We start from the raw sequence: 57671 nt of genomic DNA on the forward strand, positions 1-57671 counted from the left end.
GTGCAATCAAACTTAATCCTGCCTAAGACTATTGTAAGGCAAAAAGAGAAGTGAAAAAAGTAGTGGAGTCAGTATCCTATTTTCATTATAGGCTGAGATAAGCTTTCATGATTCGTTGACAACTGAATAAAGCAATTCAATACCTTTGACAGACAGCGAGCCGTTGAAACAGATACGCCATGACCTTTCTCCTGCAAAAGTGAGCGACAACCTATCTGTGTTCTTGTAAAAGACTTGTCCTCTTTTATCGCCATGACCTGTGCTGTCAGATAATGATACTCCCGTACAGCCACAGCTTGAGCGTTCAGAGCGTCGCACGCAATGGGTACGGCTACATTGATAATGCAGAGGTGGAAGTCCTGTGGGCTATGACAAAAGCCGTTGAATTGCTTAGAAAGATTTTACAGAAAGGGGGTATGTGTTATTGATAATGCTGTAAAAACAATTCAAAAGAAAAATGGCAAGTGTGGCATTGGCAACAGAGGAAAGACAAAGATTGTTGTAAAAGAGCATTTCTCCGAAAAGGGAAAGACAATGGAAGAACTTCTAACTGATGTCATGTTGGAAAAAGCAAAGCAGACAATCACATAAAATCAGTGCAGTTGTAAGAAATAGATTGAATGACAAAAAGTACCCGTGTTATACTTTACTTGCAAGCAGGTATTGTAAACACGGGTTAGTTATAAAGGAGGATAACTGACAATGAAACAACAGATTTACAATACTGCACTTTATCTTAGGTTAAGCCGAGATGATGAATTACAGGGCGAAAGTTCCAGCATTACCACACAAAGAAGTATGTTGCGTCTATATGCAAAAGAACATCATTTGAATGTGATTGATGAATATATTGATGACGGATGGTCGGGAACAAATTTTGAAAGACCGAGTTTTCAAAGAATGATTGAGGATATAGAGGCAGGAAAAATCAACTGTGTTGTAACAAAAGACTTATCACGACTTGGTAGAAACTATATTATGACAGGACAATATACAGAATTGTATTTTCCTAGCCATAATGTCCGTTACATAGCGATTGACGACGGTGTGGACAGCGAAAAAGGCGAAAGTGAGATTGCACCATTTAAGAACATCATCAATGAATGGGTAGCAAGAGATACGAGCCGTAAAGTGAAATCAGCCTTTAAGACGAAATTTGTAGAGGGTGCGTATTATGGGGCTTATGCTCCGTTAGGATATAAGAAACACCCCGACATCAAAGGGAAACTGTTGGTTGATGAGGAAACAAAATGGATTGTTGAAAAAATCTTTTCCCTAGCCTATCAAGGTTACGGAAGTGCAAAAATCACAAAAATACTGCGAGAAGAAAAAGTCCCAACAGCGTCTTGGTTGAATTTTACAAGGTACGGTACTTTTGCTCATATCTTTGAGGGAAAGCCCGAAAGCAAGCGTTATGAGTGGACGATTGCTCATGTAAAGGCGATATTGAAAAGTGAAGTCTATATCGGAAACAGCGTTCATAATCGACAATCAACCGTTTCTTTCAAAAGCAAGAAGAAAGTACGAAAGCCCGAAAGCGAATGGTTTCGAGTAGAAAATACCCACGAACCGATTATTGACAAGGAAGTGTTCTATCGTGTGCAGGAGCAGATAAAATCAAGGCGTAGACAGACAAAGGAAAAGGCAACGCCGATATTTGCAGGGCTTGTCAAGTGTGCGGATTGTGGCTGGTCTATGAGATTTGCGACAAACAAGGCGAATAAAACCCCATATAGTTATTATGCTTGCAGTTATTACGGGCAGTTTGGCAAAGGTAATTGTTCTATGCACTATATCCGCTATGACGTGCTGTATCAAGCCGTATTGGAACGCTTGCAGTATTGGGCTAAGGCAGTACAGCAGGACGAAGAAAAGGTATTGAACAAAATACAGAAAGTCGGCAATGCAGAGCGAATACGGGAAAAGAAGAAAAAGGCAAGTGCCTTGAAGAAAGCCGAGAACCGACAAAATGAGATTGACCGTTTATTTGCGAAAATGTATGAAGATAGAGCCTGTGAGAAGATAACGGAACGAAACTTCATCATGTTGTCGGGGAAATATCAAAAAGAGCAGATAGAACTGGAACAGCAGATAACCAACCTAAGAGAAGAATTAAGTAAAATGGAACAGGATATGATAGGTGCTGAAAAGTGGATTGAGTTAATCAAGGAGTATTCCGTACCAAAGGAACTGACAGCACCGTTATTAAATGCAATGATAGAAAAAATACTCATTCACGAAGCAACAACGAATGAGGATAACGAAAGAATACAGGAAATAGAGATATACTACCGATTTATTGGAAAAGTAGACTGATAAAGAGGGTTCATATCTTTAACTAAGGGAAACTGGTACTTCTTATCCTGAGATGGAAAAAATCCTGCAGCTCTGTGATCTGTTTTCCTGCAGTATGGATACCCTTATGCGGGGAGACGCACAGGCGGAGCGTGTAGAAGATTCCTCAAAATATGAAGAGCACATGAACAGCTTTGGAAAAGCAGTTACTTTATGTGTGGGATTACTGATAATAGGAGGTGCCTTCACCACTCTTTTTGAGGGGATGGAAGGTTTTATGAAAAATCTGCAGGATATTGTGATGCTGCCCTTTGTGATCGTAGCTGTACTGACGGTGGTGGTTGCAGGAATCCGGCACAGCGATTTTACAAAAAAGCATCCTTACATCCAGCCCTTCTACACGGAGGAGGAGACAGACCGGTTTAACCGCGTCTTTTCAGTGAGGATCGCAGCAGGTATCGGGATCATTCTGATGAGTATTGTGGCAGATGAACTGCAGAAGTTTCTGCCTGCGCCTTTTGGGGTGGAGGCATCCGCATTTTACAGCTTTGTGATGCTTCTCATGGTCAGTGTGGGTGTTATGCTTCTGGTCCATACAGGCCTTGCAAAAAGCAAATATAATATAGAGGAGTACAATAAAGAGCATGATCCGCTGTACCGTGAGCGTCTGACACCGGAGCAGCTGCGTATGCTGGATGAGGAAAGCCATATGCCGCTGGCTGCCAAATGGTCGGCCTGTATCATGATCGTGACAACGGCAGTTTATCTGCTCTGGAGTTTTTTACAGAATGCCTGGCAGGTGAGCTGGGTCCTATTCCCGGTAGGCGGCCTGTTCTGCGGAATCGCTTATATTGTGCTGGGACAGAAAAAATAGAGAAAATGGAGGAAGACACACATGAGTCTTGCAATTGCGACACTGAAGAAGGGGGAGGGACGTTCCCTGAAAGCGGGAGGTCCGTGGGTATATGACAATGAGATCGCCAGTATTCTGGGAAGCTTTGAGAATGGGGATATGGTGATCGTTCACGATTTTGACGGCTATCCCCTGGGCAGAGGATTTATCAATACCAACTCCAAAATCAGAATCCGTATGATGACAAGGAAGTCAGAGCAGGAAATAGATGAGGAATTTCTGAGGAAACGGGTGAGGGATGCCTGGGAATACAGGAAAAAAACAGTGGATACAAGCAGCTGCCGTGTGATCTTCGGTGAGGCGGATTTTCTGCCGGGACTTGTTGTGGATAAATTTTCTGATGTGCTGGTGGTACAGTCACTGGCGCTTGGGATTGACAGGCTGAAGGGGAAGATATTGGAACTTCTGAAGGAGGAGATGGCCCGGGACGGTGTGGTGATCCGCGGTGTTTATGAACGGAGTGACGCCAAGGTGCGAAGACAGGAAGGGATGGAGCTGGTAAAAGGATTTATCGGGGAACCCTTTGATACAAAGGTGGAGATCTGCGAGAACGGCGTGAAGTATCTGGTGGATGTGGAAGACGGACAGAAGACCGGATTTTTCCTGGACCAGAAGTACAACAGACTGGCGATCCAGAGATTATGCAGGGATGCAGAGGTGCTGGATTGTTTCACGCATACAGGGTCCTTTGCACTGAATGCAGGGATTGCAGGGGCAAAGAGCGTGCTGGGCGTGGATGCCTCAGAACTGGCTGTTGAGCAGGCAAGGGAAAATGCTGCGCTGAACGGGCTGTCAGAGACTGTAAAATTTGTGTGTGAGGATGTGTTTGAGCTGCTTCCCAGGCTGGAGGAGCAGGGGAAGAAGTTCGATGTGGTAATACTGGACCCGCCGGCGTTTACCAAATCGCGGAATTCTGTAAAGAACGCTGTGAAGGGGTATCGGGAAATCAATCTGCGGGCTATGAAGCTTGTGAAGGACGGGGGATTTTTGGCTACCTGTTCCTGTTCGCATTTTATGTCCTATGAGATGTTTACACAGACCATCGGGCAGGCGGCAAGAAATGTGCACAAAAGACTGCGGCAGGTGGAGTACCGGACACAGGCAGCGGATCATCCGATTCTTTGGGCCGCGGAGGAGTCTTATTATTTGAAATTCTATATTTTTCAGGTGTGTGAGGGATAAAAAGAAACGGACAGCAGACTATGCAGAGGGCCAGTCAGATATGGCTGGCCTGTTGGTACCGGCGCGGAGAGGCGCAGCGTGTATTAGTGGGGATTTGCTTTTGCGGTAAAGCTGTCATTTTTGATCTTTTGCTCAAAATCCGCTATGGATTCTGCTCTGGCTGCATATATAAGCCAGGTATTTAAAATGGCTGTATTTTTCTGTTCCATAATTACTTTTCGTAATTGTTCAGATACGCTGCCCAGGGAAAGCAGCAGTTCCAAAACGGCATCAGCCTTTCCTTCTGTCCTTTTTGCCTCCATCTCGTCTTTCATCAATTCTTCCAGTGCTTCACACATTGTTTTCACCTCCTTGAATTTTTCCTGATTGGCACGGACAATTAAATTCATTACCGATTTATACAGGATATTTCCTTTATGCTTTCCGTATTGCTCAAGTAAATGCTTTACGGTTTCGATTTCTTCCAGTTCATCAGTCAGGCTTTTCAGCCACAGGTTCTGGGTTTCTGACAGTTCTTTTGTCAAGATGAGCTGCATGGGTATTTTATCGCCCCTTTTCCTTTTTGATGATCAATACATCAATTTCCTTTGGCTTGGTTCCAAGCTGATGTTCATTCTCAAAAAGCAGAGTATTCGCTTCAGTCTCCAGTTCAATTTGTATCCCGGCATAAAAGGCCGGATGCCACTGCAGTACATGTGGTCTCTGTTCTTCCATGTAAAACCTCCTTTTTATTTAATTGTCACTTGCAGGAGGTTTTACACTCTTCCGAAAACCCCTGCTGATAAAGGTGATAAAAGCACGAATTTTCCGAAGGGACAGGCCGGATGGCAGTGGCCTGCTGTTATGAAATGTTCTAAGATATTCTGAATCCTGGGATGGATCCAAAATTAGATATATTTTTAGAAAATATGCTTTTTTCTATTTTAACACACCATCTGTCCTGCCGCAATAAAATTATAGTCCTATAAATCATTCTGTCCGGGGAGAGTTTATTCCCCGGGCTGATCATGGGAAGGAGCGGCTGCAGGATATGGATAACATGGGAGTGAAAGGTTTTTGATAAAAATTGTCAAAAAGCGTTGACAAGGGGAGAATTCCGTGATAATGTTTAAATTGCTTATATGACTGACGGAAGTGGAATGAACCACAGGGAGTATAAGTGTTGGAAGCCGACCGTCTGGGCAAGTATGTTCAGAGTGTGGGCTTTTTTTGTTGTTATGAAAAGTTGTCGGTTGGTCGGCAGCAGTTTATTATGGTCAAAATGAGAAGGAGAAGGAATTCATGAAAATGTTATCACTTGAAAATGAATTGAGAGAAAATGCGTACCCGGGCAGGGGAATTGTTATTGGTAAGTCTGAGGATGGAACAAAGGCAGTTACTGCATATTTTATCATGGGCAGAAGTGAGAACAGCAGAAACCGTGTGTTCGTTGAAGAGGGAGAGGGTATCCGCACCCAGGCATTTGACCCGTCTAAGCTGACTGATCCCAGCCTGATTATATATGCACCGGTACGTGTGATCGGAAATAAGACGATTGTCACCAACGGTGACCAGACAGACACTGTCTATGAAGGTATGGAAAAGGGAATCTCCTTTGAGCAGTCCCTGAGAACTCGTGAATTTGAGCCGGACGGCCCTAATTATACACCGAGAATCTCCGGTATCATGCAGGTGGAGAACGGCATATACCACTATGCCATGTCTATTTTAAAGAGCAATAACGGCAATCCTGAGAGCTGCTGCCGTTATACATTTACCTATGAAAACCCGGTTAACGGAGAGGGACATTTCATTCATACTTATATGCATGACGGCAATCCGCTGCCGAGTTTTGAGGGAGAACCGAAGCTGGTGGGAGTTCCCAATGATATCGATGCATTCACAAAAGATGTGTGGGAGAGCCTGAATGAGGACAATAAGGTATCTCTGTTTGTACGTTATATAGATATCGCAACCGGTGAGTATGAAACCAGGATCGTGAATAAAAATAAATAATAGAAAAGCATAAAGGAGAATCGGAATATGAAAGAATTAGCGTTAAAGTACGGATGTAATCCGAACCAGAAACCTTCCAGAATCTATGTGGCTGACGGCAGCGAGCTTCCGATCGAAGTTTTAAGCGGCAAGCCGGGATATATTAATTTCCTGGATGCTTTTAATGGCTGGCAGTTGGTGAAAGAGCTGAAAAAAGCCACAGGGCTTCCGGCAGCGACTTCCTTTAAACATGTGTCTCCGGCAGGCGCGGCAGTGGGACTTCCTATGACAGATGTGCTGAAAAAAATCTACTGGGTAGACGATATGGGCGAGTTATCACCGCTGGCATGTGCCTATGCGAGAGCAAGGGGCGCTGACAGAATGTCCTCCTTCGGAGATTTTATCTCCCTGTCTGATGTGTGTGATAAAGACACAGCAATGCTGATCAAGAGAGAGGTTTCCGACGGTGTTATCGCTCCCGGATATACCGATGAGGCACTGGAAATCCTGAAACAGAAAAAGAACGGCAACTACAATGTGATCAAGATCGACCCGGATTACCAGCCGGCTCCGCTGGAGCATAAAGAGGTATTCGGCATCACATTTGAACAGGGAAGACAGGAGCTTTCCATTGATGATGAGCTGCTTTCCAATATTGTGACAGAGAATAAAGAGATTCCTGCAAATGCGCTGATGGACCTGAAGATCTCTCTGATCACACTGAAATATACACAGTCAAATTCCGTCTGTTTCGTAAAAGACGGACAGGCGATCGGTATCGGCGCAGGCCAGCAGTCACGTGTACACTGTACCCGTCTGGCAGGCCAGAAGGCTGATAACTGGTGGCTGAGACAGTGCCCGAAGGTACTGGATCTGCCGTTTATCGACGGTATCCGCCGTGCTGACAGAGACAATGCCATTGATGTTTACATCGGTGAGGAATATATGGATGTTCTGGCTGACGGGGCATGGGAAAAAATCTTCAAAGAGAAACCGGAAGTGTTCACACGTGAGGAAAAACGCGCATGGCTGGACAAGCTGACAGATGTTACATTAGGTTCTGATGCTTTCTTCCCGTTCTCAGACAATATCGAGCGCGCTTACAAGAGCGGCGTAAAATACATCGCAGAGCCGGGCGGCTCCGTACGCGATGACGCAGTCATTGAGTGCTGCAATAAGTACAATATGGCGATGGCATTTACAGGCATTCGTCTGTTCCATCACTAATTGATTTCGCCTCCGCTTTGGGGCAGAGATAAGACCGGAATTTCCGGTTTTATCCCTGCCTCTTTTTTTATTATGGAAGAAATCGGAATAAAAAAATTCAAAGAAATTTGAAGGAAAAAGACATGAATTTCACTTGTGATATATACGTTTCTGACTTATAATGAAGTCACATAATGTACATTCATAAGAGGAGGAAAACAAGAGATGGAAGGCATGATGAAAGTAGCAATAATGACGGATATCCAGAAGATGGATTTTGAAGAAAGACCCATCCCCCAGCCAAAGGACGACGAGGTTTTGGTAAAGCTGGATTATGTGGGAATCTGCGGTTCTGACCTGCACTATTATGAGACAGGGGCAATCGGGGATTACGTGGTAAAACCGCCTTTCGTACTGGGCCATGAGCCGGGCGGAGTTGTAGTGGAAGTCGGTAAGGATGTTAAGCATCTGCAGGTTGGTGACCGTGTGGCACTGGAGCCGGGAAAAACCTGTGGACAGTGTGAATTCTGCAAGGAAGGCAAGTATAATCTCTGCCCGGACGTGGTATTCTTTGCAACTCCGCCGGTTGACGGTGTGTTCCAGGAATACGTTGCCCATGAGGCAAATCTCTGCTTCAAGCTGCCGGACAATGTCAGCACTCTGGAGGGCGCTCTGATCGAGCCTCTGGCAGTCGGATTCCATGCTGCGATCCAGGGAGATGCTCATCTGGGCCAGAAGGCTGTTGTCATGGGCGCAGGCTGTATCGGTCTGGTCTCCATGATGGCTTTAAAGGCCAGAGGTGTCAGCGAAGTTTATGTTGTGGACGTGATGGATAAACGTCTGGAAAAAGCCATGGAGCTGGGTGCCACAGGCGTCATCAACGGTGCAAAAGAGGATGTTGTGGCTAAGGTCAAAGAGCTGACCGGCGGCAGAGGAACCGATGTGGTGATCGAGACTGCAGGCGCGGAAGTGACCTCCAGACAGGCGATCCTTATGGCAAGAAAAGGCTCTACCATTGTGTTCGTGGGATACAGCAGGACAGGGGAAGTGACCCTGCCTATGAGCATTGCCCTTGATAAGGAGCTGACCTTTAAGACCGTATTCCGCTATCGTCATATCTATCCTATGGCAATCCAGGCAGTTGCGGACGGCAAGATCAATCTGAAAGGTATTGTGACAGATGAATTCCCGCTGGATGAAGCGGACAAGGCTATGGAGTTCTCTATGAACAACAAGGCGGATATTGTGAAAGCAGTTATTAAGATTCATGAATAAATAATTAGATAGAAGAGGAGAGCCTCACTGGCAGCGAAATGCCGGTGAGGCTTTTTCTGTGCCGGGAAATCAGGGAGGCGGGACAGAAAAAGAGGGATTTTATTAGTAAATTGAAAGAAATCATATGAAACTCATGAAACAAAAGTGAAACAAATGAAACAATATTGACATTTTACATGGCTGTTTCTATAATAAGTCTCATAAAGTTGGTTGAAAAGCACAAGGGAAGGGTAGAAAATACTGGAAAACATTGTAAAGTGCACAAAAGAGAGGTGATGTAAATGGGGCAACCATAAGAGATGTGGCGAAAAGAGCAGGAGTATCACCGGCCACTGTTTCAAGATATTTTCACGGGAAGAACATTGTGACAACAGAGGCGGCAAAGCGGATTGAGGAGGCTGTCCGGGAGCTTGCATATACACCTGTGTATAAGCAGAAAAACCCCGGTGTCATAGCTGTTCTGATTCCGAACCTGAAGCTGGCGTATTTCAGCGAGGTGCTGAGAGAGCTGCTGGAGGCCGTGCCGAGATACGGATACAGGATGGTATTTATCCCTGTTACGGAACAGGGGGAGGCATACAAACAATTTTTTAAAGAGCTGGATATTACGGGAGTTATCTATCTGGAGGAAAATGCAGACCAGGATATGCTGAATTACATAGCAGCCAAGAATATCAAGACGGTCATGTTCGGTGCGATCAGTGCTGACAAGAGATGTAAGATGATCCATATCAATGATTTGGCAGCCGCCCATGAGGGAGCCAGATATCTGCTTAACCTGCAGCACGAACAGATTTTGATCTTATCCGATTATCCGAAAAGCATCAGTTCCGGATTTCAGCGTATTACAGGATGCAAAAGAGCTTTTGAGGAATTCGGTCTGGAGTTTGATGAGAATAAGGTGAAATATGGTGAGCTGACATATGACAGCGGTTACCGGATGACTGCACAGGCCATCAGAGAAGGGATCACTTTTACGGCTGCCTTTGCTTTCAGCGATGAAGCAGCCCTGGGTGTGATCAGTGCGCTGTCTGAGGTGGGACTGAAAGTTCCGGAGGACGTATCTGTGATGGGATTTGACGGAATCAGCTTATCCAGACAGGTGACACCGAAACTGACTACCATCAGCCAGCCTATTAAAAAAATGATAGAACAGACACTGGATACGTTCCAGAATCAGAAAAAGGAAGAAAATATAGAGATCACACTGCCCTATCGGCTGGAACAGGGAGAAACCTGTGTTGTCAACCAGAAAAGTAAAGCAATATCAAAGGAAACTGTAAACAGGAAATAAAAATACGGAAAGATGAAAGGTATGGAGGTACAAAATGAAAAAAGGAATGTGTATGATGCTGACACTCTTAATGGCAGGTTCTCTGGCAGCCTGCGGAAACTCCCAGGCAGATGCAGGTAAAGACGAGGCAAAAAAGGATAACAGCTCAGAGAAGACAAAAATCTCATTTGCACTCTGGGATGAAGTGCAGAAACCGGTGTTTGATGAGATCGTAGAGAAATTCGAGACAGAAAATCCTGATATTGATGTGGAACTGCAGCTGACGCCGTGGTCACAGTATTGGACAAAGCTGGATGCAGCCATGGGCTCCGACAGTGCAGCAGATGTTTTCTGGATGAATACATATCTTCCCAAATACGCAGAGGCCGGTGTTCTGGAACCCCTGGACGAATACATTGAGAAGGATAAGGTAAATATGGATGACTATGTAAGTGTTGTAAAAGATGCTTACAATTACAATGATGTGCAATACTGTATGCCGAAGGGAATGGACACTGTACAGGTCTTCTACAACAAAGGTATTTTTGAAAAATACGGTGTGGAGGAACCACAGGCAGGGTGGACCTGGGAGGATATGAAGAATCTGGCAGGACAGTTAAAAGCTAAGATTGAAGAAGCAGGCTCCGATGAATACCCGATTTTGATGGAACTGGATCCACAGCCGTCTTTCTTTAATTTTATCAACCAGTCAGGCGGTTATGTTTTGAGTGATGATATGAAGAAAGCAGGTTTTGACCAGGAGGGAACCGTAAAAGCATATACAGATATGGTATCACTGATGGATGAAGGCCTGATGCCGGGAAGTGAAGTGCTCTCCGATACGAAGGGAACAGATCTGTTCCTGTCCCAGAAGGGGGCCATCCTTTTCATGGGCTCCTGGAAAACAGCAGTCATTGACGAAGCAAGCTTTGCAGAGCAGGTGGGAACCATTGCCATGCCCGCAAAGGAAAGCGGAAATCAGAGTGTCATCGGCGGCCTTGGATATGCAGTCAATTCCAGCAGCAAAGATAAAGATGCAGCGTGGAAACTGGTGAAATATCTGGCAGGAGAAGAGTCCAATAAGATGCAGGCAGAGGCGAAGATTGATGTCCCTGCACTGATCAGCGCACAGCAGTATTACAAAGCAGAGCATGTAGATGTAAATGTAAATGTCATATTCGATGTGGCTGAGACAGGATTCCCCTTCCCGACATCATCCAGCGTGGCAGAATGGCTTCCCACTGTAAATGAAATCTCAGCAAAGATTTTTGCAAAGGAACTGACTCCGGAAGAGGGATGTAAACAGATGCAGGAAGCAACACAGAGCGCATTGGACAGTGAATCATAAAACGGGATGGAAGTGCTGCACAGGACGAATCTGCAGCACTTCCGTTTTTAAAACGACAGGAGAGGGTGTTTGATGAAAAGACAGAAAAAGGGTTCCCTGAGGCGCCGGGAGATAATAACAGGATACCTGATGATCGCGCCGCTGATGGCAGGGGTGATCGTGTTTTTTATTGGGGCGTTTTTTCAGAACGTTTATTACAGCTTTACAAACAAGTCCAGTTTCGGAATACCTAAGTTTGTGGGCATGGAGAATTATGTGAAGCTATTCCAGGATGACGCATTTTATCAGGCGTTTATCAATACCATCCTGTATGTGGTCATCTGCGTGCCGCTGGTGGTGATACTGGCTGTGTTATTGGCTGTTCTGCTCAATTCCAAGGTAAAGGGGATCGGAGCCTTCCGGGTCTGTATCTTCCTGCCGGCCGTAACGCTGCCGGCTGCGATCGGACTCTTATGGAAGTGGCTGATGAATTATAAATTCGGTATTTTCAATGAGATACTGGGAAAATTCGGCGTGGAGCCGGTGGCCTGGCTGTCGGATTCCCGGATCGTGTTGTTTTCTATTTCCATAGTATTTATCTGGGCCAGCGTGGCATATCAGGTGATCGTGCTGCTGGCCGGACTGCAGGGGATTCCGGTATGCTACAGGGAAGCCGCTGAAATTGACGGGGCAAATGGAGTGCAGAGGTTTTTTAAGATCACACTGCCGCTGCTGTCCCCATCCATTTTCTTTGTGTGCGTCACAACAGTCATAAATGTTTTTCAGATCTTTGATTTTATCTATCTGATGATTCCCCAGGGAAGCAGCGGAACGGAGGCATCCAGGTCTCTGGTCACTTATTTCTTTGAGCAGTCCTTTGTAAAGTTCCATAAGGGCTATGGGGCGGCGATCAGCCTGATGCTGTTTCTCCTGATTCTGGCAATTACTGCGGTGCAGATGATATGCCAGAAAAAACTGGTATTCTATGATGATTGATGCGCAGCAGGACGCGGAAAGGAGAATGGAATGATGAAAAAAAGAAAATGGCCGGTGTATCTGCTGCTTATTCTGTGTGCGGTTGTGACGGTGGGTCCGTTTCTATGGATGATCTTGACTTCCTTTAAGTCATACGAGGAGAGCATTCAGATACCGCCTACGATTTTTCCGGAAGTTTTTACCGTGGGAAGTTACCGGGAAGTGGTAGATAAATTTCCGTTTTTTGATTTTTATGTGAATACGTTTTTAGTTCTTTTATTTACCATAGGGATAGAGCTGCTGATCTGCTCCATGGCCGCCTATGCGTTTGCCAGGCTGCATTTTCCGGGCAGGGATGTGATCTTTATCGTGCTTTTGGCGCTCTTAATGGTTCCGGGACAGATATTTCTGGTGCCCAATTATGACATTATGGTGAAGCTGCATCTGGCCGACACCGTGACGGCCCTGTGGCTTCCGAAGATATTCAGCGCATTCGGAACATTTATGCTGAGGGAATTCTTTAAAGGGCTTCCCAGGAGCCTGGATGAGGCGGCTATGCTGGACGGCTGCGGATTTTTCCAGATTTATTACAGAATCTTACTGCCGCTTTTAAAACCTGCGCTGTCATCTCTGGCAATACTGACTGCGATCTCCACATTCAAGGATTTGATGTGGCCGCTGATCGTGAATAACTCTATGGATAAGATGACTTTGTCAGCCGGGCTGGCTATGTTGATCGGGGAACATACAACTTATTATCCTCAGGTCATGGCAGGCGGCATTATCGCCATACTGCCCATGATCATAATTTTCTTCCTCTTCCAGAAACAGTTTGTGGAGGGGATTGCCACAACAGGCGTAAAACAGTAAAGGAGGCAATGAAATGATCGATATTTTGGCAGTCTGCGCACATCCGGATGACCTGGAGGTCTGCGCAGCGGGTATCTTTGCAAAGGCAAAGAAAGAGGGACTGAAAACAGGTCTTGTGATTTTTACAAGAGGAGAATCAGGAGGTTATGCACAGAAGTGCGTGAGAGAAGAGGAGGCGGAAAAAGCAGCCGCCATACTGCAGCTTGACTATTTTGCCATGCTGGATTTTCCGGATGCCGGCATGTATTTTTCTAAGGAAGCAGTGGACGCTCTGATACCGCATCTGCGGAAATGTTCACCGCGGTTTGTTCTCACACTTTTAGAGGAGGATTACCATCCCGACCACACAGCCGTGTCAAAAATAACAAAGGCAGCCTGCTTTACAGCGGGACTGAAAAAATATGCGGATGACGATACGGACTGGCATTATGATGCCCTTCTCTTTTTCGGGGCGGACAACAGGACCAACCGGCGCAGGCCTGATATCTATGTGGATATCACGGATGTCATAGAGATAAAGAAAAGTGCCTGTACGGCACACAGCTCCCAGGATGTGCTGCCTTATGCTATGAGCCTTGCCAGGGAATACGGGAGAGATGCAAAGACAGAGTATGCGGAGGGCCTGTTTTTAGGGCACAGTATTACAGTGGACAGTCTCTCAAATCTTATGAGAAAAAAATCTGGAGAATAGGCAGACGCTTCGGGGAGGTGTTCAGAGTGAAAATTGATTTTTACCAAAAGGTCCGGGAGGCAGAAGCAGAGATAAAAAGCTATTACATCCATCTCCACAGACATCCGGAACTCTCGGGACGGGAATATAAAACACAGGAATGGATTCTCGGACAACTGAAAAAATGGAAGGTAGAGTGCAGGCCCTGTGCAGATACAGGAGTATACGCAGTCATCAAGAGCGGGAGGCCCGGGCATACCATTGCCCTCCGCGCGGATATGGATGCTCTGCCGGTGACGGAACAGACAGGTCTTGCCTGGCAGTCTGAGAATCCTGGGGTCATGCATGCCTGCGGGCACGATGTCCATATGGCTGTACTTCTTGGGTGTATCAGGCTTCTGCAGGAGTGCAGGGAGTGTCTGCACGGCAATGTGGTCTTTTTATTCCAGCCCTCCGAGGAACAGCAGGGAGGTGCCCGGCGTATGATCGAAGAGGGAGTCATGGATGAGCCAAAGCCGGAATTTACAGCTGCGTTTCATGTCTGGCCGCAGAGAGCAGGCAGCATAACCTGTATGCCGGGACCTGTTATGGCACAGCCCGATGCGTTCGGCATTGAGATAAAAGGAAAGGGAGGCCACGGGGCATCTCCCCATCTCTGCAGAAATCCCATTCCCGCCATGGCTGCACTGGTAAATGCCATTGGTAATATTACAGCCGATACGGTATCTGCCCAGGAGGCAGCAGTGGTGAACATCTGCCGGATACAATGCGGAGAGAAATATAATGTTGTAGCAGAGACCGGATATCTGGAAGGCACCATCAGGACTTATGACCCGGATGTGAGGGAGAAAATCATACACCGCCTGGAAAGACTGACAAAATCCATAGCAGAAGCTTGGGAAATGGAAGGGACGTACCATATGAGTTCGGGTTATCCTGCAACGGTCAATGACAAAACAGCAGCACACTGGGCGGCCCGCGTGCTCAGGGAGAAGCTGCAGGAGGCGGAGATCATCACAGAGGGAGAACCGGCTATGCTGGGAGAGGATTTTTCATATTTCGGCGCCCAGTGCCCGTCCCTGTTTCTGCGGCTGGGCTGCTGGCGAAAAGAAGAGGCAAAGCAGTATCCGCTTCACAGCAGTTGTTTTGAGATTGATGAATCCATATTGGCGGAAGGCACGGCTGCATTCTGTGTTCTGGCATCCGAATTTGCAGAAAAGGGGTTTGAGACAGATGAAAACCATTGAGATGATATACAGAGTTACATGCAGATACTGCAGACAGGCTTTTGGGCTGATGGAGGAACTGCGAAGGAGCAATGAAAAATATGAAAAGATCGAGATACGCTTTCTGGATACAGAGCGGGACAGAGAACTGCCTGCAGGCAGGAAATTTACTTATGTCCCCTGTTTTTATATAGATGGCGAAATGGTTATGGAAGGGGTACCGACAAAGGAGAAAATAGAGGCGGTCTTCATACAGGCGCTTCAGGATACAGAAAGCAGAGAAAGAAGGGACAGAACCTGCAATAAACTGCTGAGAGAGGAAATCATGCTGGCTCTTGGATGTACGGAGCCGGGAACCATCGCCTATGCGGCGGCCTGTGCCAAAGAGATTCTGGGTGACATCCCGGAATATATGGAGATATGGGTCAGCGGCAATATATTAAAAAATGTAAAAAGTGTAATTATACCCAACACCGGAAACCTGAAGGGGGTAGCAGAAGCTGCCTTCTGTGGAATCGTGGGGGGAAATCCAAAACGCAAACTGGAGGTACTGAACACACTAACCGCCAATGACGCAGACACAGTGAGAAAGCTGGTGCGGGAGGAGAGTACATACAGTATCCATCTGGCAGAGGTGGAGGAACCTCTGTATGTGCGTATTGATCTGCGAAAAGGGGAACATACCGCTTTGGTGGAGATCCAGAAAAGCCATATCCATATAACAAAAGTACAGAAAGACGGCAGAGATATCACAAAGCAGTATCAGCGCCGGGAGTGCGTTGGCAGCACACAGACAAATGAGGATGATCTGAAATTAAAAGATATATATGAGTTTGCAGGTGAGACCAGTACAGCAGAATTAAAGGATATTCTGGACATGCAGATCGCCTGCAACCGGAAAATAGCGGAAGAAGGAATGAAAAACGATTATGGGGCAAAGGTGGGGAAAAATCTTCTGCGTTTATACAAAGAGGAAGACGCTGCAGTGCTGGCAGCTTATGCGGCAGCCGGAAGTGATGCCAGAATGGGCGGAAGCGTTCTGCCTGTAGTGGCAAACTGCGGAAGCGGAAACCAGGGAATCACCATTGCGGTCCCCATATCTATCTATGCGGAAAAAAAGGATAAGAGCCGGGAAGCATTGCACCGTGCAATGATCTTTGCAAATCTTATTTCTATTTATATAAAACGTGGAATCGGGAAGCTCTCTGCTTACTGCGGGGCAGTTAATGCCGGATGTGCCGCAGTCTGCGGCATCGCATATCTGGATCAGGCGCCGCTTGCTGTGATGGAGGATATTATCACAAATACACTGGCTACCATATCAGGCATGCTCTGTGATGGCGCAAAGCCCTCCTGTGCCGCAAAAATCGCCATGTCTGTGGAAACAGGCCTTCTGGCCTATGAGATGGCGAAAAACCAGTGCCGCTTTATGGAGGGAGAGGGTATTGTGGGTAAAAATGCAGACGAGACCATTGAGGCAGTGGGCAGAATCGGAAAAGACGGCATGAGAGAGACGGACAGCAAGATTTTGGAAATTATGATGGGAAACTGAAGGAGGAAGGCTTATGAAGTTAACAGTCATTGGCGGATGCGGTTCACGCAGTCTGATGCTGGCAAAATGTCTGGCACAACAGGCGGAAAGCCTTGGCATAACAGAGGTTGTTTTTATGGATACGGATCAAGAGCGGGTCAGGGTTTTCGGCTCAATGGTAAAGGAGGTCTTTGCCAGGACAGCGCCTTCCGTACATTATGTGTGCACAACAGATGAAAAGGAGGCTGTGTGGGAGGCGGATTTTATCATCACCACCATCCGCGCGGGAAAAGAGGAAAGCCGTATCATAGATGAGCGGGTAGCGCTGAAGCATGGAGTGATAGGACAGGAGACAACCGGGGTAGGCGGGTTTGCCATGGCCCTTCGCTCCATTCCCACCCTGCTGCACTATTGTGAACTGATCCGCAGATATGCTGCCCCTAATGTGATGGTATTTAACTTTACCAATCCTGCAGGGCTTGTGACACAGGCTTTAAGAGATCAGGGATATTCCTTTGTGTATGGAATCTGCGATGCTCCCTCCGGGTTTATGCGGCAGGTGGCCGGGCTTTACAAGGCCGAGGCTTCGGATTTTCAGGTGCATCTCATAGGTCTGAACCATTTATCTTATTTTACCAGTGTAAAAAAAGAGAACAGGGAGATGCTCCCGGAGATATTAAAGGATCCCAGGCTCTATGAGCAGACGGACATGCGGTATTTTGAACCGAAGCTGGCACAGCACATGGGATGCATGCTCAATGAATATCTCTATTATTTCTATTACAGGGAAAAGGCACTGCAGAATATACAGAAGACCGGCGAGACCAGGGGCGAAAGGATCAAGAGGATCAATGACTGTATGCTGCAGGAGCTGGGCCGGTATGATGCCGGAAAAGATTTTGACAAAATGCTGGAAATATACCGTGATCATACATATATGAGAGAGAGCAATTATATGCAGGGCGAGACATCTGTGGCGAGGGATGATGCCTGTATTCCGAAATTTGATCTGAATACAAAAGATGAAGGCGGATATGCAGGGGTAGCCCTGGCACTAATGCGGGCTAAAATCACAGGGAAAGAGGGAGAGATGATTCTCTGTATGCCCAACCAGGGAACTGTGGACTGGTTAAAGGATACGGATGTGATAGAAGTATCCTGTCATATTTCAAAAGCAGGGGCAGTGCCGAAACCCGGGCCGTATACTCTGCCCCAAAGCGCAAAGCAGCTCATCTGTGCAGTCAAGTATTATGAGAGAACAGCCGCCCAGGCCATAGTGGAACGCAATGCAAAGAAGGCCATAGATGCCCTTATGGTGAACCCTCTGGTGAATTCCTATTCCCTGGCAGAGGAACTGCTCAGGGAGTATCTGGAGATTTATGAGGAGTATACAGGAGGATGGAAGGTATGAACAGTGTAGGGGGATTTGGAATCGCCAATGTGGATATTATTTTCGGAAACGCCCGCAGAATGCCAAAGCTTGGTGAGGAGGTATACAGCGAGAGCTGTTCCAAACAGCTCGGAGGCGGAGCGGTGGCAACTCTTATCCAGTTGTCCAGGCTTGGCGTACCTGTAAAGCTGGCAACCTATATTGGAGAAGGGCCGCTGAGCAGATATCTGGTAAAAGAACTGGAGAAAGATAAGATCGAATACACCAATATGCTCTCCACGGATGAGGAGGACCCGGTTACCCTGAGCTGTGTGGTATCCTGTATGCAGGATCGGGGGATTGTCTCCTATAAGCCGGAGGAAGCGGCGTTTGCAGTGGAGAAAAAGAAAATATATGAGTTTTACGAAGGATGCCGGATCGCATTCCTTTCTCTTGAGCAGAAGGATCTGTGCAGGCCTCTGAAAGAGGCCGGATGTACTATTGTCCTGGATTCCGCGTGGAGTGACATGCTGAGCCTGGAGTGGTATTATGATGCTTTTCCGTATGTGGATTATTTTATACCGAACTCCATGGAAGCCATGAAAATAACCGGGGCGGATACACCGGTACAGGCATTGGAAAGGCTGTCCGAGCATTTGAAAAATCCTATTGTAAAAAACGGAAACGCGGGCTGCCTGTATAAGGAAAACAAAGAACTCCATATCATAGAGCCGCTCCCGGTGAGACATGTGGATTCCACCGGGGCAGGGGATGCTTTTGCAGCCGGCTTCATGTATGGGCTGTATTACGGATATGACCTGGGGGATTGTATCCGTTTTGGAAATATCACGGGAGGAAATGCCGTGACAGAGATGGGGTGTCTGTCCGCGGAGATGGACGAGGAGAAGCTGCTGAAATATTTTTATGAGATATACGGCAGAGAAAAGAAGATCAGCTGAGAAAACTGCGGACAGGTATTTGGCCGGTTCTGTATCATTTATGGTACAGAGCCGGCATTTTTTGCAAACAGGGCGTGGAGGGCTGGAATATGTGGACAGTACATGCGTTGTGTGCTATCCTTTGAAAGGACTTAATTTTACATAAAAGGATGGGATAAAATATGAAAAAGGATTCAGCGGGAACTGTCCAGACCAGGGATGCTTTCCGTTCAAAATTTGGTTTTATTGTGGCATGTGTAGGTTCCGCGGTGGGGATGGGAAATATATGGATGTTTCCCTACCGGACCGGGCAGTACGGCGGTGCGGCTTTCCTGATTCCCTATTTCATTTTCGTGGCGATTCTCGGTTTCTCCGGTGTGGTGGGGGAGATGGCCTTTGGGCGCGCCATGGGGACCGGGCCTTTGGGGGCTTTTGGGAAAGTGATGGAGATGCGCGGATGGAAGGGCGGGAGGCTGATCGGCATGATCCCGGTCCTTGGCTCACTGGCCATCGGCATCGGTTATTCTGTGGTGGTTGGCTGGTTTCTGCGGTTTCTGTGGGGATCACTTTCCGGGAGTATGTTCCATGCCGCGGATGTCTCCGCTTATTTTGGGGAGATAGCAGGTGACTTTGGAAGCGTGGGATGGCATATGGCCGGACTGGCTGTGACATTCCTTATTATGGCTCTTGGTGTCTCCAAGGGAATCGAGAAGATGAACAAGATCATGATGCCGCTGTTCTTTGTATTCTTTTTGTTTCTCATGGTGCGTGTGCTGACACTGGGAAATGCGGGGGAAGGGTACAGGTATCTCTTTGTGCCGAAATGGGAATACCTGGCACAGCCCAAAACATGGGTGTTTGCCCTTGGGCAGGCATTCTTTTCCTTATCTTTGGCAGGTTCCGGCACTCTGGTATACGGCAGCTACCTGTCAAAGGATGTGGATGTGGTGGGGAGCGCCAGAAATGTGGCATTTTTTGACACCTGCGCGGCAATCCTTGCAGGACTGGTGGTGATTCCCGCGGTCTTTGCCTTTGGGCTTGATGTATCCGCAGGACCGCCGCTCATGTTTATTACATTGCCGGAGGTGTTCCGGCAGATGCCGTTTGGAAAGGTATTCGCAGTGGTATTTTTTGTGGCTGTGTTGTTTGCGGCTGTGACTTCCCTGATGAATCTGTTTGAAACGCCTATAGAAGCGCTTCAGGCACAGTTTGGGCTTTCCAGGAAGATGGCGGTTGTCATTACTGCGTTTGCAGCGGCAGCCGTGGGTGTTTTTATTGAAAGCGCTGATATGGTCAGTGTCTGGATGGATGTGGTGTCCATCTATATCATTCCTTTGGGAGCGCTTTTGGCGGCGGTGATGTTTTTCTGGGTCGCACCCAGGGGATTTGCCAGGGAGCAGGTGCAGATGGGACGGGCCGGAAAGCTGGGAAAATGGTTTGAGCCTGCCACGAAATATCTCTTTGTGGGACTGACTTTTGTTGTATATATTTTAGGAATTTTTTACGGTGGCATCGGTTGATTTATGAATTTTGCAGGTTGAAGTGAAAAAGGGAATTTGTTATACTTAGTGGGACGAAAAAGGGAAACACTATAAGAAAAATTGACAGGAGAGGTAAAGGATGAGTATAAGAATCGGAATTTTAGGCTATGGTAATCTGGGACGCGGAGTGGAATGCGCAGTGAAGCAGAACCCGGATATGGAACTGGCTGCTGTTTTTACACGCCGTAATCCTGCAGATGTCCATATCATGACAGAGACTGCAAAGGTTTATCATGTGGATGAAGCTGTGAAGATGAAGGACGAGATCGACGTTCTGATCCTGTGCGGCGGAAGCGCGACGGATTTACCGAAGCAGACACCTGAGTTTGCACAGTATTTCAACGTGGTGGACAGCTTTGATACTCATGCAAAAATACCGGAGCATTTTGCGGATGTGGACGCAGCGGCAAAGAAGAGCGGGAAGATCGGCCTGATCTCTGTTGGCTGGGACCCGGGAATGTTCTCTTTGAACCGTCTGTATGCCAATGCCATTCTGCCGGAGGGAACGGATTACACGTTCTGGGGAAAAGGCGTCAGCCAGGGACATTCCGATGCAGTCAGAAGGATTGAGGGCGTTGTGGATGCAAGACAGTATACCATTCCTGTGGAAAAAGCGCTTACAGCAGTCAGAAACGGAGAGAACCCCACACTCACAACAGGTGAAAAGCATACCCGTGAGGTGTTCGTAGTTGCAGAAGAGGGCGCAGATAGAGAGAAGATCGAAAAAGAGATCAAGACCATGCCGAATTACTTTGACGAGTATGAGACAACCGTGCATTTTATCAGCGAAGAGCAGATGAAGGCAGAGCATGCAGGTCTTCCCCACGGTGGATTTGTGATCCGTACAGGAAAGACGGGATGGGAGAAGGAGCACAGTCATGTGATCGAATACAGCCTGAAGCTGGATTCCAACCCGGAGTTCACATCCTCTGTTATTGTGGCTTACGCAAGGGCGGCATATCGTCTGAACAGGGAAGGACAGAGCGGATGCAGGACCGTCTTCGATATTGCACCGGCTTATTTAACTGTAAAATCTCCGGAGGAACTTCGGAAACACATGCTGTAAGGTCAGCAGATGAGGAAAAATGAAAGCGAATATTGATATAAAAAAAGAAGCTAAACGGGTAGTGTTTGGCCTTGCTGGAGCTATCATTATGGCTGTTAATATCAAGACATTTGTCAGAGCGGGAGGATTGTATCCGGGTGGTTTCAACGGGGTGACTTTGTTGATCCAGACTGTTTTTCAACGGTTTCTGGGAATTGCACTGCCGTTTACTCTGGTCAATCTGTTATTGAACGCTGTACCGACAATTGTATGTTTCAAAGCCATCGGTAAGAAATTCACTGTAAGTTCTGCGATGATCATAGTATTGACCAGTATTCTTACCGATATCATCCCCTCCCAGCCGATCACACAGGACATTCTTTTGATCGCTGTATTCGGCGGGCTTATAAATGGTTTTGCTGTGAGCCTTTGTTTAATGGGCGGAACCAGCGGCGGTGGTACTGATTTTATTGCTATTTATTTTGCGGAAAAGAAAAATAAGGATGTCTGGAATTTCATTTTACTCGGTAATGGATGTGTGCTGGTGATCGCGGGTATTCTGTTTGGATGGGATAAGGCACTTTATTCTATTATTTTCCAGTTTACATCCACACAGATCATTCATATGCTGCATACGGCGTATAAGAAGGAGACGCTGTTTATTGTTACGGATTGTCCGGATGCAGTGTACCAGGAGATTTATGAGGTGACAAATCACAGCGCGACGGAGTTTGCGGCTACCGGGTGTTATTCTAATGAAGGCCGGAAGATGCTGTATTCCGTGGTTTCCAGCGCGGAGGCGAAGGTGCTGGTGACCAGGGTGCGGAAGGCGGATCCGAAGGCGTTTATTAATGTGATCAAGACAGATTTTCTGGAAGGGCATTTTTATCAGAAGACGGATTATTGATAGGAAAAGGACTGCTTAGGCGGTCCTTTTTTTGTGAGATTTTTTGAAAAATCAGTGTAGGACTGTAGTCTATAAGGCTTATTCCGGACGCCGGACCTGACCACAGGCTTCCCTGTACGGGCGAGAGCAGAGAACTTCCAAGCTACAGCGGATGGCGTTTGAGGGTAAAGGAACGGTTTTGGGAGGAAAGTCTGGAAAAGAAAGCCCGGAAAGAATAGGGAGGATAAGGTGGGAAAAATGTTTGGAAAGGGGAGATTTATGGTGGGATTTGTGGTATTATGAAGGATAGATTGTGAAAAATGGATTATGAAACTGGGTGGGTGAAATATGATTTATGTGAGTCATTTGCTGGACGATGTGGATATGAGAGATGTGATAGAGAGGACAGGGGCCGGAGTTGAGAGTATTGAGTTTTCAATCTCCGAGAATCTGGACCGTCTGGAGGAGAAGATTGACAATTATGAAAAGAGGCTGGAGGAAATGGGGTGTGGGAAGCTGGTGCTTCATGGGCCTTTTCTGGATCTGAATCCCATGGCGTTTGATTCGCTGGTCCTGGATGCTACCAGGAAACGGTATGATCAGGCGTATCAGGCGGCAGAAAGGCTGGGGGCTGAGAAGCTGGTGTTCCATACCTGTTATGTGCCGGATGTGTATCTGCTCATAGGATGGGCTGACAGGGTGGCTGAGTTTTATAAACGGTTTCTGGATGGCCGGGATGGGATTCAGATCGTGATGGAAAATGTGTTTGACAGGGAGGCAGAACCGATTCTGGAAGTGGCCCGTAAGGTGGATCATCCTGATTTTGGGATTTGTCTGGATATAGGGCATGCTCATTGTTATTCGGAGATGCCGGCCGCTGCGTGGGCGGAATTGTTTGGCAGTTATATCAGGCATATGCATGTGCATGATAATCTGGGAGACAGGGATACACACATGGGACTGGGAAGAGGAAATCTGGATTATAGAGAGGTTATCGGAATCGTGAAGAGGAATAATCCGGAGGTGTCTTTTACAGTGGAATGCAGCGGGAAAAAAGATGTGCTGCAGTCTGTTTCGGCGCTTCAGGTTTTGTGAAATTTATGATAAAAAGGGCAGCTCGGTTTGAATGGCCCAAAAAAAGTCTGACTTTTTTGGGGGCGCTTCAAACCTGGCTGCCTTTTATTTTCTTGTGTAATTATTTGCCGTCAAAGCAGTGGGTACACATTTTGCACGGGCTCAGTCCGATGGAAGTTGTCAGATCATCCAGACGGTGATAGTGGAGTGTTGTGAAGTTAAGCTGTCTGCCGATCTCCTCCAGCATTTCTTTATAGTTGGCGGAATCGGGGTTGGCGTAATCAGCAAGCACTTCCTCGGAGACATTGTCCCCTTCCCGGTCTGCAATAATGCGGCGGGTGATCAGATCCATTTCGGATTTGGAACGTGAGAAGTTCAGGTACGGGCAGCCGAACAGAAGCGGTGGGCAGGCCGGACGGATGTGAACTTCTTTGGCTCCGCTGCTGTATAAAAATTCAGTTGTCTCGCGAAGCTGTGTTCCGCGGACGATGGAGTCGTCGATCAGCAGCAGGCTCTTGTTTTTTATCAGCGCTTCCACCGGAATCAGCTTCATGCGCGCGATGAGGTTTCTCTGGCTCTGCTGAGTCGGCATGAAGGAGCGGGGCCAGGTCGGTGTATATTTGATAAACGGGCGGGAGAAAGGAATGCCGGATTCATTGGCATAGCCGATCGCATGGGCGATACCGGAGTCAGGAACGCCGGCAACCAGGTCTGGCTTCACATTTTCTCTCTGGGCATCGCGCTGTGCCAGCTTTTTGCCGCACTCATAGCGCATTTCCTCTACATTTATGCCTTCATAGGTAGAGGTAGGGTAGCCGTAGTATACCCACAGGAAGGAACAGATTTTCATTTCTTCCCGGGGTTTTACTAAAGTTTCAGCGCTTTCCGGGGTGAGGAATACGACCTCGCCAGGTCCGAGTTCACGATAGGTTTCGTATCCCAGGTTGAAGAAAGCAAAGCTTTCAAAAGATGCGCAGAACGCATCCTCTTTTTTGCCCAGGATGACAGGGGTACGGCCTACACGGTCACGCGCGGCATAGATTCCTTTCGGGGTGAGCAGAAGCAGAGTCATGGAACCGTCCACAAGCTCCTGCACATACTGTATACCTTCCACAATGGTGGATTTCTGGTTGATCAGGGACGCCACCATCTCGGTTGGATTGATGCTTCCGCCGCTCATTTCCAGGAAATGTGTGCATCCGTTTTTATAGGAAATATCCACAAGTTCATCCATATTGTTGATTTTTCCCACGGTAGTGATAGCGAAGCTGCCCAGATGTGACTGTACTAAAAGCGGCTGCGGCTCATTGTCAGAGATACAGCCAATACCCAGGTTTCCCTCCAGTTCGTTTAAGTCTCCGTCGAATTTAGTACGGAAAGGGGTATTTTCGATATTGTGAATCGAACGGTTGAATCCATTTGGTCCATAGACTGCCAAACCGCCTCTTCTTGTGCCTAGATGAGAATGATAGTCTGTTCCGAAAAACAAATCCAGAGTGCAGCTGGATTTAGAAGCTACTCCAAATATTCCACCCATTGATTTTTCTCCTTTTTCATAAGAATTCTGTTAATGTGACTACAGAAAGCATGCTGTGTGGTAACTTTCTGCGGTTTTTCCGATGCAGTCTTTATTATATACTCATAGGACAGCGTTCGTAAAGTCGTTTTGCCAACTTTTTTTACTTCGCAGGAGAGAAAAAATAGTGTATAATGGGGACGAAAGAAGTAAAATTCTACAATTTGAGGAGTGGGTCCATGAAAAATCAGACAGAATATGTGAAGCATACATTTGCGCCGGTTTATGACAGCAGTTCCAGGGTTTTGCTGCTGGGGACCATGCCTTCTCCGAAATCCAGAGAGGAAGGATTTTACTACGGGCATCCCAGAAACCGGTTCTGGAAAGTGATGGGAGAGGTGCTGGGTGAGGAGACTCCCGTGACGACAGAGGAGAAGAAGAATATGCTTCTGGCTCATAAGGTTGCCGTGTGGGACGTGCTGGAAAGCTGTGAAATACGCGGGGCGGATGACGGGAGTATTAAAAATCCCAGGGCCAATGATATGTCTCTTGTGCTGGATGCGGCACCTGTACAGGCTGTCTTTGCCACCGGCCAGAAGGCGGCGGCACTTTACCGGAAGTATTGTGAGCCGCATACAGGGGTGCCGGTGATACAGCTTCCGTCTACCAGCCCGGCAAACTGCGGTATGAAATATGAAACGATCCTGGAAGCTTACCGGGAGATTTTAAAATATCTGTAAGGGACAGAGAGGAGAAATATATGAAATTTATATCATGGAATGTGAATGGCCTGCGGGCTTGTGTTCAGAAGGGATTTATAGAGTATTTTGAGGCTGCGGACGCGGACTTTTTCTGTCTGCAGGAGACGAAGCTTCAGGAGGGGCAGATTGATTTTGCGCCGGAGGGGTATTATGCATATTGGAATTATGCGGTGAAGAAAGGGTATTCCGGGACGGCGATTTTTGCCAGGAAGAAGCCGGTTTCCGTGGCTTACGGAATCGGGATCTTGGAGCATGACCAGGAGGGCAGGGTGATCACTCTGGAGTATGAGGATTTTTATCTTGTGACCTGTTATACGCCGAATTCACAGAATGAACTGGCAAGGCTTTCTTATAGAATGGAGTGGGAGGATGCGTTTAGGGAGTATCTCTTGAAGCTGGATGAGAAGAAGCCGGTTGTTATGTGCGGGGATCTGAATGTGGCGCATAAGGAGATCGATCTGAAGAATCCTAAGACGAACAGGCATAATGCCGGGTTTACGGATGAGGAGAGGGGTAAGTTTACGGAGCTTCTGGAGGCTGGGTTTACGGATAGTTTTCGGTATTTTTATCCGGAGGAGACGGGGATTTATTCCTGGTGGTCTTATCGGTTTAAGGCCAGGGAGAAAAATGCGGGGTGGAGGATTGATTATTTCTGCGTTTCGCGGAGGTTGGAGGAGAAGTTGGTTTCTGGGGGGATTCATACGGAGGTGTTGGGGTCGGATCATTGTCCGGTTGAGGTGGTTATAGATTTGTAAAATAAAAGAGGGGGGGGTATAGGGCGGACGGGAAACAGGCGGTGAGCGGAGGGCAGCCGGGGCAGAGGGTATCAGGCAGGCGGAGCACTCCGCTGGGTGGAAGCTAACCTGCTCCCAGTCACTAAGCTCATCGCCTTAGGGCTCTTCGCTAAGTGTCTGGGGCAGGTGGATCTTCCGCCCGCTCCGCGAAACACCGCCTGCCTGATACCCTCTGCCCCGGCTGCCCTCCGCTCACCGCCTGCTTCCCTGGTGGCTGGTATCCCACGGTTTTTTGGCAAAGTAAATGGGAGCCTTTGTTTTGGATATTTTGAAATTGGTAGTATCTATATTTTTTAACAGGTGTACACGAGTTAAAATCTGGTTTTGGGCATTGGGATGGCCACTGTTTTGGGTACATTATAGGGTGATTTAGGGTGGATGACAGGAGAAGATTTGTTTAGAGTTAGAAAGAGATAGGGTAGGTAGAGAGAGATGTGTTTGGATAGGAGATTAGTATGAGTGTTGGGGTGAAGTTGACGGAGTTTTCTAAGAGTGCGGGGTGTGCGGCTAAGATTGGGCCGGGGATTTTGGCGGAGGTGGTGGGGAGGCTGCCTGCGGCCAAGGATGATAGATTGATGGTTGGGGTTGAGACGGCGGATGATGCGGCGGTGTATCGGGTGTCGGATGAGGTGGCTTTGATACAGACCGTGGATTTTTTTCCGCCTATGGTGGATGATCCGTTTACGTTTGGGCAGATTGCGGCGGCAAATGCGCTCAGTGATGTGTATGCAATGGGCGGGGAGCCGCGGCTTGCTTTAAATGTGGTTGCGTTTCCTAATTGTCTGGGAGCTGAGGTGCTGGGGGAGATTCTGGCAGGCGGGGCTTCTAAGGTGAAGGAGGCAGGGGCTGTGCTGGCAGGCGGGCACTCGATCAATGATGAGGAGCCGAAATATGGGCTTTGTGTCTCCGGGTTTGTGAAGCCGGACAGGATTTGGAAGAACGGGGGAGCAAGGACGGGGGATGTGCTGCTTTTGACAAAACCTCTGGGTGTGGGACTGATCAATACGGCTGTGAAGGCGGGAATGGCTTCTGAGGAGGCGGAGAGGAAGGCTGTTGAGAGTATGAGCTGCCTGAATAAGCTGGCTATGGAAGTGCTCAGGGAGGTCGAGGTGCATAGCTGTACGGATGTGACAGGGTTCGGACTGACCGGTCATGCTCTGGAGACTGCAAGAGCAAGCGGGAAATCGCTTGTGATCCAGACAGATAAGCTGGAAGTGCTGCCGGATGCTCTTTTTTATGCCTCTATGGGGCTGGTTCCGGAGGGAACTTACAGAAATAAGGCGTTTAATAAGAAGGATGTAAGGCTGGAGGAACAGGTGGATGAGGCGATGGAGGATCTGGTCTTTGATCCCCAGACTTCAGGAGGGCTTCTGGTGAGTCTGAAAAGGGAGGATGCGGAAAACGTGCTTGTAAGGCTTGCAGAGGCAGGGTACCCTTTGAAGGCTGGTATTGTGGGAGCTGTCACGGATCTGCAGGATAAGTATCTGATTGTACGATAGGAAGAGCGGACGGCACTGTGGGAGAAGCAGGGCAGACGGTTAAAGCATTGAGGGAACCGGCAGCAAGAGTAGGAGCTGCCGGTTCCCTTTAAAAACGCAGTGTGTTATTTTGTGAAATAGACATCAATGATCATGACCTCAGCGTCTGTTCCCACACGCATGGCCGGTCCCCAGACGCCTACACCGGAGGTTACATAGGAGTACATGTTGTCCTTTTTTAACTCGCCGCAGGAGTTTTCCCACATGAGTTTTGTGGTCAGGTTACCCGGGAACATCTGTCCGTCATGGGTGTGGCCGGAGAGGTCTATGTCGCAGCCGGCATCTGCCAGCTCCTGAAGCTGTTTGGGCTGATGGTCAATGACCAGTATGGGTTTGTCCCTGTCCAGATCCTGCAGCAGGTCTTCCGGGGACAGGCGGTCTTCCTTCATCTTTTTGGAGCGCTGGGGGTCCTTGCGGCCTGCCAGATAGAAAGAATCGTCAATGAGGACTGCCTTGTCATCCAGAATCCGGATGCCGGACTGTTTCAGGAAATCATCCATCCGGGTGTCTGTGTGCTGGCCGTTTTTGATGGGGACTGTGAATCCGGCCAGGAGTTTTTCCTTGAAGTCGTGATTGCCCCAGCAGGCATATACGCCGTAGGTGCTCTTTATCTCCTTTAAGATGGAAATGGTTTTTTCCGGGTACTGCACAGCGTCGTATTCGTTGTCGAAGAAGTCACCGGCAATGCAGACCAGGTCCACATGTTCAGCGTTTATTTTGTCTACCATGGATTTTACATGGTAGGTGCCGATGCTGTAGCCCAGGTGAAGGTCCGCAGTCAGGGCGATTCTCAGATGGTCCAGTTTTCCGCCGGATTTTTCCACTTGGGCCTCATAGTGGTTTACATAGACCTTGTGTTCGTGGATGATTCCGTAGGCACTCAGGCAGATGATGAGGCAGGCAGCCACACCGCCGCTCAGGATAAAGGTGCTCCTTTTGGAAAGAGTTTCCTGTTTGATCCGGTTTGTATGTCTCAGTATGATCCTTACCAGGTCAAAGATAAGAATGATAAGTACAATATACAAAAATGTGCCCAGCCAGTAGTTGAAAAGACGTTTCAGCCAGCTGTGCCAGGGATTGGCAGAGACCAGATAGGAGGTCAGGGGCGTCAGGCACATGAAAATATAAATGCTGAGAAAAACCACCCGGAATGGCCGGGACTTCAAATGTCTGTGGCAGGTGCCTGTCCAGCGGATGATCCAGCGGACAACATAATAATTGATCAAGAGATAAAATGGTGCGAGTATGATAGCCAGCATAGCAGACTCCTTTTGTGGGTTCAGTTTATTTCTTCCAGAATAGAATAGGTTGGAAGTTTTGTCAAGTATTTACATAGAACATATGTTCTGATATAATAGAGATTAAGAAAGATTAAGGAAGAGCAAGGAAGTGGGATAGAATTGAAGAACGTCATTTTTCATATTGATGTAAACAGTGCATTTCTCTCCTGGGAGGCAGTTTACAGGCTGAAAAACGGAGGGAGTGTGGACCTTCGTGAAATACCAAGCGCAGTGGGCGGGGACAAGTCGAAAAGGCGGGGTATCATTCTTGCAAAATCCATTCCGGCCAAGGCATTCGGCGTCAGGACAGGGGAGCCTATTGTGGACGCCATGCGGAAATGCCCGTCCCTGACGATTATTCCTTCACATCACGGGATGTACAGGGAATTTTCCAAACAGTTTATGGATATCCTGAGGGAATATACGCCGGAGGTGGAAAAATACAGCATTGACGAGGCATTTATGAATATGACAGGTATGGAGCGGCTGCTGGGAGACCCCGTGGCCTTTGCCTATAAACTCAAGGACCGTATTAAAACAGACCTGGGATTTACTGTAAATATAGGAATCTCCAGCAATAAGCTTCTGGCAAAAATGGCATCTGATTTTCAGAAGCCGGACAAGGTACACACCCTGTTTCCGGAGGAAATTCAGGAGAAGATGTGGCCTCTTCCCGTATCTGAGCTGCTGTTTGTGGGAAGGTCCACGGAAAATACGCTGAAGAAGCTGGGAATCTATACCATCGGAGATTTGGCTGCCGCGGATGTGGAAATTCTGAAGCATCATTTGAAAAAACACGGGGAAGCTATCTGGAATTCAGCCAACGGCAGGGACAGTGCAGTGGTGGAGGCAGTGCAGGAGGATAACAAGGGATACGGCAACAGCACAACCATAGCGTTTAACGTGGTGGATGAGGATACCGCCAAGCAGGTGCTGCTTTCCCTGTGTGAGACAGTGGCATCCAGGCTGCGCAGCGACGGCATGAAGGCTGAGGTGGTATCGGTCACGATCAAGGACTATGAACTGCAGTCGGTCTCTCACCAGACCGTGCTGAGAGCGCCAACCAATATTACCTCAGAGCTTTACCTGCAGGCTTGCAGATTGTTTGATGAGCTGTGGGACGGAGCACCGATCCGTCTTCTGGGCGTGCGGACAAGCCGTGTTTCCAGAGAAGAAAGCGGGCGGCAGTTGTCCTTGTTTGACCATACGGATTATGATAAACTGGAAAAGATGGACCAGGCGGTGGATGAGATCCGCAGGAAATTCGGGACAGGGTCTATTATGCGGGCATCTTTCCTGAAACAGCCCATCGAAAATATGGCCGGAGGCCATCCGGAGGGTAAACTTCCGGCTCCTGAGATAAGTGCCGCCGAGGGCATAACCCAAAACTGGGAGAAGAAAGAGAAGGAAGAGTAAAATGAGCGGGATAGTGGAAGAATTCGTAAACGGATACTGTAAGAACTATGATATGGCCAGGAGCGCCATATGCGAATTTGTACAGGATGAATATGGACTGCATTTTGACAGGATCGACTGTGATTACGGTAAGTGTCCCCACAGCGGAAACTGTGAGATGATGAAAAAAGTTTTTGAAATGGAAACAGAAAAATAACAGAGAAAGGACAATCGTATTTATGCTGACAATCAGAGATATCAGAGAAGAAGACAGAGAGATATTCTTTAAAATGGAGAAAGAATTTTACGGCGGGGAGGCCTGCATCCACACAGTGCCCCAGGAGCATTTTGAAGCAACGCTTCAGGAGTGCCTGAGAAGCAGGGAGCATGCCAGAGTGCTGATGCTGGAGGATGAAAGCGGTGTGGTTGGATATCTGCTCCTTGCCTTTACCTTCAGCAACGAGGCCGGCGGTCTTACGGTATGGCTGGAAGAGCTGTATTTTATGGAGAACGCCAGAGGAAAAGGATACGGCAGTGAGGTCTTTGCCTGGCTGGAGCAGGAATATGCCCATGCAAAGAGATTCCGCCTGGAAGCCACATACAGCAATAAAAGAGCAATCGCGCTGTATGAGAGGCTGGGATATGAAGAGCTGCATTATTTTCAGATGATAAAAGATTTATAAGATAAAAAAGATGCGGTTTGGATCGCACTGCGGCTGTCGTCTGGGAACAAAGAGCCGCGGCATCCCGGCCGCATCTTTTATGTGATGTAAAATTTTGTTATTCAGATATCACGCTGAGGCAATCATACGTTTAATGTCAGGTACCGCTGTGAGAAGCGGGTAGAGAATCAGGGAGATGATCAGTCCGCTGGCACCCTGGATCAGATTGGAGGGCACACTCAGGAAAGCGGCTGTGCCGTACAGGAAGAATTCACAGAGACAGTAGCCGCCAGCCACGAGAACCATATCAATGATTCCGCCTGCAAAGACGCCTGCCCAGGCTGTTTTACTGTCTTTTGCTATTTTTTTATAGGCAAGGGCAGCGAACAGTGCAACCAGACCCTTGATGGCAAAGGTGATGGGAACATAGACAAAGTATCCGCCCAGCAGGTCGGCCAGACAGGAACCGATTCCCGCTGCCAGGAATCCGTAGGCAGGCCCCAGAATGATTCCGGCCAGAATGACAATGGCATCTCCGGGATGAATGTAACCGCTGGTACCCGGTGTGGGAATGCGGATGGACATGGTGGCAACACAGGCCAGTGCCGCGAAAAGTGCGGTCATTACTATCTTTTTCGTTTTGTTTTCCATAAAACCACTCCTTTATATAGACTTTCTTTTACCCAATATAGCGGAAAATTGGCATTCTATAAAGAGCCAGTTTCATAAAAAAAGAGCAGTCCAGTTTTGGACTGCCCCGTAAAACCTAGTCGCGGAAGGTGAGGGAATCATCGCTCATGGAATCCACGATCGCCAGGGATTCCACACGGATGCCTTTTTCTCTCAGCGCGTCTCCTCCGTGCTGGAAGCCTTTCTCAATGACGATGCCGGCCCCTTCCAGGGTTGCGCCCGCTGTCTCCACAATCTCAATGAGGCCCTGGAGCGCGCATCCGTTAGCCAGGAAATCATCAATAATGAGCACATGGTCTTCAGGCTGCAGAAATTTTTTAGATAATATTACATCATATACTTTTTTATGAGTAAAGGACTGGACTTTGGTGGTGTACATCTCACCATCCAGATTCAGGCTCTGGGCTTTCTTGGCAAATACGACCGGGACGCCGAAATACTGTGCCACGATACAGGCAATGCCTATGCCGGAGGCTTCGATGGTCAGGATTTTAGTGATAGGGGAGTCGGCAAATCTGTTTTTGAACTCTTTGCCAATCTCGTTGATGAATGGTATATCCATCTGGTGGTTCAGGAAGCTGTCCACCTTCAGTATATTACCCGGCTTTACCGTGCCGTCTTTTAGAATACGCTCTTTTAAAAGCTGCATTTGAATTCCTCCCTGATTTTACGTGTCGGAAGCTGCGCCCTATGCTGCCGTATAAGGCAGATGTCAGAGGCCTTCCGTTTTTTCTGGTAACTATCATAATACGATATTTATCCTGGCTTGGCAATTTGTTTTTAAATTTTTTGTAAAATATGAGGGAAAAATGACACAAAATCTGCACGATTGTGATAAGATATAAGAAATTGGATTAAGACTGTCTACATGGAACGGCAGGTTCTGTGCGGCACCAGGAAAGGAAGAAGAGATATGAAAACATATGAAGTGATACATGAGATATTTAACCAGTGTCCCGGAAACCATTCCAGGGATAATTTCATCCGGGAAGTGGATATGGAGAGTCCCGAGGTATGGCTGGAGGCAAAATTCAGGTCTGAGAAAGAACTCCGCATGGAGAAAACAGAGAAGGAAGACGGGAGTGTGGTCTATGATGTGATGACAGCGGATGTACATCAGAGATTTACATTTTCGGAAATTTAGTTTCTTATATTATAAACAGGGAAGGCGTTGCTTTTTTTTCTGGGTTTGATATAATAGAGAAAGCGCGAGGAGGAAACCACAATGGAAGAGACAAAACATGTCCATACACACAGTCTTCCGGACGGTACAGTGATTGAGCATGTGCATGAAGATGCCGGCGCACAGGGGCATGGGCACTCCCATTCCCATACTCACACCCACACCCATACCAAGGCGGTGCTGAACCGTTTGTCCAGAGCCATCGGCCATCTGGAATCCATCCGCCGCATGGTGGAGGACGGCAGAGACTGCAGTGAAGTGCTGATACAGCTTTCGGCAGTGAAGGCGGCTATCAACAATACGGGAAAGGTGATCCTGCAGGATCATATTGAGCACTGTATCGTGGATGCAGTGGAGAGCGGGGATAAAGAGGCCCTGGAAGAATTAAATAAAGCCATTGACAGGTTTATGAAATAAAGTATAAACCGCAGTGGGAAAGGAAAGAATCATGAGTGAAGAAAAGAAACAATGCGACAGCAAGAGCTGTGATAAAAAAAGTTGTGAGGGATGCAGCCATGCAAACGGCGGCGGAATCCCCAAAGAAGAGCTGAATGCATATTCCGATATTAAAAAGGTTATCGGAGTTGTCAGTGGAAAAGGCGGCGTGGGCAAATCCTTTGTGACTGCGTCACTGGCCAATGAGATGGCATCCAAAGGTTACCGTGTGGGTATTCTGGATGCGGATATCACAGGGCCTTCCATTCCCAGGATGTACGGCATCAAAGGTTCTGCGACAGCAGATGACAACGGCATTTATCCGATTCTGACAAAGAATGATATTAAAATTATGTCCATCAATCTGCTTCTGCCGCAGGAGGAGGCTCCGGTCATCTGGAGAGGTCCGATCCTTGCCAACATGGTAAAGCAGTTCTGGACAGATGTTATATGGGGCGAGCTGGATTATCTGTTCGTGGATATGCCTCCGGGAACCGGAGATGTTCCGCTGACTGTGTTCCAGTCTCTGCCGGTGGACGGTATTGTCATTGTGTCATCTCCCCAGGATCTGGTGCATATGATTGTGAGAAAAGCTTACAACATGGCCAAGATGATGAATGTGCCGGTGATCGGTCTGGTGGAAAACTACAGCTTTGTAAAATGTCCTGACTGCGGTAAAGAGATTTACGTGTTCGGTGAGAGCAAAGTGGACGCTATCGGCGCGGAACTGGGTGTTCCGGTTATTGCCAAGATGCCTCTGGAGCCTGAACTGGCTGCCATTGTGGACGCCGGCGGTTATGCGGACGTCATCAATGAATATCTGAAAGGCTCCCTGCAGTATCTGCCGAAAGCCTGAGAAATGCAGGTGTGCAGCCTGAAAATGTGCGGCAGTAAGCACTTACAGAGGGCAGGAAACGGATACAGTGACAAAATTTGGGTGCCTGATTTAGGAATATTTCTCTGTGTAAAATGAAAACTGGTATATCATGGATAAAGGGAAACGTCAATCTGCACAGTTTAGACAAGTTTCGACAAAAATATTCCTGTTCTTTTTACTAAAAAACGTGTGAAAACAGCGGTTTTTGGTGAAGAAAGGAAAATTATGGCGAAATATTGACAAAATCAGGAAGAACTGTCATAATACGTCCTAACAACAAAGAATCAAGACATAACTAAAATATCAGTTGGCGTGTTGTTTCTTAAAGAAAGGATGGTAAATATGGTACAACGCCAGATTAAGCTGAACGAGACAGGCGACGTGAAAGAGTTTGTCAGCGAAGCGAGCAAATGTGAATTTGATATCGATGTTTTTTACAACAGAGTAATCATTGATGCGAAGTCAATCCTTGGGGTTTTGAGCATGGATTTGACGCGTGTGCTCACAGTAAGATGCAATGGGCATGATGAGAGATTCGATAGGTTTCTGGACAGATATGCGATTGCTTAGAGGGGGATTTCTCAGGAACTGATATGTTAATTTTTGAGCGGAAGAACACCGTTGGTGGGGCTTCCGCTCTTTTTTTGTTTGTGGAGACAGGTTGGCGGACGGGTAAGCGCACCGCCCACAGGAATTCCCTTCCCCCTCCCGCTTCCGCCGCGCTTACCCTGGGGCTGGCTGTGGTATGGGTGAAAAAAGAGGAGGGGAGTGAAAAAGATTGAAGAGAATAGGGCGGAGATGGAAGAAGAGGCTTTGGGGGAGAGGGGATGTACAGGAACATAGGTTCTGTGTTAGAATAAGGGTATGGATGAGATGAAGGAAGTTATCAGGATATCGGTTAGGAATCTGGTGGAGTTTATACTGCGCAGTGGGAATTTGGATAACCGGAGGACAGTGTCTGCGGACCGGGAGGCTATGAGGAAAGGGAGTAAGGTACACCGGAAAATACAGAAGCAGATGGGGCTGTCTTATCGGGCAGAGGTTCCCCTGGTGTGGGAGGAAGAATTTGATGAATTTGTTGTCCGGCTGGAAGGCAGGGCAGATGGGATCATAGAGGAGAAGGATGGAGTTACCATTGATGAGATCAAGGGTGTTTACAGGGATCTGGAATTCCTGGAGGAGCCGGTGCCGGTTCATAGGGCACAGGCTATGTGTTATGCCTATATTTACGGGACGCAGAAGGAATTAGAAAAGATCGGGGTGCAGATGACGTATTGCCAGCTGGAGACGGAACAGGTGAAGCGGTTCCGGGAAGAGATGTCTGTGTCTGCGCTGAAAAAGTGGTTCTCGGATTTGATGGGGCAGTATTATAAATGGGCTTATTTTCAGTATAAAAGAAGGATGGAACGCAGAGAGTCCATGCAGGGGCTGGAGTTTCCTTATGTGTATCGGGAGGGACAGAAGAATCTGACAGCCGGGGTCTATCACACATTCAGGAGCGGGAAACAACTGTTTATTCAGGCGCCTACCGGGATTGGGAAGACTATGGCAGCCCTTTTTCCGGCTGTGCGGGCTGTGGGGGAAGGTTATGGAGATAAGATTTTCTATCTGACAGCCAAGACGATCACCAGGACGGTGGCGGAGGAGGCGTTTTCTATTCTCAAAGGGAAAGGACTATCGTATAAGACACTCACGATCACCTCCAAGGAAAAAATGTGCCTGATGGATGAGGTGGAGTGTAATCCCGAGAAGTGTCCTTATGCCAATGGGCATTTTGACAGAGTGAATGACGCGGTGTATGAGCTTCTGACAGAGCAGGACACGTATCAGCGGGAGGAACTGCTTATGCAGGCACGGAAGTGGCAGGTGTGTCCTTTTGAGATGTGTCTGGATACTTCCACCTGGGTGGACGCGGTGATCTGTGATTATAATTATGTGTTTGATCCAAATGTGTATCTGAAGCGGTTTTTTGGGGATGGCGTGAAGGGGGATTATCTGTTTTTGATCGACGAGGCCCATAACCTGGTAGACCGGGGAAGGAATATGTACAGCGCGGTGCTCTGTAAAGAGGATTTTCTGGAAGTGAAGAAAGCAGTGAAGGAGCACAGCAGAAAGCTGGAGAGGATTCTGGAAAAGTGTAATAAGGTACTGCTGGAATATAAGAGGGAGTGCCAGGATGAGTACAGGGTAATGGAAAATATAGGGGCGCTGGCGCTGCAGCTTATGAATCTTCTGGGAGAGATGGAAAATTTTCTGGAGAGAGAGCAGGAGGAAAAGGTGCGCAGTACCGTGCTTGAGTTTTCCTTTGCGGTGCGGCATTTTTTAAATATGTATGATCTGGTGGATGAAAACTATGTGATCTATACGCATCACGGGGCAGAGGGGAGATTTTATCTGACATTGTTCTGTGTGAATCCCAAGGTGAATCTGCAGGAGTGTTTGAATAAGGGGAGAGGAAGCGTGTTTTTTTCCGCTACGCTGCTGCCTATGGGATATTACAGGTCGCTGTTCAGCACCCGGGAGGATGATTATGCCATCTGCGCGGCGTCTCCGTTTCCGCGGGAGAATCTGAAGCTCCTCATTGCCAGGGATGTGAGCAGTAAATATACCAGGCGGGGCGAGGAGGAGTATGGTAAGCTGGCGCAGTATATCCTGCAGACCGTGACCGTGAAGAGGGGGAATTATATGGTGTTTTTTCCTTCTTATCGGATGCTGCAGGATGTGTATGAGATCTTTGAGGAGAAGAGTCTGGGGATGGGGCTGGAGTGTGTGCTGCAGTCAGGAAATATGACCGAGGGGGAGAAGGAAGCGTTTCTGGAACGGTTTGAGGGAGAATCGGATGGGACGCTGGTAGGATTTTGTGTGATGGGCGGTATTTTTTCGGAAGGGATAGATCTGACCGGGGAGAAGCTGATCGGGGCAATTCTGGTGGGGACAGGGCTGCCGCAGGTGGGGTATGAGAGGGAGATCTTGAAAAATTATTATGATGAGAAGAATAAGGCGGGGTTTGAGTATGCCTACAGATATCCTGGGATGAATAAGGTGCTGCAGTCCGCCGGCAGGGTGATACGGACGAAGGAGGACAGAGGGGTTGTGCTGCTTTTGGACGAGAGGTTTCTGCAGAGGGCCTATAGGGAGTTGTTTCCGGGGGAATGGGAAGGGTATGAGGTTTGTTCGCTGGGGGATGAGAGGGAGAGGGTGGAAAAATTTTGGGAGGCCGAGACCCGGGACAGGTGATACAGGTTATGCTGACTTACTGACAAAAGGAGGGAAACGATTTGAAGATTTCAGTGTGCGTGGACGCAGTCTATGCAGGAAAAGACATGAGGGATGCCATTGATGATGTGCTGGCAAACGGGCTGGATACCATTGAATTTTGGGGCTGGGAGGATAAGGATATACAGAAGCTCAGGGAATACCAGGAAGAAAAAGGGTTCTGTGTTGCGGCATTCTGTACAAAATTCATCAGCCTTACGGACCCTCTGCTTCGCAGTGACTATGTGAAAGGACTGGAGGAGACGCTGGACATTGCAGAGCGTTTAAACTGCAGATGCCTGATAACACAGACCGGGGCGGATACAGGGGCAGGCAGGGAACTGCAGAGAAAGTCACTGGTGGAAGGACTGAAAGCCTGTGCGCCTCTGTTGGAAAAGAAAGGGGTCACCCTGGTGGTGGAGCCGCTGAATCTGAGAGTGGACCATCGGGGATATTTTCTCTCCGGTTCGGATGAGGCGGCAGAGATCATAAAAGAGGTGGGAAGTCCAAATGTAAAAATGCTGTTTGACATCTATCATCAGCAGATCACAGAGGGAGATTTGGTCCGGAGGATCCGGGAGTATCTTCCATATATAGGGCATTTCCACGCGGCAGGTAATCCGGGACGGCATGAGCTTTATCAGTCGGAGATCAATTACCCCTATGTATTTCAGGCAATCGAGGACGGGGCATATGAGGGTTACATGGGACTGGAATATTTCCCGGAGGACGTGCCGGGGACAGGACTTGCCTACGCAAAGAAGTTGGCGGGAGGGCTATATCGGCAGTAAATTCTGGGGGCATACAGAGGAAACAGCGTTACTTTGACTTGACCGTTCCCTTTTGGAAACGTATAATATATACATTCCCCGGGATAAAAGGGGAAGATTTGTAATTCAGAAGGGAGATATTTTTATGAAGGTAGTAAGCACAGATAAGGCTCCGGCAGCGATCGGACCATATTCACAGGCAATGATTTTAAACGGTGTGGTTTTCACATCCGGCCAGATTCCCATTGACCCGGCTACAGGTGAGATCACAGCCAAGACCATCGAGGAGCAGGCAGAACAGGTGATGAAGAACCTGGGCGAAGTGCTGAAAGAGGCGGGAAGCAGCTATGAGAAGACAGTTAAGACAACCTGTTTTCTGTCAGATATGGGCGATTTCGCAGCATTCAATGAAATATATGGAAAATATTTCACAGGCAAACCGGCACGCTCCTGCGTGGCAGTAAAGACCCTGCCTAAGAATGTGCTGTGCGAAGTGGAAGCCATCGCTGAAATTTAACAAAAATGCGGATATTGAAATGCCATAATCCCCCCATGGGGCTTGTGGCATTTTTTTTGTTCTGATAAAGTAAAGTGGTCAGGATATCAAAAGGCTCCGGGGCAGGGGGACTGTCTTGTTCTGCCCCGAAACCTTTTGATATCCTTGAGAGTATATAAAGGACGGAAGAATGAAAATGCTGTTGGAAAAAATAGAAAAATACTGGAGTACCCGCACGGAGGGGTATTCCGAAGTGAATCACAAGGAGCTGGAGGGAATGCAGAAAGAAGCCTGGCTGGATGTGCTGGAGGCAGAATTTCCCAAGATGCCCAAGGAGGAAATCAAAATACTGGACATTGGCACAGGCCCGGGCTTTTTCCCCATGATCCTGGCAGAGGCGGGATACCGTGTCACTGCAGTGGATTATACAAGGGAGATGCTTCATAAGGCTATGGAAAACGCGGGCAGTCTGTGTGAAAGGATTGACTTTTACCGGATGGATGCCCAGAACCTCGGGTTTGAGGACAATACTTTCGATGTGGTGATCTCCAGAAACCTGACCTGGAATCTGGAAAAACCGTGGCAGGCTTACAGGGAATGGTACCGGGTGCTGAAACCCGGCGGCAGGCTTTTGAATTTTGATGCCAACTGGTACGGCTATCTTTACGATGAGGAAAAGCGGAAGGCCTATGAGCAGGACAGGAAAAATGTGGAGCAGCATAGCCTGGATGATCATTACCTGTGCACAGATATTGACGCCATGGAGCAGATCGCCCTTGAGATGCCCCTGTCCGCCAAAACGCGTCCGGGCTGGGATGCAGAGATATTAAAAGAAACAGGATTTGCCGAGATACATACAGACACGAAGGTCTGGGAACGGGTCTGGAGTGAAGAGGAGAAGCTGAACTACGGCTCCACACCCATGTTTATGATCCATGGACGGAAAGGGGACAGCAAAGTTTATGCTTAATACGAAAACATTTACGATTGGCAATATGAAAGCGGGACCGGGGGAATCCTGCAGTGGATTACTGGAACTGGCGGAGGGAAAATTTAAACTGCCGGCAGCTATTTTAAACGGAGAAAAGCCGGGGAAGACCGTTCTCATCATGGCTGGTGTCCATGCTGGGGAATATGTGGGCATACAGGCAGCCATGGAGCTGGCGGAAAAACTGAAAATAAAGAAGATCAACGGGACGGTGGTGATCGTCAAGGTCATATGCAGGGAGGCATTTGAATGCAGGGGCGGAAGCCTGGGTGTGGAGGATGGAAAGAACCTGAACCGGGAATTTCCCGGAGATCCCGAAGGAAGTGCCACACAGCAGCTTGCCTGGGCAATCACCCGGGAATTGTTTCCGGCGGTTGATTTTTGTATTGACTTACACAGTGGTGACGATTATGAACAGCTTACCCCTTATGTGTATTATGCGGGTAAGGCCGAAGAACGTGTTGTGGCAATGTCAAGAAAAATGGCAGAGCAGGTGGACGTGCCCTACATGGTGCGCTCCACGGTTGCCACAGGCGGTGCCTACAACTATGCAGCGCATATGGGAATTCCCGGCATTCTCATAGAGAGAGGCGGCATGGGCGGCTGGACCATGGAGGAAGTCCGCTCAACCAGAAGGGATGTGCGGAATGTCCTCTGCTCTCTGGGTATCTACGAGGGACAGAGGGATTACCGCATCTATTATCCTCTCGATGTGGTTGATATCCGATACCAGGCTGCATCCGCCACAGGCTTCTGGTATCCCTATAAGATGCCGGGAGATATGATCCAGGGAGGCGAGGTCCTGGGTACGGTAAAAGACTATGAGGGAAATGTGACGGAAGTCTGCCGTGCGGAATGCGACGGCGTTATCCTCTACCAGACAGGCAGCCTGCAGGTACTGGAAAACGGTCCCATGATCGCATACGGAAGGATCGTCAGGAATTTTGACGACAGAAAAGAGCGGATCACGGAATACTGGGCAAAGCGCAGTGAGAGCTTCATGGAGCAGAGGCGCAGAGAGCTGAAAAGCCCCCTTGCGGACCGCTGGCTCAGGGAGATAGGACGAAAACTTCCGGACAGGAAGAACCTGAAAATCCTGGACGTGGGATGCGGATCCGGCTTCTTTTCTATCCTGCTGGCCAGGTTGGGCCATGAGGTGACAGGGACGGATCTGACCCCTGAGATGATCGTCAATTCCAAACAACTGGCCAGAGAGGAAAATGTGTCCTGCCTTTTCCTGGTCATGGATGCGGAGAAACTGGAATTTGAGGACAACAGCTTTGATGTTGTCATTTCCAGGAACCTGACCTGGACGCTGCCCCATGTGAAGGAAGCCTATGAGGAGTGGGGAAGGGTGTTGAAGGAAGGGGGAATCCTTCTGAATTTTGATGCCAATTACGGTGCCAGCAATTTTGCGGACACCTCGGAACTGCCGGGTAACCATGCCCATCACACCCTGGGAGATGAAATGATGCAGGAGTGTGAGGAAATCAAGCGCCAGCTTCCCATCAGCTCCCTGGTCCGTCCGGCCTGGGATGTGGAGACTCTGGGACAGATGGGATTTGAGGAGCTTTTCATTGATCTGGGGATCAGCAGGCGGATTTATCTGGAAAAAGATGAGTTTTATAACCCTACACCGATTTTCATGATCTGCGGCAAGAAGGAATGAGGAGATGAAAAAGTATATCGTAAAAAGGCTCCTGCAGCTGATTCCCATTCTGATAGGGATCACACTGCTGTCCTTTATTCTGATGCAGGCCTCTGCCATGGACGCAGTGGATGTGATGGAGCAGAACACGGGAGGAGCCATGTCTGAGGCGGAGAAAGCGGCAGCCAGGGAAGAGCTGGGACTGGACAAGCCGCTGCCGGAACAGTATGTTGTATGGCTGAAAGGCGTGCTCACCGGTGACATGGGGAAATCCTTTGTGTCGGGACAGCCGGTGTTTACCACCTTTGTATCCAAGCTTCCGGCTACCATTGCACTGGCAGTTACTTCTCTTTTACTGACCGTGCTGATCTCCATTCCCTGCGGAATCCTGTCGGCTGTAAAACAAAACCGTTTTTGGGATTATCTCATCCGTTTCCTGAGTTTTATCGGTAATTCCCTGCCGAATTTTTTTGTGTCTCTGCTGCTCATATATTTCTTTTCCCTGAAACTCGGCTGGTTTCCTGTTATGGGGAATGCCCGGGGGTGGAAGAGCATCATTCTGCCCACATTTACCCTGGCGCTGGCAATGGCAGCAAAATACACCAGGCAGGTCCGGGCTACAGTGCTGGAGGAATTGAATAAAGAGTATGTGCAGGGCGCGCGGGCACGGGGCGTGCGGGAAAACAGAATCCTGTATTTCAGTGTCCTGAAGGCGTCCATGCTGACCATAGTGACGCTTCTGGCACTGTCCATCGGTTCCCTGCTTGGGGGGACAGCCATTGTGGAGTCCATATTTATGTGGGACGGCGTGGGAAAAATGGCTGTTGACGCCATAACCATGCGTGATTATCCGGTCATTCAGGCGTATGTTATCTGGATGGCTGTCATCTATGTACTTGTGAATCTTGTCACAGATATCATTTACTGCTGTCTGGACCCGAGAATCCGTATGGGACAGGAGGAGGCAGGAGGATGAAGAGAGACTATACAAAGCTGAAATGTATTATTTTGTCCATCCTGGTGGGACTGTTGCTTCTGGCCGCGGTTTTTGCTGATCATATCGTTCCCTATGACCCCTATGCCCAGGACCTGGAGCATGCACTTCTGCCGCCCGGCGGTGCGCACCTGCTGGGAACAGACCGGTATGGAAGAGACATGCTTTCCCGAGTGATCATGGGAGGGCAGACCACCATATTTTCCTCCCTGCTGCTGGTGCTGATCATTATGACAGTGGGAACCATGATCGGGGTGTTCTGCGGTTATAACGGCGGAAAAACAGATACGGTGCTCATGAGGATATCAGATGTCTTCCTGGCATTTCCGGGCATGGTCTTTGCCATTGCCGTCGCCGGTGTCACAGGAGGAGGCATCATCAATGCAGTTGTAGCTCTGGCCTGTATATCCTGGCCGAAGTATGCAAGGATCGCCAGGAGCCAGGTGATGGCCATGAAGGAGGCGCCGTTCATTGCGGCAGCCCGGCTGTCCGGCTCCGGGACATGGAAGATCATCAGAAAACATATGCTGCCCAATATTGCGGGGCCTGTTCTGGTCACCGGTGTCCTGGATATAGGCACTATGATGATGGAGATCGCCGGCCTGTCCTTTTTGGGACTGGGGGCAGTTCCTCCGATCGCAGAGTGGGGATCCATGATGAGCAGCGGAAGAAGCATGCTCCAGACGTCCCCGTGGGTGATCCTTGCACCGGGCTTTGCAATATTTTTCACGGTCATGTTATTTAATTTGTTAGGCGATACGGTGCGGGACGTGATGGACCCGCGCAGAAATAAGAGACAGAAGAGAAAAGGAGACTGAAAATGCGTAAAAAGAGACTGTTTCATAAGAAAGCCGGTGCTGTACTTCTGCCGCTCTGTCTGGCGGCAGGGCTTTTATCCGGCTGCGGAGGCGGCAGCACAGATACGAAGACAGAAGATAATGCCTCAGCGGGGGAGAAGGTCTTTTATTACGGGGATACCACATTCAATGCGGAGAATGATGAATCGGATGTCAATCCCCACAACGGCTATTCCGGATGGGCGTGTATCCGCTATGGCATCGGAGAGACTTTATTCAAATATTCCGATAAAATGGAACTGGAACCATGGCTTGCCGCGGAATATGAAATGACAGATGAAAATACCTGGAAGATCACCCTGCGGGACAATGTGACATTTTCCAGCGGACGCAGGCTGGATGCGCAGGCGGCGAAAGAATGCCTGGATGACCTGGTGAGCGTCCATGAAAGAGCAAAGGGAGATCTGAAGATCAAGGAGATTTCCGCAGACGGACAGATTCTGACCATCACCACAGAGGAACCTGTCCCGGCACTGATCAATTATCTGTCAGACCCGTACGGCTGTATTGTGGATATGGAGGCCGGTGTATCAGAGGATGGAAATGTTGCTGGTACCGGTCCTTATATTGCTACAGAGGTCAAAACAGATACAGGGCTTACCTTAGTGAAAAATGAGAACTACTGGGATGGGGAGCCGAAGCTGGATACCATCCATGTGAAGACCATTTCTGACGGGGATACCATGACCATGGCCATGCAGTCAGGCGAACTTGACGCTGCCTACGGCCTTCCCTATGCCAGTCTGCCGCTGTTTGCAGAGAAGCCCTACACCATTTCCTCTGTGGAGACGTCCCGTTCCTTTTTCGGACAGATGAATTATGACACGCCGGCACTTCAGGATGAAAAGGTAAGAAAAGCCATTGCCATGTCCATTGACAAGGAAAATTTCACGAAAACGCTTCTTGACGGAAACGGAACTGCTGCAGAAGGCCCCTTCCCGGCAAACTTTGCCTTTGGCGATGACACCGTGACAGCGCCGAAATACAATCCGGAGGAAGCAAGAAAATTGCTGGAAGAGGCCGGCTGGAAGGACAGCGACGGAGACGGATATGTGGACAAAAACGGGGAGAATCTCACCATCCGCTGGGTGACATACCCAAGCCGTCAGGAACTTCCGCTGCTGGCAGAATCTGTGCAGGCCACCATGAAAGAGGTGGGGATCAAAGTGGACGTAAACTGTTCCGCGGATTTCCAGAGCTTTCTGGACAAAGGGGAGTGGGATATTTATGCGGGAGCGTTCGTCTGCGCGCCCACAGGAGACCCGGAATATTTCTTTACCACACACTGCCTGGATGAATCCTCCAAAAACCGCGGCGGTTACCACAGCGACAAGCTGCAGGCATTGGAAGAGGAAATGAAGTCTGCGTTTGACACAGAGAAACGCGCAGAGCTGGCAACACAGATGACGCAGACCATCCTGGATGACAATGCGTTTATTTTTGCTTCCCATCTGAAAATGTCAATCGTATCCGGCGAAGGTGTCACAGGCCTGGAAGCGCATCCCTGTGATTATTATGAGATCACAGTAAATTTGGATAAAAATTAAACGGCGGCTGTTGGGGCAGCGCAGTAAATGCGCTGACCTGCGGAATCGCTGCCGTGAACAGTACAAAAGAAAGGACTGGAAATATGGGACAGCCGATTTTATCTGTGGAACATCTGCAGGTGTGTTATACGGGAAAACCTGTTCTGGAGGATGTCAGCCTGACCCTGTTGCCGGGGCAGATCCTGGGGATTGTAGGGGAGAGCGGCAGCGGGAAAAGCACACTGATCAGAGCTGCTATGGGACTTCTGGGCAGCGACGGGGCAGTGACAGGCGGCAGCATCCGGTATAAGGATAAAAATGTTACGGAGCTTAAAGGGGAAGAACTGCGTAAACTGCGGGGGCCTCAGATGGGAATGGTCTTCCAGAACACAGGTGCGTCCCTTTGTCCCATACGCACCATAGGAGACCAGCTTTACGAGGCAGTTCTTCAGCATGAGAAAGTATCCAGGCAGGAGATCAAGGAACGGGCCATGGACTTGTTTGATAAGATGAAGCTTGCTGACGGGGAGAGGATCTTAAACAGCTATCCTTTTGAACTGTCGGGAGGCATGAATCAGAGGGTGGGCATCATGATGGCCATGATCCTGCATCCGGACCTTCTCTTTGCAGATGAGCCCACCAGTGCCCTGGATGTGACCGTCCAGGCACAGGTGGTGCGGGAAATGATGAAGATGAGGGAACTATTCGGTACAACGATTGCTATCGTCACCCATAACATCGGCGTTGTGGAATACATGGCAGATAAAGTGGCTGTCATGTATCAGGGCAGACTGGTGGAGTATGGGGATACAGATGCAGTGATGCACCATCCCCAAAAAGAGTATACCCGCAGATTGATCAATGCGGTTCTGCGGATTCACAGAGGTTAAGGCATGGGAAAAATACTGGAAGTAAAAGACCTGAAAAAGACATTTTATAAGGCAAAAAAGGCATATCCGGCTGTGAATGGCGTGAGCTTTTCGGTAAGCGAAGGTTCCTGTGTGGGAATCGTGGGTGAGAGCGGCTGCGGAAAAAGCACAACAGCCAGAATGATCACGCATCTTACAAAACCGGACGCGGGAAGTGTTCTTCTGTATGGACAGGAAATGGTGGGAGCCGGAAGAAAACAACGGAGGGAATTGTATAAAAATGTGCAGATGGTATTCCAGACACCCCAGGATTCGTTTGACCCCAGGTGCAGTCTGGGTGACGGTATCATGGAAGGCATGATCAATTACGGGATGAAGAGAAAAGATGCCAAAGAGAAGATGAAAGAGCTGCTTTCCATGGTGGAGCTGGAGGAGACATATGCAGCCCGCTTTCCCCATGAGGTCAGCGGCGGCCAATGCCAGAGGGCAGCCATTGCAAGGGCACTGGCAGTAGAACCGGGTCTGCTCATCTGCGATGAGGCAACCAGTGCCCTTGATGTGACGGTGCAGTCCCAGATTATAGGGCTGCTCCAAAAGCTGAAAAAGGAGATAGGGCTTTCCATCCTGCTGATCTGCCATGACCTGGCGCTGGTACAGAATTTCTGTGACTATGTGCTGGTGATGTATCAGGGCATGATCGTGGAGGAAGGGACTCCGGATGAGGTGATCATGCATCCGAAAGAGGAATATACAAAGTTATTGATAGATTCTGTTTTATGAGACGAAAAAGTCAGGTGCCGTCAAAATATTTCAGAAATTCATTTGCTGCCGCGGAGGTACTCTGCTGTTCGGTGTAAGCCAGAACCAGGTGTCTTTCGGGCAGCTCTTCTTTTATTTCAAGCCGGTACAGGCCCTTTTTCCTCTGTTCCAGGACGAAATCCGGGACAAAGGCAATCCCAAGGCCAATGTATGCCAGGTCCAGAAGCAGGTCATTACTGGACAGCTCCACCTCAGGCGTCAGGTTCAGGCCTTTCTGCAGGAACAGGCTGTGCAGGAATTCACTGGTTGTGCTTTTTTTGCTGAGCATGAGAAGGGGATACCGGTGCAGCTCTGTCAGGGAGAGCTTTTGATCCGTAAAATCAAAGTAATGCTTATTTGCGGCAAAGACATCCCGGAAAGTCAGAATTGTCTTGTAGTGTTCTTTTATCCTGAGTCTTGAATTGGGATAGTTGCAGACAATGAAGTCCACCTGTCTGTTTTCCAGCAGTTCCACGCATCCGATGGAAGTGGCATTGGTGACCTTGATATGGATATCCGGGAATTCCTGGTGGAAACGCCGCAGATACGGCACCAGAAAATATCTGCAGATGGTGTCGCTGGCACCGATCCGCAGAGGCGCCTCCGCGGAAGCTGTGTGCATGAGCTGGTTCTCACCCTGAAGAAGCAGAGAGACTGCCGGCTGTACATGGCGGAAAAGAGTTTCCCCCTCTGGTGTCAGCTCCACTTTTTTGGTGTTTCGGACAAAGAGGGGGTGGCCCAGCTTCTGTTCCAGGGATTTTACAGACTGGCTCACAGCCGATTGTGAGATAAAAAGCTGCCTTGAGGCCTCCGAAAAACTCAGTGTGGAAGCCACGTGATAAAATACTTTATAGAGTTCAAAGCTGATATCCATAAAAATCCTCCGTTACCGGGTTTATACCCGGCTTCCTGAAAATCCTTCATTACCGGGCCTATTCCTGGCTTTTTGAAGATATCCCGTTGCCGGGGCTATTCCTGGCTTCTTAAGTTTGGAGCGGAAGTATCCGCTGCCTTTTCCTTTGCAGAGTTCTTCTGTAGTCCAAGCATGACAAGGAACAAAACAGCCGGGAATATGAGAGCAGCCAGAATTCCTGTCTTCATGGAACCCACTGCATCTGTGACAAATCCCACAACTGAAGGGCCCGCAGAGCATCCTACATCACCGGCAAGGGCAAACATGGCGTACATCATGGTACCGCCGCCCCGGCACAGCACGGCTCCCAGAGAGAAAATTCCGGGCCACATCAGACCCACAGAGAAACCGCACAGCGCGCATCCTGCCAGAGACAGAAGCGGAAGGGGGGACAAACTGGTAATGAGATACCCCACAATACATAGAGCACTGGTTCCAAGCAGGCCGTGACGGATATTCAGCTTATCGCCCTTGATACCATACAGAAGCCTGGAAAGTCCCATGAAAAATGCAAAGGCGCAGGGGCCGAGAAGGTCACCCACGGTTTTGCTCACACCAAGGCCGTCCTCTGCAAACAGGGAAGACCACTGGCTCACTGCCTGTTCCGATGCACCGGCGCAGATCATCAGCAGAAAAAGAACCCAGAAGATACCGCTTTTGAAGATGCCTCCGGGAATCTTCGTCTCCTCGTCGTCCCCCTCGATGCTGTAGATAGGGATTTTGAAAAACATCAGGCAGGTGAACAGCGGAACCAGTGCCCACAGAGCCGGAAGGTACCGCCAGGAATCAATGCCGATCACAACAAAGAACAGGGTGGATAGAATCACCACACCCATATGCCCCCAGCAGTAGAAGGAATGTAAAAGGCTCATGGCAGATTCTTTATTCTCACTTGGGCAGGCCTCCACAATAGGACTTACGATAACTTCCAGGATTCCGCCGCCGATGGCATTGAATGCCATACAGATGAGGATACCCACATAGGCATTGGGCAGAACAAAGGGAAGCCAGGTAAATCCTGTAAGTCCCAGGGTGGTGACCAGAAAGGACGTGATCCCCACAGAACGGTATCCCACCTTTTTTATGATTCCCGGTGCCAGAAAATCTATGAGTATCTGGATACAGAAGTTTACGGTGATCAGCAGGCTGATCTTCTCAAGAGAGATGCCGAACTGGTTGTGAAAGGTGAGGAATAAAAGCGGCGGCAGGTTGTTGACGATCGCCTGGGTGATATAGCCCAGGTAGCAGCCGTAGATCGTGTGTTTTGCGGTCAGTTTCATGTTTGAATCTCCTTAGTAAATGTTGGTAACTTACTTGAGTTTAGCAAAGGGGGAGGGGCAAGTCAACTGGTTTTGTGAGAAAACTGGAAGAGGGGGAGTGAATGCGGACGGAAGAGTACGGGAGGGGGGTCTGGGGAGCCATATGCCTGCGGGCGAAGCGTTTCGCTGCCACGGAGCTAACCTGCTCCCAGTTACTAAATTCATCGGCAGTGGCCTCTTCATTAAGTAACTGGGGCAGGTGGATCTCCGCGGCGCTCCACTAGACATCGCCCGCAGGCATATGGCTCCCCAGACCCCCTCCCGTACTCTTCCTGTTCTTGGCTGCGGGAACAATTTTCTGGAATTATAAAATGAAAAAAATAAATTAAAAAACGAGTTTGCATATTAGTAGTAATTATAAAAAATATAAGATATATTAATTTTATTAATGAAGTGATCCATGTTATGATAAGTAAGAAAGCGGCCGGAGAGGAGTATAATTCCTAGCTGGTGCTGAATAACACAATTTATAAGAAACCGCAATGCAGGTTTTGGTGTGCCGAAGAAAAAGGCAGAAAGGAGCCAACATGAGCAGTGTAAGACGTGTCTATGTAGAGAAGAAGCCGGCATTTGCCGTACAGGCAAAGGAGCTTGCCCATGAGATCAGTACGTATCTGGGTATTAAGGATGTGGCGGGAGTCCGCGTTCTGATTCGCTACGACGTAGAAAATATTTCCGATGAGGCATTTGAGAAAGCATGTAACTGTGTATTTTCCGAACCTCCGGTGGATGTATTATATCAGGAAACCTTTGAGATGAAGGAAGGGGACAGAGTATTTTCCGTAGAGTTCCTTCCGGGACAGTTTGACCAGAGAGCAGATTCCGCTGTACAGTGTATACAGTTCTTAAAGGCAGACGAGGAGCCTATTATCCGCTCCGCCACCACCTATGTTATTGAAGGAAATATTACTGACGGGGAGTTTGAGGCTGTTAAAGAACACTGTATCAACCCGGTGGATTCCAGGGAAGCAGAGGCAGCAAAACCGGAAACACTGGTTACAAACTTTGAAGACCCTGCAGATGTAAAGATTTTTGAGGGATTCCGCCAGATGCCTGAGGCAGAGCTGAAAGAGCTGTATGCATCCCTGAATCTTGCCATGACATTCAAGGATTTCCAGCACATCCAGAACTATTTTATAAATGAAGAGGAACGTGATCCGTCCATGACAGAAATCCGTGTACTGGATACCTACTGGTCAGATCACTGCCGCCACACTACCTTCTCCACAGAGCTGAAGAACGTGGAATTCGGTGAGGGCGATTACAAAGAGCCTCTCGTAAAAACTTACGAGAAATACCTGGCTGACCGTCAGGTGATCTACAAAGACAGAGACGATAAGTTCGTATGCCTTATGGACCTGGCTTTGATGGCTATGAAAAAATTAAAAGCAGAAGGCAAGCTGGAGGACCAGGAAGAGTCCGACGAGATCAACGCCTGCAGTATTGTTGTCCCTGTTGATGTGGACGGCAAAGAAGAGGAATGGCTGATCAACTTCAAAAATGAGACTCACAACCATCCGACAGAGATCGAACCCTTCGGTGGTGCGGCTACGTGCCTCGGCGGTGCTATCCGTGATCCGCTGTCAGGACGTACCTATGTATACCAGGCTATGCGTGTGACCGGTGCGGCAGACCCGACAGTATCTGTTAAAGATACCATGAAAGGAAAACTGCCTCAGAAAAAACTGGTCAGAAGTGCAGCACATGGCTATTCATCTTACGGAAACCAGATCGGTCTTGCAACCGGATATGTAAAAGAAGTATATCATCCGAATTATGTTGCCAAACGTATGGAGATTGGTGCCGTACTTGGCGCTGCTCCGAGACGTGCAGTTATCCGTGAGAATTCTGACCCTAATGATATCATCATCCTGCTGGGCGGACGTACCGGACGTGATGGCTGCGGCGGTGCTACAGGCTCATCAAAAGTGCACACAGAAGAATCCATTGAGACCTGCGGAGCTGAGGTGCAGAAAGGAAACGCGCCGACGGAGAGAAAGATCCAGAGGCTGTTCAGAAGAGAAGAAGTAAGTAAGATCATCAAGAAGTGCAACGACTTTGGTGCAGGCGGTGTATCTGTTGCCATCGGTGAGCTGGCAGCGGGACTGCAGATCGACCTGGATAAAGTACCGAAGAAATATGCCGGCCTTGACGGAACAGAGATTGGTATCTCTGAGTCTCAGGAGCGTATGGCAGTAGTGGTTGATCCGAAAGATGCAGAGCAGTTCCTGGCTTATGCAAAAGAAGAGAACCTGGAGGCTGTTCCTGTGGCTGTTGTCACAGAAAGCCCGCGTCTGGTGATGAACTGGAGAGGAAAAACGATCGTTGATCTCTCCAGAGCATTCCTGGATACCAATGGTGCCCATCAGGAAACAGATGTATTTGTTGATGTTCCAAGCAAAGAAGGAAACATTCTGGATCGCGCAGAGGAGTCCGCAGATGTGAAAAAACGCTGGCTGGATACTCTGGCTGACTTAAACACCTGTTCTCAGAAAGGACTGGTGGAGATGTTTGACGGTTCCATTGGAGCCGGCAGTGTATTCATGCCTTACGGCGGAAAATACCAGCTCACCGAAACACAGACAATGGTTGCAAAAGTTCCGGTATTAAATGGCAGCACAGAAACTGTCACCATGATGAGCTATGGATTTGATCCGTATCTGTCAAGCTGGAGCCCATACCACGGAGCTGTGTATGCAGTGACGGAATCTGTTGCCAGAATTGTGGCTGCAGGCGGTGATTACAGCAAGATTCGTTTCACATTCCAGGAATATTTCCGCAGAATGACAGAAGACCCGCACCGTTGGAGCCAGCCTTTTGCCGCACTGCTGGGTGCTTACGCTGCACAGCTGGGATTCGGACTTCCTTCTATTGGCGGTAAGGATTCCATGTCAGGAACATTTAATGATATTGATGTTCCTCCTACACTGGTATCCTTTGCGGTGGATGTGGCAAAACAACGAGATGTCATCACACCGGAACTGAAATCCCCGGGACATAAGCTGGTGTGGCTGCGTGCGCCGAAAGCAGAGTATGACCTTCCTGATTTTGAGGCACTGAAAGATCAGTACGCAAAACTCCATGAGGACATTCAGGCCGGACGTGTTGTGGCAGCTTATGCCATTGACCGTCAGGGTATCGCTGCGGCTGTGAGCAAAATGGCATTTGGTAACCAGATGGGTGTGAAGATTGAGCACAATGTGGACGAGAGAGACCTGTTCAGCGCAGGTTTCGGCGATATTATCTGCGAAGTAAAAGCAGAGAAAGTGGGCGAGCTGGCTATCACTTACACTCTGATCGGTGAAGTGACAGACAAGGCGGCCATTGAATATAAAGACGTGAAGATTTCCATGGCAGAGGCTTTGGAAACATGGAAAACACCGCTGGAGAAAGTTTTCAAAACACGCTCCGGTTCCGAGACCGACGATATTACAAAAGATGAGGACAGAGGCCTGTACAATGCCGAAAGTATTCATATCTGCTCTCATAAGATTGCACAGCCCACTGTATTTATACCGGTATTCCCGGGAACCAACTGTGAATATGACAGTACAAAGGCATTTGAGAGGGCTGGTGCAAAAGTTATCACAAAAGTGTTTAAGAACCTGGATGCAGCAGATATCCGTGACTCTGTGGACGCTTTTGAAAAATCCATTGACCAGGCACAGATCATCATGTTCCCGGGCGGATTTTCCGCAGGTGATGAGCCGGACGGTTCCGCAAAATTCTTCGCCACTGCATTTCAGAATGCGAAGATCAAAGATGCGGTTATGAGACTGGTAAATGAGAGAGACGGTCTTGCCCTTGGTATCTGCAACGGTTTCCAGGCCCTTATTAAGCTGGGACTGGTTCCGAACGGTGAGATCACCGGACAGACTGCAGATTCACCGACGCTGACATTTAACACCATCGGACGCCACATTTCCAAGATGGTTTATACAAAAGTGGTTTCCAACAAATCTCCATGGCTTCAGAAAGCTGTGCTGGGCAATGTATATACGAACCCGGCATCTCATGGAGAAGGACGTTTCGTGGCAAGTGATGAGTGGCTGCAGAAACTTTTCGCCAACGGCCAGGTAGCTACCCAGTACTGTGATCTGGACGGCAATGTGACCATGGATGAAGAGTGGAATGTAAACGGCTCCTATGCATCCATCGAGGGTATCACAAGCCCTGACGGACGTATCCTGGGCAAGATGGCCCACAGTGAGCGCCGCGGGTGCGGGGTAGCCATGAATATCTATGGCGAGCAGGACATCCGGATCTTTGAATCCGGGGTGGAATACTTCAAATAATCATTTAGCAGTATAACTTATACAACAGGGAAGGCTGAGGGGAATAAAAAGTATACCCCTCAGCCCCTTGCTGATTTTTCCTAAACAAAAACAATTCTTTAATTACGAAACATTCTCATATCTATGGGATGTTTACAGACAAATCATGGTAATGATTTCTATTAGTCAATCGGCTTATTAATAATCCAGGATAAACTAATTCGATATATAAGAGCGTATAATGCAACTAAATTGACAATATGGTATATATGCCATATAATTTAAGTGTGGCAATAGAACGTCAGTATATGTCTGTTCTGTTGGTCAGAGAAAGGATATATTTGCAGAAGTATACAGTAGAATTTTATGAGAAAGTTAATGGAGAATGCCCGGTAGAGGAATTTTTAAATTCTCTTGATAAAAAGATGCTTGCAAAATTGCTGGGCATCATAAAAATACTTGAAGAAAAGGGAAATTATCTAAGAGAACCGTACAGTAAGCATCTGGAAGAAGGCATTTATGAACTTCGGGGAAAGATAGGAAATAATATAACCAGAGTTCTATATTTCTTTTATTTGGATGGAAGAATCATAATGACAAACGGTTTTGTAAAAAAGACAAATAAAACACCAAAAAAGGAAATATTGAAGGCAAAAAGATACCAATACGATTATATGAAACGGATAGGTGAGAAGATATGAGAAAATTTGATGACTTTTTTGATGAAAAAATGCAGGATCCGGAAATAAAAAAAGAGTATGAAGAATTAACGCCGGAATTTGATATTATCAGGGCAATGGTTGAGGCGAGAATGTCCTGCAATCTGACACAGAAAGAACTTGCGGAGAAAACAGGAATAAATCAGGCAGATATCAGTAAACTGGAGAATGGGACCAGGAATCCATCTCTTAAATTATTGAAACGTTTGGCAGATGGCATGGATATGAACCTTAAAATTGAATTTTTGCCAAGAAAAAATCTATAGGTAAGAGTCAAATCTGTAACTGACCCGGGTATGCAATTATGCAGAGAAATGATATACTCAAAATAGCATTTTACTACAAAAAATAAAATATACATTTGGGGGATAAAACAATGATATTATCAGGAAAAGAAATCAAAAAGCACATGGGCCGGGAGATCATTATCGAGCCGTTTGATGAAAAGCGGATTAACCCAAACAGCTACAACCTCTCTCTTGCAAATGAGCTTTTAGTCTACGACACACCGGTTCTGGATATGAAGAAACCAAACCCGGTCAAAGAGCTCATCATCCCGGAGGAGGGGCTTATATTGGAGCCAAACAAGCTGTATCTTGGCAGAACGAAAGAATATACCAGAACGGACTATTATGTGCCCATGCTGGAAGGACGTTCCTCCACGGGCAGGCTGGGCCTGTTTATCCATGTGAGTGCGGGATTTGGGGATATTGGCTTTGCGGGCCACTGGACGCTGGAGATATTCTGCATCCATCCGGTGAAAATATATCCCAATGTGGAGGTGTGTCAGATCTATTACCACGATATTGACGGGGAATATGACCTTTATAAGAGCGGCAAATATCAGAATAACACAGGGGTAGAAGCCAGTAAAATGTACCAGGATTTTGAAAAATAAAGGGATTTCGGCAGCAGTTCAGCCATCTGGACTGTCATGGACCGGCGGGCGGATCGTTTCATTTTCCGTGCGCCGGCCTGCATGGGGAAAAGGAGAAGGCTATGACACAGGAAGCGATTCGGAATCAGGCAGGGAAATATTTTGAAAAGGTAAAGGCACTGGCGGATTATCTGACAGAACATCCGGAAATCAGCGGGGAGGAAAAGGAATCCTGCGCGTACATAACGAAGTTTCTCAAAGAAATGGGGTACGAGATAACAACGCCGTATGCAGGGATGCCTCATTCGTTCCTGGCTGTGGACAAAGAGAAGAAGGAGTTTCAGGGGCCAAAGGCGGCATTTCTGTGCGAATATGATGCCCTGCCTGAGGTGGGGCACGCCTGCGGACATTCCTATAGCTGTGCCGTCAGTATACTGGGAGCGCTTGCCCTGCGGGAGGCATATCCTGACCTGCCGGTGAGGATTGATCTGATTGGCACGCCCGGTGAAGAATTTGTAGGCGGAAAATGTTATATGACAGAGAACGGGGGCTTTGACGGCTATCAGTATGCGGCCATGGTGCATCTCAACAATGAGAATGTCACCTATTTTCAGGTACTGGCCTCCAATGACAGATACTTTACCTTCCGCGGAAAAGCAGCCCATGCCTCCGCGTGTCCGGAGGAGGGGCTGAATGCCCTGAACGCGGCCCGTCTCTTTATGGAGGCCATGGATATGTGGCGGCAGCATATCACAAAGGACTGCCAGTTCCACGGCATTGTGGCAAAAGGAGGGGCAGCTCCTAATATTGTCCCGGATGAGGTGTGTCTGGATTATTATTACAGGGCAGCCACTATTGAAAATCTGTGGAAGCTCAACAGAATCTCAGAGACCTGCGCAAAAGGCGCAGCCATGGCTGCAGGAACGACTGTGGAGTGGAGCCAGCGGTATCCGGACTACGGGGAAATCTACTGGAATGATTATATGGACGAAATCATGCAGGAACTGTTTTCGGATACCAAAAGGGTGACCGTGAGATCAAAAGGTCCCGGAGGTTCCACGGATCTGGGAAATGTAAATCTTAAGATTCCCGTGTTCCATCCCATGATTGACATTACCGGCAGCCGGAAGGACATCGTGATCCACGACAGGGAATTTGAGGGACTTCTCCACACAGAAGCAGCCGCAGAAGTCCTGAGAGACGGCGCGTATATCATAGCCGGACTGGGATATAAGCTGGCATCGGAGCCGGAAGTGATGGAGAGAATAAAAGAGGACCACAGAAAATACAGAAATCTGTAAAAGGCTACCTATTAATTGCCAGAAACCTTCAGAAAATAAGAGAAACACTTACAACATGTAATGATTTCATAGAGGCCGGAATAAATAAATTATGTAAGCTTTATATTTATTCCGGCCCTAAAATCAAGGCTGTCTTGTGTTCGTTTTTAGTGCAAGGCGGAATGATAAGGATTTTTGTAAAATTTTGAAAAAAGGTATTGACAATTGACACAATTTAAGGTTATAATAGCAAAGCAGTCAAGCGATGGCAAACACTGCTAAATAAATGGGATCTTAGCTCAGCTGGGAGAGCATCTGCCTTACAAGCAGAGGGTCATAGGTTCGAGCCCTATAGGTCCCATTCTTTTGCCAAAAGCAGAAGGATAACAGATGGCGAGATAGCTCAGCTGGCTAGAGCATACGGTTCATACCCGTAGTGTCGAGGGTTCAAGTCCCCCTCTCGCTACTTGCTGTACAAGCAGCATACAATCAAATAAAAGTCTTGGGATCTTAGCTCAGCTGGGAGAGCATCTGCCTTACAAGCAGAGGGTCATAGGTTCGAGCCCTATAGGTCCCATTCTTTTGCCAAAAAGCAGAAGGATAACAGATGGCGAGATAGCTCAGCTGGCTAGAGCATACGGTTCATACCCGTAGTGTCGAGGGTTCAAGTCCCCCTCTCGCTACTATAAGAAAGCCCTTGCGGAAGAAATTCTGCAAGGGCTTTTCGTGTGTTTTTATGCCGGAGGTTCCTTTTTATCCTGATACATATGGGGTGTAAACATAAGTTTTATTGCACTTATCATGACAAACAGCAGGAAAACTGCTGCGGGAAGCCCCCCGATATTGGATATCATTTTCAGTCCGTCGACACCGCTGCCCACATTCATCATAATAAGTGTAATCAGTGCGATTTCCCCCGCCCAGAGTATTTTGATCCAGCTGGGAGATTCATCACCTTCATGATCCAGGCCATGGGTGGACAGGTCGGAGATCGCAATGACAGTGGAGTCGGCTGCAGTTACAAAGGAAAGAAATACAGCGATGAGGAAAATAAAAACCAGCAGGCCGGTAAAGGGCATGTTTTCAAAAAGCTGATAGATCGTGTTTTCAATTCCGGATTCAAACGCTTCAACCATTCCGCCATTTGACCGGTTCAGGGTAAAATGGATGGTGGAACCGGACATAATGGAAAACCACAGGATACTGAATACAGACGTGGAGAACAGATTCATGGCTACTAAATCCTTAATCCTCCGCCCATATGCGATTTTACCAAGAAAGACTGCCGTGATAGGTGCCCAGGACATCCAGCTTGCAAAGTAGAAGATAGGCCACTGGGCTGTCCAGGAATCAGTCGCAAAGGTGCCCGTATAAAGGGATTTGGAAA

The 57671-nt window shown here is 48.2% G+C and carries 54 protein-coding genes, 4 tRNA genes and 1 riboswitch (1 of these 59 running past the window's edge); of the genes, 49 read left to right on the top strand and 9 right to left on the bottom strand.

Annotated features, from left to right (window positions below):
• Window positions 1-702: 702 nt before the first annotated feature.
• Genes MUB35_RS22890 through MUB35_RS22900 form a run of 3 tightly spaced genes read left to right on the top strand, consistent with a single transcriptional unit; the run spans window position 703 to window position 4390 of the window.
• Window positions 703-2316, top strand: a complete 1614-nt coding sequence (locus MUB35_RS22890; protein WP_113990459.1) for a recombinase family protein — start codon at window positions 703-705, stop codon at window positions 2314-2316.
• A 52-nt stretch (window positions 2317-2368) separates the two neighbouring features.
• Window positions 2369-3169, top strand: coding sequence for a hypothetical protein (locus MUB35_RS22895; RefSeq protein WP_244806909.1), 801 nt, complete (start codon window positions 2369-2371; stop codon window positions 3167-3169).
• A 21-nt stretch (window positions 3170-3190) separates the two neighbouring features.
• Entirely contained in the window at window positions 3191-4390 is a 1200-nt protein-coding gene (locus tag MUB35_RS22900) for a class I SAM-dependent rRNA methyltransferase (protein ID WP_033142532.1), read from the top strand.
• An 83-nt stretch (window positions 4391-4473) separates the two neighbouring features.
• Here MUB35_RS22900 and MUB35_RS22905 read toward each other — a convergent pair whose 3' ends face one another.
• A complete protein-coding gene (locus tag MUB35_RS22905; protein WP_054353518.1) occupies window positions 4474-4926 on the bottom strand; it encodes a hypothetical protein in 453 nt (150 codons plus the stop codon).
• Window positions 4927-4933: 7 nt separating this feature from the next.
• Window positions 4934-5104 carry a hypothetical protein gene (locus MUB35_RS22910; protein WP_225305361.1) on the bottom strand — a complete coding sequence of 57 codons (171 nt, stop codon included), beginning with the start codon at window positions 5102-5104 and terminating at the stop codon, window positions 4934-4936.
• Window positions 5105-5501: 397 nt separating this feature from the next.
• Window positions 5502-5580: riboswitch (ZMP/ZTP riboswitch) on the top strand.
• 91 nt (window positions 5581-5671) lie between these two features.
• Here MUB35_RS22910 and MUB35_RS22915 point away from each other — a divergent pair.
• The 16 genes from MUB35_RS22915 (at window position 5672) to MUB35_RS22990 (ending at window position 23591) form a co-directional block, all read left to right on the top strand.
• A complete protein-coding gene (locus MUB35_RS22915) occupies window positions 5672-6385 on the top strand; it encodes an IMP cyclohydrolase (RefSeq protein ID WP_033142531.1) in 714 nt (237 codons plus the stop codon).
• 27 nt (window positions 6386-6412) lie between these two features.
• The gene (locus tag MUB35_RS22920) at window positions 6413-7591 is read left to right on the top strand and encodes a phosphoribosylaminoimidazolecarboxamide formyltransferase (protein ID WP_033142530.1); all 1179 of its coding nucleotides are present in this window, start codon (window positions 6413-6415) and stop codon (window positions 7589-7591) included.
• A gap of 204 nt (window positions 7592-7795) precedes the next feature.
• On the top strand, window positions 7796-8845 hold the full coding sequence (locus MUB35_RS22925; protein WP_033142529.1) for an NAD(P)-dependent alcohol dehydrogenase: 1050 nt from the start codon (window positions 7796-7798) through the stop codon (window positions 8843-8845).
• Between the two features lie 292 nt (window positions 8846-9137).
• Entirely contained in the window at window positions 9138-10139 is a 1002-nt protein-coding gene (locus MUB35_RS22930) for a LacI family DNA-binding transcriptional regulator (protein ID WP_081960470.1), read from the top strand.
• Window positions 10140-10173: 34 nt separating this feature from the next.
• Window positions 10174-11466, top strand: coding sequence for an ABC transporter substrate-binding protein (locus MUB35_RS22935; RefSeq protein WP_244806910.1), 1293 nt, complete (start codon window positions 10174-10176; stop codon window positions 11464-11466).
• A gap of 72 nt (window positions 11467-11538) precedes the next feature.
• Window positions 11539-12441: a carbohydrate ABC transporter permease gene (locus MUB35_RS22940; RefSeq protein WP_052099603.1), complete on the top strand. Its 903-nt coding sequence runs from the start codon at window positions 11539-11541 to the stop codon at window positions 12439-12441.
• A gap of 33 nt (window positions 12442-12474) precedes the next feature.
• The gene (locus tag MUB35_RS22945; protein WP_033142525.1) at window positions 12475-13290 is read left to right on the top strand and encodes a carbohydrate ABC transporter permease; all 816 of its coding nucleotides are present in this window, start codon (window positions 12475-12477) and stop codon (window positions 13288-13290) included.
• Between the two features lie 13 nt (window positions 13291-13303).
• Window positions 13304-13981, top strand: coding sequence for a PIG-L family deacetylase (locus MUB35_RS22950; RefSeq protein WP_244806911.1), 678 nt, complete (start codon window positions 13304-13306; stop codon window positions 13979-13981).
• Window positions 13982-14007: 26 nt separating this feature from the next.
• The gene (locus MUB35_RS22955; protein ID WP_244806912.1) at window positions 14008-15207 is read left to right on the top strand and encodes a M20 metallopeptidase family protein; all 1200 of its coding nucleotides are present in this window, start codon (window positions 14008-14010) and stop codon (window positions 15205-15207) included.
• A complete protein-coding gene (locus MUB35_RS22960; protein ID WP_158587348.1) occupies window positions 15194-16738 on the top strand; it encodes an L-serine ammonia-lyase, iron-sulfur-dependent, subunit alpha in 1545 nt (514 codons plus the stop codon). The genes MUB35_RS22955 and MUB35_RS22960 overlap by 14 nt, the downstream gene beginning before the upstream one ends.
• Before the next feature lie 13 nt (window positions 16739-16751).
• Window positions 16752-18128, top strand: a complete 1377-nt coding sequence (locus MUB35_RS22965) for a family 4 glycosyl hydrolase (protein WP_227211013.1) — start codon at window positions 16752-16754, stop codon at window positions 18126-18128.
• Window positions 18125-19045: a carbohydrate kinase family protein gene (locus MUB35_RS22970; RefSeq protein WP_033142522.1), complete on the top strand. Its 921-nt coding sequence runs from the start codon at window positions 18125-18127 to the stop codon at window positions 19043-19045. Before MUB35_RS22965 ends, MUB35_RS22970 begins: the two co-directional genes overlap by 4 nt.
• A gap of 161 nt (window positions 19046-19206) precedes the next feature.
• The gene (locus MUB35_RS22975) at window positions 19207-20544 is read left to right on the top strand and encodes a sodium-dependent transporter (protein ID WP_148392092.1); all 1338 of its coding nucleotides are present in this window, start codon (window positions 19207-19209) and stop codon (window positions 20542-20544) included.
• A 100-nt stretch (window positions 20545-20644) separates the two neighbouring features.
• Window positions 20645-21631: a diaminopimelate dehydrogenase gene (locus tag MUB35_RS22980; RefSeq protein ID WP_103731835.1), complete on the top strand. Its 987-nt coding sequence runs from the start codon at window positions 20645-20647 to the stop codon at window positions 21629-21631.
• 19 nt (window positions 21632-21650) lie between these two features.
• Window positions 21651-22517: a YitT family protein gene (locus tag MUB35_RS22985; RefSeq protein ID WP_033142518.1), complete on the top strand. Its 867-nt coding sequence runs from the start codon at window positions 21651-21653 to the stop codon at window positions 22515-22517.
• Between the two features lie 327 nt (window positions 22518-22844).
• Window positions 22845-23591, top strand: a complete 747-nt coding sequence (locus tag MUB35_RS22990; protein ID WP_148392094.1) for a sugar phosphate isomerase/epimerase family protein — start codon at window positions 22845-22847, stop codon at window positions 23589-23591.
• A gap of 100 nt (window positions 23592-23691) precedes the next feature.
• Here MUB35_RS22990 and MUB35_RS22995 read toward each other — a convergent pair whose 3' ends face one another.
• On the bottom strand, window positions 23692-25107 hold the full coding sequence (locus MUB35_RS22995) for an amidophosphoribosyltransferase (protein WP_148392095.1): 1416 nt from the start codon (window positions 25105-25107) through the stop codon (window positions 23692-23694).
• Window positions 25108-25325: 218 nt separating this feature from the next.
• Between MUB35_RS22995 and MUB35_RS23000 the strand changes: the two genes are divergently transcribed.
• The 3 genes from MUB35_RS23000 (at window position 25326) to selD (ending at window position 28140) form a co-directional block, all read left to right on the top strand.
• Entirely contained in the window at window positions 25326-25826 is a 501-nt protein-coding gene (locus MUB35_RS23000) for a DNA-deoxyinosine glycosylase (protein WP_033142515.1), read from the top strand.
• Between the two features lie 20 nt (window positions 25827-25846).
• Window positions 25847-26602, top strand: coding sequence for an exodeoxyribonuclease III (locus MUB35_RS23005; RefSeq protein WP_033142514.1), 756 nt, complete (start codon window positions 25847-25849; stop codon window positions 26600-26602).
• Between the two features lie 494 nt (window positions 26603-27096).
• Window positions 27097-28140, top strand: coding sequence for a selenide, water dikinase SelD (gene selD, locus MUB35_RS23010; protein WP_148392096.1), 1044 nt, complete (start codon window positions 27097-27099; stop codon window positions 28138-28140).
• Between the two features lie 104 nt (window positions 28141-28244).
• On the opposite strand, the gene MUB35_RS23015 is transcribed toward selD, so the two are convergent.
• Window positions 28245-29438, bottom strand: a complete 1194-nt coding sequence (locus tag MUB35_RS23015; protein WP_033142512.1) for a metallophosphoesterase — start codon at window positions 29436-29438, stop codon at window positions 28245-28247.
• Between the two features lie 141 nt (window positions 29439-29579).
• Between MUB35_RS23015 and MUB35_RS23020 the strand changes: the two genes are divergently transcribed.
• From MUB35_RS23020 to MUB35_RS23030, 3 genes are read left to right on the top strand one after another with little or no spacing between them, the layout of a single operon-like run.
• Window positions 29580-30875, top strand: coding sequence for a DNA polymerase Y family protein (locus MUB35_RS23020; RefSeq protein ID WP_052099601.1), 1296 nt, complete (start codon window positions 29580-29582; stop codon window positions 30873-30875).
• A gap of 1 nt (window position 30876) precedes the next feature.
• Window positions 30877-31071 (top strand): hypothetical protein, encoded by a 195-nt coding sequence (locus MUB35_RS23025; RefSeq protein WP_054353512.1) that lies wholly within the window; start codon window positions 30877-30879, stop codon window positions 31069-31071.
• Window positions 31072-31093: 22 nt separating this feature from the next.
• Window positions 31094-31537 (top strand): GNAT family N-acetyltransferase, encoded by a 444-nt coding sequence (locus MUB35_RS23030; RefSeq protein ID WP_033142510.1) that lies wholly within the window; start codon window positions 31094-31096, stop codon window positions 31535-31537.
• Between the two features lie 108 nt (window positions 31538-31645).
• Here MUB35_RS23030 and MUB35_RS23035 read toward each other — a convergent pair whose 3' ends face one another.
• Window positions 31646-32167 carry an ECF transporter S component gene (locus tag MUB35_RS23035; RefSeq protein ID WP_033142509.1) on the bottom strand — a complete coding sequence of 174 codons (522 nt, stop codon included), beginning with the start codon at window positions 32165-32167 and terminating at the stop codon, window positions 31646-31648.
• A gap of 115 nt (window positions 32168-32282) precedes the next feature.
• On the bottom strand, window positions 32283-32855 hold the full coding sequence (locus MUB35_RS23040; protein WP_033142508.1) for a xanthine phosphoribosyltransferase: 573 nt from the start codon (window positions 32853-32855) through the stop codon (window positions 32283-32285).
• A gap of 264 nt (window positions 32856-33119) precedes the next feature.
• Between MUB35_RS23040 and MUB35_RS23045 the strand changes: the two genes are divergently transcribed.
• The 15 genes from MUB35_RS23045 (at window position 33120) to MUB35_RS23115 (ending at window position 46884) form a co-directional block, all read left to right on the top strand.
• Window positions 33120-33350: a hypothetical protein gene (locus MUB35_RS23045; RefSeq protein ID WP_033142507.1), complete on the top strand. Its 231-nt coding sequence runs from the start codon at window positions 33120-33122 to the stop codon at window positions 33348-33350.
• 81 nt (window positions 33351-33431) lie between these two features.
• Entirely contained in the window at window positions 33432-33806 is a 375-nt protein-coding gene (locus tag MUB35_RS23050) for a metal-sensing transcriptional repressor (RefSeq protein WP_033142506.1), read from the top strand.
• A 31-nt stretch (window positions 33807-33837) separates the two neighbouring features.
• Window positions 33838-34680: an Mrp/NBP35 family ATP-binding protein gene (locus MUB35_RS23055; RefSeq protein ID WP_033142505.1), complete on the top strand. Its 843-nt coding sequence runs from the start codon at window positions 33838-33840 to the stop codon at window positions 34678-34680.
• Window positions 34681-35043: 363 nt separating this feature from the next.
• The gene (locus MUB35_RS23060) at window positions 35044-35271 is read left to right on the top strand and encodes an HPr family phosphocarrier protein (protein WP_033142504.1); all 228 of its coding nucleotides are present in this window, start codon (window positions 35044-35046) and stop codon (window positions 35269-35271) included.
• Window positions 35272-35294: 23 nt separating this feature from the next.
• Window positions 35295-35483, top strand: coding sequence for a hypothetical protein (locus MUB35_RS23065; RefSeq protein ID WP_244806913.1), 189 nt, complete (start codon window positions 35295-35297; stop codon window positions 35481-35483).
• Window positions 35484-35565: 82 nt separating this feature from the next.
• Window positions 35566-37938 carry a helicase C-terminal domain-containing protein gene (locus MUB35_RS23070; protein ID WP_103731778.1) on the top strand — a complete coding sequence of 791 codons (2373 nt, stop codon included), beginning with the start codon at window positions 35566-35568 and terminating at the stop codon, window positions 37936-37938.
• Between the two features lie 41 nt (window positions 37939-37979).
• Window positions 37980-38747 carry a hydroxypyruvate isomerase family protein gene (locus MUB35_RS23075; RefSeq protein ID WP_227242961.1) on the top strand — a complete coding sequence of 256 codons (768 nt, stop codon included), beginning with the start codon at window positions 37980-37982 and terminating at the stop codon, window positions 38745-38747.
• Between the two features lie 124 nt (window positions 38748-38871).
• Window positions 38872-39243: a RidA family protein gene (locus MUB35_RS23080; protein ID WP_033142544.1), complete on the top strand. Its 372-nt coding sequence runs from the start codon at window positions 38872-38874 to the stop codon at window positions 39241-39243.
• Window positions 39244-39412: 169 nt separating this feature from the next.
• The gene (locus MUB35_RS23085) at window positions 39413-40192 is read left to right on the top strand and encodes a class I SAM-dependent methyltransferase (RefSeq protein WP_033142501.1); all 780 of its coding nucleotides are present in this window, start codon (window positions 39413-39415) and stop codon (window positions 40190-40192) included.
• Window positions 40185-41879 (top strand): methyltransferase domain-containing protein, encoded by a 1695-nt coding sequence (locus tag MUB35_RS23090; protein WP_244806914.1) that lies wholly within the window; start codon window positions 40185-40187, stop codon window positions 41877-41879. Before MUB35_RS23085 ends, MUB35_RS23090 begins: the two co-directional genes overlap by 8 nt.
• 4 nt (window positions 41880-41883) lie before the next feature.
• Window positions 41884-42834 carry a nickel ABC transporter permease gene (gene nikB / locus MUB35_RS23095; protein ID WP_033142499.1) on the top strand — a complete coding sequence of 317 codons (951 nt, stop codon included), beginning with the start codon at window positions 41884-41886 and terminating at the stop codon, window positions 42832-42834.
• The gene (gene nikC / locus MUB35_RS23100) at window positions 42831-43670 is read left to right on the top strand and encodes a nickel transporter permease (RefSeq protein WP_118594125.1); all 840 of its coding nucleotides are present in this window, start codon (window positions 42831-42833) and stop codon (window positions 43668-43670) included. Before nikB ends, nikC begins: the two co-directional genes overlap by 4 nt.
• Before the next feature lie 2 nt (window positions 43671-43672).
• Window positions 43673-45256, top strand: a complete 1584-nt coding sequence (locus tag MUB35_RS23105) for an ABC transporter substrate-binding protein (RefSeq protein ID WP_244806915.1) — start codon at window positions 43673-43675, stop codon at window positions 45254-45256.
• A 53-nt stretch (window positions 45257-45309) separates the two neighbouring features.
• The gene (locus MUB35_RS23110) at window positions 45310-46125 is read left to right on the top strand and encodes an ABC transporter ATP-binding protein (RefSeq protein ID WP_331477616.1); all 816 of its coding nucleotides are present in this window, start codon (window positions 45310-45312) and stop codon (window positions 46123-46125) included.
• A gap of 3 nt (window positions 46126-46128) precedes the next feature.
• Window positions 46129-46884, top strand: coding sequence for an ABC transporter ATP-binding protein (locus tag MUB35_RS23115; RefSeq protein WP_244806916.1), 756 nt, complete (start codon window positions 46129-46131; stop codon window positions 46882-46884).
• Between the two features lie 10 nt (window positions 46885-46894).
• Here the strand turns inward: MUB35_RS23115 and MUB35_RS23120 are convergent, their stop codons facing one another.
• Both MUB35_RS23120 and MUB35_RS23125 read right to left on the bottom strand, forming a co-directional pair.
• A complete protein-coding gene (locus tag MUB35_RS23120) occupies window positions 46895-47776 on the bottom strand; it encodes a LysR family transcriptional regulator (RefSeq protein ID WP_103731774.1) in 882 nt (293 codons plus the stop codon).
• A gap of 95 nt (window positions 47777-47871) precedes the next feature.
• Window positions 47872-49095 carry an MFS transporter gene (locus MUB35_RS23125; RefSeq protein ID WP_033142494.1) on the bottom strand — a complete coding sequence of 408 codons (1224 nt, stop codon included), beginning with the start codon at window positions 49093-49095 and terminating at the stop codon, window positions 47872-47874.
• A gap of 566 nt (window positions 49096-49661) precedes the next feature.
• On the opposite strand from MUB35_RS23125, the gene MUB35_RS23130 reads away from it, so the two are divergent.
• The 9 genes from MUB35_RS23130 to MUB35_RS23170 all read left to right on the top strand — a co-directional run bounded on the left by MUB35_RS23130 (window position 49662) and on the right by MUB35_RS23170 (window position 56967).
• Window positions 49662-53429 carry a phosphoribosylformylglycinamidine synthase gene (locus tag MUB35_RS23130; RefSeq protein WP_148392104.1) on the top strand — a complete coding sequence of 1256 codons (3768 nt, stop codon included), beginning with the start codon at window positions 49662-49664 and terminating at the stop codon, window positions 53427-53429.
• A 287-nt stretch (window positions 53430-53716) separates the two neighbouring features.
• On the top strand, window positions 53717-54109 hold the full coding sequence (locus tag MUB35_RS23135; protein ID WP_052099608.1) for a type II toxin-antitoxin system RelE/ParE family toxin: 393 nt from the start codon (window positions 53717-53719) through the stop codon (window positions 54107-54109).
• A complete protein-coding gene (locus MUB35_RS23140; protein WP_033142492.1) occupies window positions 54106-54393 on the top strand; it encodes a helix-turn-helix domain-containing protein in 288 nt (95 codons plus the stop codon). The genes MUB35_RS23135 and MUB35_RS23140 overlap by 4 nt, the downstream gene beginning before the upstream one ends.
• Before the next feature lie 110 nt (window positions 54394-54503).
• On the top strand, window positions 54504-55025 hold the full coding sequence (dcd, locus tag MUB35_RS23145; RefSeq protein WP_033142491.1) for a dCTP deaminase: 522 nt from the start codon (window positions 54504-54506) through the stop codon (window positions 55023-55025).
• 101 nt (window positions 55026-55126) lie between these two features.
• Window positions 55127-56305: a M20/M25/M40 family metallo-hydrolase gene (locus MUB35_RS23150; RefSeq protein ID WP_244806917.1), complete on the top strand. Its 1179-nt coding sequence runs from the start codon at window positions 55127-55129 to the stop codon at window positions 56303-56305.
• Window positions 56306-56572: 267 nt separating this feature from the next.
• Window positions 56573-56645 (top strand) — tRNA-Val (locus tag MUB35_RS23155).
• Window positions 56646-56676: 31 nt separating this feature from the next.
• Window positions 56677-56750, top strand: a tRNA-Met gene (locus tag MUB35_RS23160).
• 38 nt (window positions 56751-56788) lie between these two features.
• Window positions 56789-56861, top strand: a tRNA-Val gene (locus tag MUB35_RS23165).
• 32 nt (window positions 56862-56893) lie between these two features.
• Window positions 56894-56967: transfer RNA gene (locus tag MUB35_RS23170), tRNA-Met, on the top strand.
• Between the two features lie 51 nt (window positions 56968-57018).
• On the opposite strand, the gene MUB35_RS23175 is transcribed toward MUB35_RS23170, so the two are convergent.
• Window positions 57019-57671, bottom strand: partial view of a BCCT family transporter gene (locus tag MUB35_RS23175; protein ID WP_158587363.1) — the 3' end only. The gene runs 880 nt beyond the window's last position; the window shows 653 of its 1533 coding nt (coding positions 881-1533); the start codon falls outside the window, past its right edge — the gene reads right to left on this strand; its stop codon occupies window positions 57019-57021.

Origin of the sequence: Blautia sp. NSJ-175 (assembly GCF_022867815.1) — a bacterium.
Lineage (GTDB): Bacteria > Bacillota > Clostridia > Lachnospirales > Lachnospiraceae > Blautia > Blautia celeris.

Coding starts and splice junctions, on each gene's coding strand:
- MUB35_RS22890 (WP_113990459.1), top strand. CDS start 703: ATGAAACAACAGATTTACAATACTGCACTTTATCTTAGGTTAAGCCGA.
- MUB35_RS22895 (WP_244806909.1), top strand. CDS start 2,369: ATGGAAAAAATCCTGCAGCTCTGTGATCTGTTTTCCTGCAGTATGGAT.
- MUB35_RS22900 (WP_033142532.1), top strand. CDS start 3,191: ATGAGTCTTGCAATTGCGACACTGAAGAAGGGGGAGGGACGTTCCCTG.
- MUB35_RS22905 (WP_054353518.1), bottom strand. CDS start 4,926: ATGCAGCTCATCTTGACAAAAGAACTGTCAGAAACCCAGAACCTGTGG.
- MUB35_RS22910 (WP_225305361.1), bottom strand. CDS start 5,104: ATGGAAGAACAGAGACCACATGTACTGCAGTGGCATCCGGCCTTTTAT.
- MUB35_RS22915 (WP_033142531.1), top strand. CDS start 5,672: ATGAAAATGTTATCACTTGAAAATGAATTGAGAGAAAATGCGTACCCG.
- MUB35_RS22920 (WP_033142530.1), top strand. CDS start 6,413: ATGAAAGAATTAGCGTTAAAGTACGGATGTAATCCGAACCAGAAACCT.
- MUB35_RS22925 (WP_033142529.1), top strand. CDS start 7,796: ATGGAAGGCATGATGAAAGTAGCAATAATGACGGATATCCAGAAGATG.
- MUB35_RS22935 (WP_244806910.1), top strand. CDS start 10,174: ATGAAAAAAGGAATGTGTATGATGCTGACACTCTTAATGGCAGGTTCT.
- MUB35_RS22940 (WP_052099603.1), top strand. CDS start 11,539: ATGAAAAGACAGAAAAAGGGTTCCCTGAGGCGCCGGGAGATAATAACA.
- MUB35_RS22945 (WP_033142525.1), top strand. CDS start 12,475: ATGAAAAAAAGAAAATGGCCGGTGTATCTGCTGCTTATTCTGTGTGCG.
- MUB35_RS22950 (WP_244806911.1), top strand. CDS start 13,304: ATGATCGATATTTTGGCAGTCTGCGCACATCCGGATGACCTGGAGGTC.
- MUB35_RS22960 (WP_158587348.1), top strand. CDS start 15,194: ATGAAAACCATTGAGATGATATACAGAGTTACATGCAGATACTGCAGA.
- MUB35_RS22965 (WP_227211013.1), top strand. CDS start 16,752: ATGAAGTTAACAGTCATTGGCGGATGCGGTTCACGCAGTCTGATGCTG.
- MUB35_RS22970 (WP_033142522.1), top strand. CDS start 18,125: ATGAACAGTGTAGGGGGATTTGGAATCGCCAATGTGGATATTATTTTC.
- MUB35_RS22975 (WP_148392092.1), top strand. CDS start 19,207: ATGAAAAAGGATTCAGCGGGAACTGTCCAGACCAGGGATGCTTTCCGT.
- MUB35_RS22980 (WP_103731835.1), top strand. CDS start 20,645: ATGAGTATAAGAATCGGAATTTTAGGCTATGGTAATCTGGGACGCGGA.
- MUB35_RS22985 (WP_033142518.1), top strand. CDS start 21,651: ATGAAAGCGAATATTGATATAAAAAAAGAAGCTAAACGGGTAGTGTTT.
- MUB35_RS22990 (WP_148392094.1), top strand. CDS start 22,845: ATGATTTATGTGAGTCATTTGCTGGACGATGTGGATATGAGAGATGTG.
- MUB35_RS22995 (WP_148392095.1), bottom strand. CDS start 25,107: ATGGGTGGAATATTTGGAGTAGCTTCTAAATCCAGCTGCACTCTGGAT.
- MUB35_RS23000 (WP_033142515.1), top strand. CDS start 25,326: ATGAAAAATCAGACAGAATATGTGAAGCATACATTTGCGCCGGTTTAT.
- MUB35_RS23005 (WP_033142514.1), top strand. CDS start 25,847: ATGAAATTTATATCATGGAATGTGAATGGCCTGCGGGCTTGTGTTCAG.
- selD (WP_148392096.1), top strand. CDS start 27,097: ATGAGTGTTGGGGTGAAGTTGACGGAGTTTTCTAAGAGTGCGGGGTGT.
- MUB35_RS23015 (WP_033142512.1), bottom strand. CDS start 29,438: ATGCTGGCTATCATACTCGCACCATTTTATCTCTTGATCAATTATTAT.
- MUB35_RS23025 (WP_054353512.1), top strand. CDS start 30,877: ATGAGCGGGATAGTGGAAGAATTCGTAAACGGATACTGTAAGAACTAT.
- MUB35_RS23030 (WP_033142510.1), top strand. CDS start 31,094: ATGCTGACAATCAGAGATATCAGAGAAGAAGACAGAGAGATATTCTTT.
- MUB35_RS23035 (WP_033142509.1), bottom strand. CDS start 32,167: ATGGAAAACAAAACGAAAAAGATAGTAATGACCGCACTTTTCGCGGCA.
- MUB35_RS23040 (WP_033142508.1), bottom strand. CDS start 32,855: ATGCAGCTTTTAAAAGAGCGTATTCTAAAAGACGGCACGGTAAAGCCG.
- MUB35_RS23045 (WP_033142507.1), top strand. CDS start 33,120: ATGAAAACATATGAAGTGATACATGAGATATTTAACCAGTGTCCCGGA.
- MUB35_RS23050 (WP_033142506.1), top strand. CDS start 33,432: ATGGAAGAGACAAAACATGTCCATACACACAGTCTTCCGGACGGTACA.
- MUB35_RS23055 (WP_033142505.1), top strand. CDS start 33,838: ATGAGTGAAGAAAAGAAACAATGCGACAGCAAGAGCTGTGATAAAAAA.
- MUB35_RS23060 (WP_033142504.1), top strand. CDS start 35,044: ATGGTACAACGCCAGATTAAGCTGAACGAGACAGGCGACGTGAAAGAG.
- MUB35_RS23065 (WP_244806913.1), top strand. CDS start 35,295: ATGTTAATTTTTGAGCGGAAGAACACCGTTGGTGGGGCTTCCGCTCTT.
- MUB35_RS23070 (WP_103731778.1), top strand. CDS start 35,566: ATGGATGAGATGAAGGAAGTTATCAGGATATCGGTTAGGAATCTGGTG.
- MUB35_RS23080 (WP_033142544.1), top strand. CDS start 38,872: ATGAAGGTAGTAAGCACAGATAAGGCTCCGGCAGCGATCGGACCATAT.
- MUB35_RS23085 (WP_033142501.1), top strand. CDS start 39,413: ATGAAAATGCTGTTGGAAAAAATAGAAAAATACTGGAGTACCCGCACG.
- MUB35_RS23090 (WP_244806914.1), top strand. CDS start 40,185: ATGCTTAATACGAAAACATTTACGATTGGCAATATGAAAGCGGGACCG.
- nikB (WP_033142499.1), top strand. CDS start 41,884: ATGAAAAAGTATATCGTAAAAAGGCTCCTGCAGCTGATTCCCATTCTG.
- nikC (WP_118594125.1), top strand. CDS start 42,831: ATGAAGAGAGACTATACAAAGCTGAAATGTATTATTTTGTCCATCCTG.
- MUB35_RS23105 (WP_244806915.1), top strand. CDS start 43,673: ATGCGTAAAAAGAGACTGTTTCATAAGAAAGCCGGTGCTGTACTTCTG.
- MUB35_RS23115 (WP_244806916.1), top strand. CDS start 46,129: ATGGGAAAAATACTGGAAGTAAAAGACCTGAAAAAGACATTTTATAAG.
- MUB35_RS23120 (WP_103731774.1), bottom strand. CDS start 47,776: ATGGATATCAGCTTTGAACTCTATAAAGTATTTTATCACGTGGCTTCC.
- MUB35_RS23125 (WP_033142494.1), bottom strand. CDS start 49,095: ATGAAACTGACCGCAAAACACACGATCTACGGCTGCTACCTGGGCTAT.
- MUB35_RS23130 (WP_148392104.1), top strand. CDS start 49,662: ATGAGCAGTGTAAGACGTGTCTATGTAGAGAAGAAGCCGGCATTTGCC.
- MUB35_RS23135 (WP_052099608.1), top strand. CDS start 53,717: ATGTCTGTTCTGTTGGTCAGAGAAAGGATATATTTGCAGAAGTATACA.
- MUB35_RS23140 (WP_033142492.1), top strand. CDS start 54,106: ATGAGAAAATTTGATGACTTTTTTGATGAAAAAATGCAGGATCCGGAA.
- dcd (WP_033142491.1), top strand. CDS start 54,504: ATGATATTATCAGGAAAAGAAATCAAAAAGCACATGGGCCGGGAGATC.
- MUB35_RS23150 (WP_244806917.1), top strand. CDS start 55,127: ATGACACAGGAAGCGATTCGGAATCAGGCAGGGAAATATTTTGAAAAG.